Consider the following 57,671-nt stretch of genomic DNA (forward strand, 5'->3'; position numbering starts at 1 on the left):
GGTTCGGCTGGGTGGGCCACTGACCGCACGCTCGGCGACCACCCGTTCCCGGTCCTGCGAGGCAGCCACGGCGGGCGGCCCGACATCCAGTGGAACAGCCCCATCGCGACGCTGGTCGCCAGGTTGAAGCTGGACACCCCCGGCTGCATCGGCACCGCGACCAGCCGGTCGGCGCGCGCCTTCAGCTCCGCCGAGACGCCGTGCCGCTCGGTGCCGAAGGCCAGCAGCGCGTCGTCCGGGAACGGCAGCGTGCGGATGTCCGCGCCCTCCGGGTCCAGCACGTACAGCGGCCCGGCGGGCAGCTCAGGCAGGGCGAGCCGCTCGACCGCCGTGGCGAAGTGCAGGCCCGCGCTGCCCCGGACCACGGTCGGGTGCCAGGGGTCCAGGTCCCCGGTGGTGACCACCCCGGTGGCCCCGAACCCGGCCGCCAGCCGGATCACCGCCCCGACGTTGCCCAGGTTTCGCGGGTTCTCCAGCAGCACCACCGGCGCCCGGCGCGACGGCTCGGCCAGCACCGCCCGGTTGGCCGCGGCGGACGGCCGTACGGCCAGCGCGATCACCCCGGTCGGGTGCAGCCGGGGCGCCAGCGTCCGCAGCGCCGCCTCCGGCAGCTCCTCCGCGAGCCGCTCCAGCGCGGGGGCGACGTCCTCGGCCAGCTCCCCCGCGAGCGCCAGCAAGGCCCCCCGGTCGGCCGTCAGCACCCGCCGGACGTCCCCGCCGAAGCGCAGCGCGTGCTTCAACGCGTGGAACCCGTCCAGCAGCACCGTCCCCGGCTCCCGCTCCACCGCCCGCCAGCCCCGCACCACCTCGTCGTCCATCCCCCCACTCTCCCACCCGGCCCACGGCTACCGTGCCCTGCCCTCCGGCACCCCCTGGACGTCCTCCCGTCCCCGCAGCGCCCGCTCCAGGTCCCTCAGCGCCTGCCCCAGCAGCCGGGTGCCCGCCCGCACGACGTCCCGCTGCACCCCCGCCGGCGCCGCCGCCAGCCGTTCCTCCAGCCGCGCCTGCGCCTCCCGCACCTCGGCGAACTCCACCGGCCGCCCGGTCAGCAGCGCCGCCCCGGCGAGCGCCGTGGCCAGCCGGAGCTCCTCCGCGAACTCCGCCGTCCCCGGCACCGGATCGGCGTCGGCGGCCGGCAGGTGGGCCTCCAGCAGCACCGCGACCCGCCCGAGGTGTCCGACCGCCGCCCGGGCCCGGTCGATCTGGCGCCGGTTCACCCCGGGCAGCCCGGTCTCGTGCCGGCCGGGCTCGGCGTCGGCCCGCTGGATCGCCTGGAGCAGTTCGGAGCGCGCCTCCCGGGAGTCCAGCAGCGCCGAGCGCACGGTCCGGCCGCGCGGCGCGGCCGGGTTCTCGTAGCAGGCGATGACGGCCGCCGCGTACCGCCCGGCGGCGGCCAGCCATTCGGCGAGCCGTTCGCCGAGCCGCGCGGTCTGCCAGGTGGGGAAGAGCGCGTAGGCGAGCAGCGCGACGGATCCGCCGAGCAGCGTGAGCCCGACCCGTTCGACGGCGGTGGCCAGCGGGTCCCCGGCCTGGAGCCCGAGCAGGAAGACCACGTAGGACGAGATCCCGACCGTCATCAGCGCGTACCCGGTCCGCAGCGTCAGGTACGCCCCGCCGATGCAGAGCACGGCGAGCGCGGCCAGCACCCACTCGCCCGGGTGGGCGAGCTGCACCACCAGCGTGGAGACGCCCACGCCGACGACGGTGCCGGCCAGCCGGGCGACCCCGCGGCTGTAGGTCTGCGCGAAGTCCGGCCGCATCACCATGGCGGCGGTCATCGGCGCCCAGTACCCGTGGTGGAACCCGGCCAGCCGCGCCAGCAGGTAGGCGAGGACGACCACCCCGGTGAGCCGGACGGCGTGCTGGAACACCGCCGAACGCGGCCGGGCCTGACGCCGCACCGCCCGCAGCGCGACCGGCAGCATGCGGAACAGCGGCGGCTTGTGGAGGGCGCCACCGGCTCCGACCACGGGGGTGCTGATGGTGTCCTCGTCGCCGCGGTCGAGGGCGTCGGCGGCCTTGCGCAGCAGCCCGCCGAGCCGCCGGGCGGAGCGCCGGGCGGCCCCCCGCAGCTTCGGCGCGTCGTCCGGGGCGGCCAGCGTGAGCGCGTCCGCCGAGCGGGGCAGCCGGACGGGGTCGCCGGTGCGGATGGCCCGGGCGAGGGCGTCCATGGCCTCGGCGGCGGCGGCCAGCACCTCCCGGGCGCGGTCGCGTTCGGGTCCTTCCGCCGGGGCACCGACCTTGGGGTCGGCCAGTGCGGCCAGGGTGGGCCTGATGCGTTCGGCGATACCGCGCAGCCCGCGCAGTTCGGGCGGCCGGTGGCGGTCCTGCCAGGGGGTGAGGGCAGCGGCGTGCCGGGCGGTCATGAACGGCGCCGGGTCGACGTGCGCGGTCGGGTCCTGGCGCAAGCGGCGCGCGTAGTCGGCGAGTTCGGCGTAGGCGTCGGCGAGGGCGTCCCGCTGGGCGGTCCAACTGCCGATCGGCCGGAGGGTGATGACGGCGGCCTGGACGACGCCGCCGAGCGCGCAGATCAGTCCGTGGCCGAGCGCGGCGAGGGCGCTGACCGGCAGTTGGACGACGATCAGCATCACCGAGACGGTGTTGGCGGCGACCACCCCGGCGGTGGGGCCGATCGCCCAGGCGAGTCCGGCGGCGAAGGCCCAGACGGCGAGCAGCACCGGGAAGAGGCCGGCCACCCCGGCGGCGAGGTAGCCGAGGAAGGTGCTGGTGCCGAGCCCGAGGCCGGCCGCGACGGCGAGGCTGGCCCGGGGGCGGAAGCTGCGCTGGAAGGTGGCCGTTCCGGCGATGAAGGCGCCCATCGCGGCCGAGGTGGCGAGCGAGGGCCCGCCGAGGGCGAGGACCGGGAGCAGCACCAGGCCAACGGCCACCGCCCCGCGGGCGGCCCGCTTGGGGTCGGTCAGCGCCCGGTCGAGGGTGAGTCCGGTTCGCGCGGTGTCACGAAGAGCGGCGAACCAGGACATACCGAACACCCTAGGGCACGGCCCGCCCTAGCCGGCCGGCGACCTCCGCCACCGGATCCGCCCCACCCGCGCCCCCAGCCACAGCAGCGCGCCGGTCGGCAGGAACACCGCGTCCGCCGCGATCATCGCGAGCGAGAACACCGGCAGCCCGAGCAGCACCGCGATCCCCACGTGCTCGGCCATCATCACCGCCAGCAGCACGTTCTTGACCCGCCGGTTGAGCAGCGTGAACGGGAAGGCCACCTGCACGATCACGGTGCCGTACGAGATCAGGAAGACCGGCAGCAGCGCCGAACCGACCAGCGCGGAGAGCCCCGGCCAGGGCGCGAAGTAGTCCAGGTGCAGCGGGTAGTAGAGCGCGGTGCCGTCCTGCCAACGCGAGCCCTGCACCTTGTACCAGCCGGCCGTGGCGTAGATCAGCACCACCTCGGCGGCGATCACCAGCATCGCGCAGTTGTGCACCATGGTCGCGAGCGCGTCCAGCACCGCCCGCGGCTCGCCGTCCGGCCGCAGCCGGCCGATCAGCCACCAGAGCCCGGCCACCGCCCAGAGCCCCCAGAACAGCGGCGCCCAGCCGACGTACGGGAAGGTCCGGGAGGTCCAGCTGAGGCTGCCGCCGGAGAAGTCGCCCAGCTGGCAGACCGTCAAGGCGGCGCCGAGCAGCACCCAGAGCACCACCCCGCCGGGCCCTGCGCCGGGCCCGCGCGCGGCCCGTCGAGCATCCAGCGACCAGACCTCGGCGCAGCGGGTGAAGACCAGGTAGACCGCCATCAGGTGGACGACGTTGTCGCCGCCGTCGCCGAGGAAGACGTTCCGGTTCTGCAGCGACAGCACGGTGACCAGGAACAGCACGGTGCCGGCCCTGGTGCGCCAGCCGAGCACCACCGCGACGGCGGCCAGGATCCCCAGGTGGTAGACCAGTTCGAACCAGGGCCGCCCGTCGAACCAGGGCAGCACGGTGAACGCCCCGTTGTCGGCCAGCAGCCGTTCGGCGAGCTCCGGCGACCAGGGCGAGCGGTCGCCGTACAGCACCCGCCGGTTGGGCCACTCGCGCAGCAGGTAGGCGAGCCAGACCAGCCCGAAGCCGATCCGCACCACGGCGGCCTGGTACCGCCCGAGCGGGCGCCCGGTGAACACCGCCATCGCCCGGCCGGCCGCCTCCGCCAGGACCGACCCCAGGCGGACCGGCGCACGCCCGGGTGCCGGCGGCCGGCCGCCCTGGCGCGGGATGCCGTCCAGCAGCCCGGCCTCCGGCACCGACTCCACCGACTCCACCGACTCCGACGGCTGCACCGACACCGGCTCGGCCGCCACCGAATCCACCGTCACCGGATCCACCGCCACCGGCGGCGACACCTCGGTCACGAGAGCCCCCGGTAGTCCTCGTCGCCCACCGGCCACCAGGGCAGCTCCCGCACCTTGGGCGCGGGCGGCACGGCCTCGCCGCTCCAGGTCGGCGGCGGGACGGTGGCCGTGGTCACCCGGAACTCGATCTCCAGGATCCGCTCGCCGTCCACCTCCCGGCCGATCCGCTGCAACGCGATCCGCTTGAGGTACTGCTCGGCGAGCTTGCCCCGGGTGTTGGTCAGCGTCTCGTCCTGCGGGTTGTGCGAGCCGTCGTAGAAGTCCCAGGCCCGCCGCAGCAGGTTCTGGTCGACGTGGCTGGGCGCCGGGTTGCCCCGTATCGCCGCGAGGTCCTGCGCGGTGAGCCCGGTCCAATCGTGGGTGCGGGTGGCCCCGCCGTCGGCGACGGTGCGCACCCGGGCGTCCAGGCCGACGTTCTGCTGGAGCGGGTTGGGCGCGAACAGCTTCCAGTTCTGCTCGAACTCCGGGTACACCACGCCGTCGATCTCGGCCCGGTACTGCCGGGACACCGAGTTGGCGGGCGCGACGTGCAGAAACACCGCGCCGAGGAAGAGCCCGGTGCCGGCCAGCAGCAGCGCCGCGGCCAGGCCGAGCACGAGCTGGGCGGGCGCCGACCAGGCCCGGCCGTCGGCCGGACGGTCCGGTTCCTCCGTCATGCGCGCTCTCCCCCCTCACCGCTGGGCGCCGCCGGTCCCGTACCGGCTCGGTCGCGCGCCCATCCTGCCCTACCGGGCCGGGGGTGCCACAGGCCCGGACGGGCCCGGAGAGGCCTGGAGAGGGCCTAGAGGACGTAGGCGTCCTGGCCGGTGCTGCTCACCATCGGACGGCCGGCGCCCTCCCAGGCGTACATCCCGCCGTCCACGTTGACCGCGTCCCGGCCCTGCTGCACCAGGTACTGGACGACCTGCGCGGAGCGGCCGCCGACCCGGCAGAGCACGTACAGCTTCTCGTCCGGGAGGTCGCCGATCCGGGCGATCACCTCGCCGATCGGGATGTGCAGCGCGCCGTCCACGTGACCGGCGTCCCACTCGTCCTGCTCCCGCACGTCCAGCAGGGCGGCGTCGGCGGGCACGGCGGCGGCGGTGACGGAGGGGATCTGCGCGAACATCGTCTGGTTCTCCTGGGGGTGCGTGGGATCCATGCCATTGTCGCCCAACAGACGCTCCAGTTCGGCCTGCTGGGCGGCGGCCTTGGCGAGCAGTTCCTCGGCGAGCTGCTCCAGCAGCCCGTCCGGGTCCTGCGGGGCGAGCGCGAGCAGCTGGCCCATCGGGGTCCGTTCCAGCCGGACCTGCTCGGTGGCGGTCTCGGCGATCTTGCCGGTCAGCCACTCCAGCCGGCGGCGCAGCCACTCCAGCCTGTCGGGGGAGTCCACCGCGGGGGCCGCCTCGGGTGCGGTGGACCACTCGGCGGCCAGGCCCTCCAGCGCGGCGGCGTCGCCGAGTCCGTAGGCCTCGTTGACCCGGGCCAGGAAGGCCTCGCGGCGCCGCTGCTCGTCCGGGTCGGTGGTGAGGTCCGGGTGGGCGCGGCGGACCAGCTCGCGGTAGATCCGCTGGGCCTCCCGCCCGGGGCGCACCCGGGCCGGCGCGGCGGGCGGCGGGGCGGGCGCCTGCGCGTCCTCCCCGGACCGCTCCCGGACGGAGTCGAACAGCGCGTCCAGGTCCGGGAGCTCCTCGACCTGCCGACGGGCCTCGGCGGCCCGCCGGACGTCCTCGGGCCGCCCGGTCCGGACCGCGACCGCCTCGGCGACCAGCGCCTCCAGCTCGTCCAGCCGGGCGTAGAGCGGGCCGAGCAGCTGGTGGTGGATCAGCGCGAAGTTGTCGATCTCGACCCGCAGGGTCTGCACGTCGACGTCCATGCTGAGCCAGGCGAGTTCGGCGGCGGCGACCTGCTCCTCCAGCTGCTGCTGCTCCGGGTCCGTCCAGCGGACGGGGCTCTGCGCGGTCACTTCTCGCCTCTGTCTCGTCCGGCCGTCTGCGTTCGTACGAACCGCGCCGTGGGGCGGCCCGGCCTGCCACCCTACCCCCGCGCGTCCAGGGCCCGAGCGGGTGAACGAGGAGTGCGGACCGGCGCTCGGCGGGCGACACGCAACCGATCCTGACGAATCTCCCCGTTTCGGTATCGAGCCCGGCCCGGTCCGTGCTTCGCTGGTATCCGCACAGCGTGCCTTCCTCCGGAGAGACGGCCGCCTCCAGGCGTGGCGGCCAGGCGGGAGCAGACCGAATCCATGGTGGCCGAGTCCAACTCCACACCGCGTCCGGCGGGCGCCGGGGCCGTACCGGGTGACCACCCGGCGGGCGTGGCCGCCCTGGTCCGGCTCGCCCTCGTCCTGGTCGACCGGGGCGGGCGGATCGCGCAGTGGAGCAGGGCCGCCGAGGAACTGTTCGGACACCGCGCCGAGGTCGCGAACGACCGCCCGGCCAGCGGCCTGCTGCCCGCCGTCGAACCGCTCGGCGCCCCCGGGCACACCGCCGCGGTCCGCCGCCGCTGCGACGCGCTGGACACCCTGGCCGCGCTGACCGCCGACGGCCACCCGTGGGCCGGCCAGATGCCCGTCACCGACCGCGAGGACCACCTGCGCGACGTGCTCTGGTGGGCCTACCCGCTGCCCGGCCCGGCCGGCGGTCTGCTCGCCCTCGCCGCCGACGCCCGGCCGCTGCGCACCGCCGGCCCCCGGCTGGCGCTCGGCGAGCGGCAGCTGCCGTTCGCCGCCACCCCGCCCGCCCGGGGCGGCTTCCACCGGCTGGCCGCGGCCCTCACCCCGCCCGGCCGGCCCGTCCCCGAGCAGCTGGTCCGGCTGCTGCCGGGCGGCTCGGCCGACCGCCGGGCGCAGCTGCTGGACGTCCTGGACCAGGCCGGACTGCCCGCCCTGCGGCTGGACCCGGCCACCGTGCTGCCGGTGCTGCCCGCCGACCCGCAGGCGGGCGCCGCGCACGCGGCCGCCGGGATCGGCCGCCGCTACCCGACCGCCCAGCAGCGCGCCGCCCGGCTCGGCCCGCCGCAGCCCGAGCAGTCCCCGGCGGGGCGCCGCCCGGTCGGCCCGCTGCCGGCCCAGCGCGAGGCCGCCGAGCGGCCCGCCAGTCAGCCCGCGGGCGCCGTCGGCGGCGCCCCGGCGGGCACCCCGTCCGTCCCGTCCCCCGTCGGAGGAGGAGCCGCCATCGAGCAGGCCGCCGTCGAGCCGTCCACGGTCGAGCCGTCCGCCAACGGGCGCCCGGCCCCCCGCGCCGACCAGACCCCGAGCACCACCGTCCCCGCCCCCGCGAGCGCCGAGGGCCCGCCCCCGGCCGGGCGGCTCGGCCCGTTCCTCACCAACGGGCAGGCCGGCGAGCAGCTGGCACTGCTGAACGAGGTCGGCGGCAAGGTCGGCACCACCCTGGACCTCGGCTTCACCGCGCACGAGCTCTGCCAGGTCCTGGTCCCCCGGGTCGCCGACTTCGCCTGCGTCGACCTGGTGGACGGCCTGATCTCCGACTCGGAGCTGCCCGTCGCCCGCCCGGACGACGACACCATGCTGCGCCGGGTCGCCCTGGTCCACAACGAGTCCGGCGACGCCTGGGACCACGTGCTCGCCGAGGGCTCGCTGGTCAGCATGCCCCGCCGCACCCCGCCCGGGATGGCCCTCCAGCTGAACCAGCCGGTCCTGGTGCCGGTGGTCAGCGAGGACGTCGCGGTCGACTACGCGATCGCGCTCGGCGGCGCCCGGCTGGCCCCGGTGGTCTCCGGCCGCTCGATGCTGGTCGTGCCGCTGTCCGCCCGGGGCACCGTGCTGGGCATCCTCAAGCTGCTCCGGCTGCCGGACCGCGCCCCCTTCGACGAGAGCGACGCCGCCACCCTCAAGGAGCTGGCCGTCCGCGCCGCGCTCTCGTTGGACAACGCCCGGCTGCACCGCGCCGAGTCCAGGGTGGCCACCACCCTGCAACGCTCGATGATCCCGACCCGCCCACCGCAGATCCCCGGCGTGCAGATCGCCCACCGCTACCTGCCCGGCGACCCGAAGGCCGAGGTCGGCGGCGACTGGTTCGACGCGATCCAGCTGCCCGGCAGCCGGGTGGCCCTGGTGGTCGGCGACGTGATGGGCCACGGGCTGCACTCGGCCGCCGCGATGGGCCGCTTCCGGACGGCCATGCAGACCCTCGCCGCGCTCGACCTGCCGCCCGGCCAGCTGCTGCGCCACCTGGACAACCTGGCCCACAAACTCGGCGACGACCACCTCGCGACCTGCCTGTACGCGGTCTACGACCCGATCAACCGGACCTGCGAGCTGGCCAGCGCCGGCCACGTGCCCCCGGTGCTGGTCCACCCGGACGGCACCGGCGAGCTGCTGGAGATCCCGGCCGGCGCACCGATCGGCGTCGGCGGCGTGCCCTTCGTCGCGAAGACCATCGACGTCTCGGACGGCTCGATGCTGGTGCTCTGCACCGACGGCCTGGTCGAGGTCCGGGGCGGTGACATAGGAGCCGGCCTGGCCGCGCTCTGCGGCAACCTGATCGACCCGCAGCAGAGCCCCGAGCAGGCCTGCGACGTGGTCCTGGAACGGCTGCACTCGGACGACCGCAAGGACGACGTCGCCCTGCTGGTGGCCCGCTTCGACGGGGTCGCCCCGTCCGAGGTGGCCACCTGGGACCTCACCGTGGACCACCGCGAGGTCCGCCGGGCCCGTTCGCTGGTCCGCGAGCAGCTGGCCGGCTGGCACCTGGAGGGGCTCAGCGACACCACCGAACTGCTGGTGAGCGAGCTGGTCACGAACGCCGTCCGGGTGGCCCGGGACCGGGTCCGGCTCCAGCTGATCCGGGTGGACAAGCTGCTGGTCGAGGTCAGCGACGACAACCACAACCTGCCCTCGCTGGAGCCGGCCGAGCAGCTCGGCGAGACCGGCCGCGGCCTGACCCTGGTCACCAAGCTCGCCGAACGCTGGGGCACCGCCCGCAAGGCGGTGGGCAAGGTCGTCTGGTTCGAGCTCCCGCTGCCGCCGGCCTGACGCCCGGGTACGGACGCGGCCCGCCGCCCGGGTACGGGCAGGAGGACCGGCCCGCACCCGGCCGGCAGGCCTGGTGGAGACTCGCTCAGGGGATGACGGCGCCCGCCGGCTGGCGGCGCCGGGCCTCGACCGCGACCTCCCGGGAGGCGGCCGTGGCCACCGAGGTGGCGGCACCGACCCCGGCCAGCACCCGCGGCCAGAAGTCCCCGAAGACCTCGACCGAGACGGCGATCAGCAGCGCGGTGACCACCGCGACGACGTGCTCCAGACCGGCCAGGTTCGGCAGCACGACCGCCTCGCCGACCATCAGCGCCACCACCAGGGAGGCGGTGAACCAGGCCCGGCAGCGGAAGGCGATGCAGATCGCCAGCGCCACCACCGCGGCCGACGGCCCGGTGTCCCGCACGTAGGCGACCCACTTCGGGAAGCCGAACAGGTGGTCCGGCCCGATCGCCACGCCGACCCGGGCGAACAGCGTGCCCGCCAGGGTGCAGCTGTAGGCGACCACCAGGGTCATCCGCCGGCCGAGCACGATCTCGGCGATGCCGAAGACCACGAACACCTGGGCCAGCGCGCCCCAGACCGGCAGGTCCAGGGCCGGTACGTAGAGGGACAGCGGGGTCCGCAGCAGCGAGACCTCCAGCGGCAGGGCCGCCTTCACCACCCCGATGTGATTGACGAAACGCTCTCCGCCCGGCAGGTGCTGGACGATGCTGAACAGCAGGATCAGAGACGTCGCCGCGGTGGCCAGCGGAACGGCGGCGAACTTCTTGCGCACCACCGCGTTCCGGACCGTTCCGAACAACGTTCCCCACTCGGCGACAGCGGCCGTTCTGGCAGTCGCCAGCGGCCCCTTTCGCACGCCCCCCGCGTGGGTCCTTTGAATCACAACCGTTTCTCCCGAATCCCCGAACTTCTCAGCTACTCCAACATTAGAAGCCGCTTAACAAATCCACATCGGCATGGATGGGGATCGGGGTCATCCTCTGGGGGGAGAAGTCGGCCCCCCGCCCACCCCCATCCGGCCGTCCGACGTCTCGTCGTCCGGTCGTCATCCGGCCCCCTCCGCCCCCCGGCGGAGGGCTACCCCTTCCCGTCCCGCGCCGCCACCGGCACCCGGGGCGCCACCACGGCGGCCCCGGCGTGCCGGCGCCGGAACAGGGCGGGCAGGCTCGGCGCCACGATGAAGCCCTCGGCCCGCGCGTTCGCGATGCCGATCCGCGGCAGCTCGCTGCTCTTCTCGAAGAGCAGGTAGCGGGGCATCCAGATCGGCCGGTACTTGGCGTTCGCGCGGTACAGCGACTCGATCTGCCACCAGCGCGAGAAGAAGCCCAGGACGGAGCGCCACAGCCGCAGCACCGGGCCGGCGCCGAGCCGCGAACCCCGCTCGAAGACCGACCGGAACATCGCGAAGTTCAGCGACACCCGCTTCAGCCCGACCTCCTCGGCCCGCTGGAGCAGCTCGATCACCATGAACTCCATCAGGCCGTTCTCGGTGTCCCGGGCCCGGCGCATCAGGTCCAGCGAGAGCCCGTCCGGGCCCCACGGGACGAAGCTCAGCAGCGCCTTGAGCTCGCCCTCGCCGTCGTGGCACTCCAGCATCACGCAGCGGCCGTCGCCCGGGTCGCCGAGCCGGCCGAGCGCCATCGAGAAGCCACGCTCGGTCGCCCCGTCGCGCCACTGGTCGGCCTTGGCCACCAGCTCGGCCATCTCGCCCTCGGGGATGGACTCGTGCCGGCGGATCCGCACCGTGTAACCGGCCCGCTTGACCCGGTTGTAGGCCTGCCGGACCACCCGCATCGCGCGGCCGTCCAGCGAGAACTCGTCCAGCTCGACGATCGCCTCGTCGCCCAGCTCCAGCGCGTCCAGCCCGTGCCGGGCGTAGATCACCCCGGCCTCCTCGGAGGCGCCGGACACGGCCGGCGCCCAGGCGTGCTCGCGGGCCTCGGCCAGCCAGGCGTCGATCGCACCGGGCCAGGCCTCCGGGTCGCCGATCGGGTCGCCCGAGGCGAGCGAGACGCCGCCGATCACCCGGTAGGTGACCGCGGCCTTGCCGCTGGGGGAGAAGATCACCGCCTTGTCCCGGCGCAGCGCGAAGTAGCCGAGCGAGTCCCGGTCGCCCTGCTTGTCCAGCAGCTCGCGCAGCCGCGCCTCGTCCTCGGCGGTCAGCAGCTCCTTGCCCCGGGGGCTGCGGAAGGCCACGTAGAGCACGAGCAGGAACAGCACCGCGCCCATCGCGTTGATCACCGCGTTCACCCAGGTCGGCGCGGCGATCACCGACCGCAGGTGCTCGGACGGGGTGATGGTGATCATCCGGCCGACCGAGTACCGGTACAGGTCCCAGAAGTCCGCCCCGCTCAGCTCGTTGGTCGCCCAGACCAGCAGCGCGCCGAGGCCACCGCCGAAGATCAGCCCGCCGACGAAGGTGGCGGCCGCGGTCTTCGGGTTGGAGCTGTCGCCCTTGGAGGTGAACTCCTTCCGCCCGACCAGCAGCGCCAGCACGAACAGGCAGGTCAGCACGGTGGAGAAGTAGTTGAGCGGGTGACGGTTGAACCGCTCGTCGGGCAGTGCCATGGCCAGCAGGTACAGCACCGCGAAGAGGCCGGCCAACGCCATGTTGAAGATCCAGGCGGCCCGCTTGCGCCGCCGCATCGCGACGGCCAGGAAGACCGACAGCACCGCGCTGGCCAGGCCGGAGGTCATCAGGTACGGGGTGAAGTACTCACCCTCGTTGTGCTCGGTGACCTGGTCCCGGAAGGGCACCAGCAACACCGTCGCGACGTTCAGCAGCGCCAACAGCCGGAGGTACCAGACGCACGCCGAGGCGGCCCTCGGCCGCCAGCGGTCGAGCACGCCGACGCGCCGGGGCCCGGTGGACGTGGCGGACGGCTCCGACTTCACAGTGGACGACACAGCTCAATTCCAAACGATCAGATGGTGGGGCGCATCCGCAAACGGCCCGGCGCCGGGCGCCCGCACGGGCCCGACGGACTGACCGGCGGCCCTCGTCGCGGCCGCCCGCCGTGAGGAGGAGCAGGTCGACGAAAGGGCAGCCAACTCCATGGTTCCCCACCCGTCATGAGAATTGCGTGAACCGGGTAGCGGATTCCCACCCCCGCCGAACGGCGGGGGTCCTCACCCCCCGAGCGTTCGGCACCCCGCCCCGGCTACCCCTACCCTCGAATCGACCCACGCGGACCGCCCGAAACCCGGCCGCCAGAACCGAGGAGGCACCATCACCACCACCCGCGTGCTGATCGTGGACGACGAGATCCTGGTCCGCTCCGGCCTCGGCCTCATCGTCGGCTCCGCCCCCGACCTGGAGGTGGTCGGCGACTGCTCCGGCGGACAGGCCGAGGAGCACGTCCAGCGGCTGCACCCGCACGTGGTGCTGCTCGACATCCGGATGCCGGACCTCGACGGCATCTCCGTGCTGCGGCGGCTGCGCGCACTGCCGGACCCGCCCGCCGTGGCGATGCTCACCACCTTCGACAGCGACGAGTACATCGGCACCGCGCTGCGGGCCGGCGCCGCCGGCTTCCTGCTCAAGGACACTGCCCCCGAGCAGCTGGTGCACGCCGTCCGGGTGCTCGCGGCCGGCGGCAACATCCTCTCCCCGACCGTCACCCGCACCGTGATCGGCGGCTATGTGGACGGCGGCGGCCCGGACGCCGACGCCAGCGCGCTCGCCCGCACCCTCACCGGCCGGGAGCTCGACGTCCTGGCCCTGCTCGGCGAGGGCCTGTCCAACGCCGAGATCGCCGACCGGCTGTTCCTCGGCACCGGCACCGTCAAGGACCACATCAGCGCGATCCTCGGCAAGCTCGGCGCCGCCAACCGGGTCCAGGCGGCCGTGCTCGCCCACCGGGCCGGGCTGGTCCGGCCGAAGCCCGGCGACGGGGCATGACGGCCGCCGACCAGCTGCCGTCCAGACGGCTCCCGGCCTGGTGCACCGCGCCGTGGCTGATGCTGCTGCTGCCCGCGCTGTACTCGCTGCTGGACGCCGCCCTGGTGGCCCGGGACGCCGCCTGGTGGCAAGTGGCGCTCTCCACGCTGGCCGCCGTCGCGCTGCTCTGGCGCCGGCGCTTCCCGGTCACGGTGCTGCTGCTCACCATGCCCGGCAGCTACGTGAACGACATCTGGCTCGCCCCGATGACCGCCGTCTACACGGTGGCGTCGGAGCGCCCGAACCCCCGGGTCCTGGTGCCCTGCGCGACCCTGTTCACCCTGGTCGAGTTCTTCCACTGGCCGCTGCCCGACCAGATCTTCGAGCTGACCCGCGGCACCGCCCTCGACGCCATCCAGGCGATCATGCTGGCCGCCGGCCCGGCCGCCACCGGGCTGCTCGCCCGCACCCGGCGGGAGCTCGCGGCGCGCCTGGACGAGCTGACCCGCGGCCAGGAGCGGGAGAGCCGGCTGCTCGCCGAGCGGGTGCTGATCAGCGAGCGCGGCCGGCTGGCCCGGGAGATGCACGACGTGGTCTCGCACCAGGTCAGCCTGATCAGCATCCAGGCCGGCGCGCTCCAGGTCAGCACCGGCGACCCGGCCGCCGCGCACACCGCCCGCACCATCCGCGAGCTGTCCGTCCGCACCCTGGACGAACTGCGGCAGATGGTCGGGGTGCTGCGCAGCACCGGGGGCCCCCGCCCGGACGCCCCGCTCGCCCCGCAGCCCCGGCTGGCCGACCTGCCCCGGCTGATCGAGGAGAGCGGTCTGACCGCCGAGTCCGAGCTGAACCCCGGCGACCGCCCGTGGCCGGAGGCGGTCGAGCGGGCCGCCTACCGCACCGTCCAGGAGGCCCTGACCAACATCACCAAGTACGCCCCGGAGGCGGCCGTGCACGTGAAGGTCCGGGCCAAGGGGCGTCGGCTGCGGGTCGAGGTCCGCAACGACGCGCCGCCGGGGCGGCCGGCCGAGATCCTGCCCGGCGGCGGCCACGGCCTGGTCGGCCTGCGCGAGCGCGCCCAGCTCCTGGGCGGCAGCCTCATCGCCGGCCCGACCCAGGACGGCGGCTTCGAGGTCCGCGCCGAACTCCCCGCCACCCGGTCCTGACCGACCGCGTCCCGCCGGGGGCCGGCACCGGCGGGACCGGGAGGGGCCCGGGGGAGAACGAGAAAGCCCCGCAGATCTTTCGATCTGCGGGGCTTCGCTGTGCGCGAGGGGGGAGTTGAACCCCCACGCCCTTTCGGGCACTGGAACCTGAATCCAGCGCGTCTGCCTATTCCGCCACCCGCGCATGGGTGTTGTCCTCATTGCCGACCGATCATCCGAACCGCTCGATACCATGTGGTCTTCGCGCTTCTTCGACCGGCTTCCCTTTCGGGCGGCCCTTCCGACGTGGAAAACAGTAGCACGACCTGGGCGGTGGCTCCGAATCCCTTTCCCGTGGACACCGAACGCATCCGAACGGCTGGGCGACGAACAGGCGAGCGGGCCGGCGGAGGCCGCCGGGGCGGGCACACCTGGCGTGCCGTACCCGACATGCGTCACCCTGTGTGTCCGAGCCCACCCCCGGGCACGACGCGGTCCGGGAACCGTACGGAAGAGCCCGGCGTGGATACGATCAGTACGGAAGTACCGCAAGTAGGCGTGGCCGGTTCCCCCGGGGGAACCGGTCGGCAGGCAGGCGAACGAACCCTGGAAGGGGGTGCCCCATGGGAGTGCTGAAGAAGTTCGAGCAGCGACTTGAGGGTCTCGTCAACGGCACCTTCGCCAAGGTGTTCAAGTCCGAGGTCCAGCCCGTGGAGATCGCCGGAGCGCTGCAGCGCGAGTGCGACAACAACGCGAGCATCTGGAACCGCGACCGCACCGTCGTGCCGAACGACTTCATCGTCGAGCTGAGCCCGCACGACCACGAGCGGCTGAGCCCCTACTCCGGCCAGCTGGGCACCGAACTGGCCGGCATGGTCCGCGAGTACGCGGAGGCCCAGCGGTACACCTTCATGGGCCCGCTCCAGGTGAACCTGGAGAAGGCGGACGACCTGGACACCGGCCTGTACCGGGTGCGCAGCCGCACCCTGGCCGCCGAGGAGCCGCAGCAGGCCCAGCCGGGCTACGCCCAGCCGCAGCCCGGCTACGACCGCCAGCCGGCCGCCCCCGCCCCCGGCGCACCGTGGCAGCAGCCGGGCGGCGGCCAGTTCAGCGCGCCCCCGCCGCCGGCCGCGCCCCCGGCGATGCCCGCCGGTCCGCCCTCGCCCGCCGGCGGCAACGTCCGGGCCTTCCCCGGCGCCGGGCACGGCACCTCGGTCCGCCGCTGGATCGAGGTGAACGGCGCCCGCCACCAGATCTCCGGCGCGGCCTGCGTCCTCGGCCGCTCGACCGAGGCGGACGTGCGGATCGACGACCCGGGGGTGTCCCGCAAGCACGCCGAGATCCGCCCCGGCACCCCTTCGATGGTCCTCGACCTGGGGTCCACGAACGGCATCGTGGTGGACGGACAGCACACCCAGCGCGCTACGCTCCGCGACGGCTCCCGCATCGTCGTGGGCTCCACCACCATCGTCTACCGACAGGTCGAAGGGTAGTGTCCGAGTTGTTCGCGCGCCTCACTCACCGACGGGCGGGCCGGCCGTGTCAGAACTGACCCTCACGGTCATGCGGCTGGGCTTCCTGGCCGTGCTGTGGCTGTTCGTCATCGTCGCGATCCAGGTGATCCGCAGCGACCTGTTCGGCACCAAGGTGAACCCGCGCCCGTCCCGCCGCGGCGCGAACGCCGCCGCCGCGAGCAGCGCCGCCACCACCGTGGCCACCGGCCGCCCCGCGCAGGCCGCCCCGGCCCCCGCCGCGGCGGGCCAGACCCAGGGCGGCGGCCGCCGTCGCGGCGCCCCGACCCAGCTCGTCGTGGTGCAGGGCTCGCTGGCCGGCACGACCGTCGCGTTGCAGGGCCAGACCATCACGCTCGGCCGCGCGCACGACTCGACCATCGTGCTGGACGACGACTACGCGTCGTCCCGGCATGCCAGGATCTATCCGGATCAGACTGGGCAGTGGACGGTCGAGGATCTAGGCTCCACCAACGGCACCTATCTGGACCGGCAGCGCCTGACCGCGCCCACCCCGCTCCAGCCGGGCATGCCGATCCGTATCGGCAGGACCGTCATCGAACTGCGGAAGTAGTCAGCGCATGAGGGACAGCATCCCGTCCATGACCCAGAGGGGGGCACAGGTCGCATGACCCTGGTGCTGCGCTTCGCCGCCGGCTCCCACAAGGGACTGATCCGGGAGGGGAACGAGGACTCCGGCTACGCCGGGCCGCGGCTGCTGGCCGTGGCCGACGGCATGGGCGGCGCCGCGGCCGGCGAGGTCGCGTCCTCCGAGGTGCTCGGCTCGATCGTCCGCCTGGACGAGGACGTGCCGGGCGCCGACCTGCTGACCCTGCTGGGCGACGCCGTCCAGGGCGCCAACGACCGGCTCCGGCAGATGGTCGAGGAGGACCCGCAGCTGGAGGGCATGGGCTGCACGCTCACCGCCATGCTCTGGACCGGCCAGCGGATGGGCCTGGTGCACGTCGGCGACTCCCGCGCCTACCTGCTGCGCGACGGTGCCCTGGTGCAGATCACCCAGGACCACACCTGGGTGCAGCGCCTGGTCGACGAGGGCCGGATCACCCCGGAGGAGGCCGAGACCCACCCGCAGCGCTCGCTGCTGATGCGGGCGCTCGACGGCCGCGGCCAGGTCGAGCCCGACCTGTCGATCCGCGAGGTCCGGGCCGGTGACCGCTACCTGATCTGCTCCGACGGCCTCTCCGGCCCGGTGAGCCACCAGACCCTGCAGAACACCCTCGGCAGCTTCTACGCGCCCGAGCAGACCGTGCAGGAGCTCATCGAGCTCGCGCTGCGCGGCGGCGGTCCGGACAACATCACCTGCATCGTGGCGGACGTCATCGACGTCGGCGCCACGGACACCATGAGCAGCCAGTTCAACGACGTCCCGGTGGTGGTCGGCGCGGTCGCCGACACCCCGCCGTCCTCGGCCGCCGCCGACCGTTCGATCGCCGACACCCCGGCCGGCCGCGCGGCCGGCCTCGGGCGCGCCCCGCAGGGCGCCTTCGGCCCCGCCGAGGGCTACCAGGAGGGCTACGGCGCCGCCCAGGGCGACTTCGGCCCGGCCGAGGGCTACACCGAGGGGTACGGCTACCCCGCGGCCGAGCCCTCGGTGTACGGCACCGAGGAGTTCGACGAGGAGGAGGGCGGCAGCGGCGGACGGCCGCGCCGGCGCAAGCGCCGGGGCCTGACCGTCTCGATCGCCGTCCTGGTCACCCTCGGCCTGCTCGGCGGCGCCGGGTTCTTCGGCTACCAGTGGACCCAGGACCAGTACTACGTCGGCGAGGACGGCGACCACGTCGCGGTCTACCAGGGCCTCAACCAGAGCCTGGCCGGCCTGAGCCTGTCCTCGGTGCACACCACGTACAAGGACGTCGAGCTCAAGTACCTGCCGCAGGACCAGCGCGGCCACGTCAACAAGACGATCTCGGTCGGCAGCCTGAACGACGCCAACACGACCGTCCAGGAGCTGGACGGCTGGGTCAAGCTGTGCCGCAAGGTCGCCGACGCACGGGCCACCCAGGCGAACCCGACCGCGGCCGGCGCCGCGGCCGCTGCCCCGACCACCGCGCCCACCCAGGCCACCCACGCCGCGTTCACGGTGACCTCGCCCACCCCGGGCGAGAAGACCCGCGGCCCGGCGGCCGGGGCACCCGCCCCGACCACCACGCCCACGCCCTCGGCCACCCCGGCCCCGACGGCGCCGGGCACCACCGCGCCCACGCCGAACGCGACCACCCCGGCCGCGAGCACCCCCGGCGACCTGCCCGGTCTGACCGAGGAGGAGCGCAGCAAGGCCGACTCCTGCCCGAAGCAGTGACGTCCGTGATCCGACATAGGCCCGCCCGGCGCGGGCTTGCCGGCCGTCAGGGAGCGGTCACCACGTGAGCACCTACGACCTGAGCGGCTCCACCGGGCGGTCCGGCGAGCGCCGGACCGGGGCCGACCGCCCCGGCCCCCGGCGCCGGGGCAACACCACCATCTCGCCGCAGGGGGCGCCGAACCGGCGCAACACCGAGCTGGCGCTGCTGGCCTTCGCCGTCCTGCTGCCGGTCCTGGCGTACGCCAACGTGGGCCTCGCGATGGACGCGGCACTGCCCGGCGGGATGCTCGGCTACGGGCTCGGCATGGGCTCGCTGGCGCTGGTCGCGCACCTGCTGGTGCGCCGCTTCGCGCCGTACGCGGACCCGCTGATGCTGCCGATCGCCGCCCTGCTCAACGGGCTCGGCGTGGTGATGATCTGGCGGCTGGACAAGGCCGGGAAGCTGCTGCACAACAACTACCCCGCCGCGGCCAACCAGCTGATGTGGTCGGCCCTCGGGGTCGCCCTGTTCATCGCCGTGATGGTCTTCCTGAAGGACCACCGGGTCCTCCAGCGGTACACCTACATCTCGATGGTGGTGGCGCTGGTCCTGCTCGCCGCGCCGGCCTTCTTCCCGGCCCGGGCGGAGGACTTCGGCGCGAAGATCTGGATCCGGATGGGCAGCTTCTCCATCCAGCCCGGCGAGTTCGCCAAGATCATCCTGACCGTGTTCTTCGCCGGCTACCTGATGGTCAAGCGGGACGCCCTGGCCCTGGCCAGCCGCCGCTTCATGGGCCTCTACCTGCCGCGCGGCCGCGACCTCGGCCCGATCATCGTGATCTGGCTGCTCAGCCTGCTGATCCTGATCTTCGAGAACGACCTCGGCACGTCCTTCCTGTTCTTCGGCCTGTTCGTGGTGATGCTCTACGTCGCCACCGAACGGACCAGCTGGATCCTGTTCGGCCTGCTGATGTCGGTCGGCGGCGCGGTCGCGGTCGCGTCCACCGCCAGCCACGTCAAGGTCCGCATCGACGCCTGGCTCGACCCGATGGCCGCCTTCGGCCCGAACCCGCCGAAGGGTGCCACCGAGCAGATCGGCCAGTCGCTGATGGCACTCGGCTCCGGCGGGGTGACCGGCTCCGGCCTCGGCCAGGGCCGCTCCTGGCTGATCGACTTCGCCGCCAAGAGCGACTTCATCCTGGGCTCGTTCGGCGAGGAGCTCGGGCTGACCGGCCTGATGGCGATCTTCCTGCTGTACGGCCTGCTGGTCCAGCGCGGCCTGCGCACCGCCGTCGCCGCCCGCGACCCGTTCGGCAAGCTGTTCGCCGTCGGCCTGTCGTCGGCGATGGCGCTCCAGGTCTTCGTCGTCGCCGGCGGGGTCACCGGACTGATCCCGCTGACCGGTATGACCATGCCGTTCCTCGCCCAGGGCGGTTCGTCCGTGGTCGCCAACTGGGCACTGGTCGCGATCCTGCTGAAGATCAGCGACAGCGCCCGCCGACCCGGGGCCGAACCGGCCCCCACCACCGAGGGCCAGGGAGGACCCGCCCGATGAACAAGCCGATCCGCCGGGTCTCGATCTTCTGCCTCGTGCTGATCCTGGCCCTGATGGTGCGCACCAACTGGGTACAGGGCGTCCAGGCCGACTCCTGGGCCTCCAACAAGAACAACAAGCGCGCGCTCTACGACCGCTACGCCCACCCGCGCGGCAACATCATCGCCAGCGGCCAGCCGGTGACGAAGTCGGACTTCGTCGACGGCCTGCGCTTCAAGTACAAGCGCTCCTGGGTCGACGGCCCGATGTGGGCCCCGGTCACCGGGTACAACTCGTCCTTCCGGGCCGTCGGTCTGGAGGCGGTGGAGAACGACTTCCTCGCCGGCACCGACGACCGGCTGTTCTTCCGCAACACCCTGGACATGCTGACCGGCGAGCCGAAGAAGGGCGGCGACGTCGTCACAACGGTCAACGCCGCCGTCCAGAAGGCCGCCTACGACGCCATGGGGAACAAGAAGGGCGCCGTCGTCGCACTGGACCCGAAGACCGGCGCGATCCTCGCCCTGGTCTCCACGCCGTCCTTCGACCCGGGCACCATCACCGGCTTCGACGACTCCGCGACCAAGGCCTGGAACGACCTCAACGCCGATCCCAACCAGCCGCTGACCAACCGGGCGCTCAAGGGGACGTACCCGCCCGGCTCGACGTTCAAGCTGGTCACCGCGACCGCCGCGCTCGAGAACGGCCTGTACCAGAACATCGACGACGCGACCCAGACCCCGGACCCGTACATCCTGCCGGGCACCAAGACCGAGCTGAAGAACGAGAGCCCGAACGAGCGCTGCGAGAACGCCACGCTCAAGTCCGCGATGGACCAGTCCTGCAACACCGTCTACGCCAAGATCGGCGCGGACCTCGGCAAGGACAAGATGCGGGCGCAGGCCGAGAAGTTCGGCTTCAACAGCACCGTGGACGTCCCGGTCCGCTCCGAGAAGAGCATCTTCCCCGACAGCGCCAGCCTGGACGGCACCGCCCAGGACTCGATCGGCCAGCACGACACCAAGGCCACCCCGCTGCAGATGGCCATGGTCTCCGCCGCGATCGCCAACAACGGCAGCCTGATGCAGCCGTACCTGGTCGACCAGGAGCGCTCGGCCTCGCTGACCACCATCACCAAGCACACCGAGAAGCAGTACTCCCAGGCGATGAGCCCGGCCACCGCGCAGAAGATGCAGGACATGATGGTCTCGGTGGTCGAGAACGGCACCGGCAAGAACGCCCGGATCCCCGGCCTCCAGGTCGGCGGCAAGACCGGCACCGCACAGCACGGCGAGGACAACGCCGGTCTGCCGTTCGCCTGGTTCACCTCCTGGGCGAAGAACTCCGACGGCCAGTCGGTCGCGGTGGCCGTGGTCGTCGAGGACGGCTCCAACAACCGTGACGGCATCAGCGGCGGCCGGCTCGCAGCACCGATCGCCAAGGCGGTGATGCAGGCCGCGCTCGGCAAGTAGCGGACGAACGGCCGCGACCCGGGGCCGGGGTGAGTGGAATGTCACGATCGGCACCCCCGTCCGGATACCGGTCTGATATCGGCCGACGGCTGACTCCGGTCCGGCGTGGTACGACCGGTAGCGTATCCGCCAGCAGCGGGTGTGCCCGTTGCCGCCCGCGGGGCGACGTACGGTCCGGCCGGAGAACCGGTCGCGGCCCGCGCGTCGTCACTCAGAGCGTGCGGGGACACCTACGTCACAACCTCACCGGCGGGTGAGGGAGAGGGTCGGAACTATGGAAGAGCCTCGTCGCCTCGGCGGCAGGTACGAGCTCGGCGGCGTCCTCGGGCGCGGCGGCATGGCCGAGGTGTACCTCGGCCATGACACCCGGCTCGGCCGTTCCGTCGCAGTGAAGACGCTCCGCGCCGACATGGCCCGGGATCCGTCGTTCCAGGCCCGCTTCCGCCGCGAGGCACAGTCGGCGGCGTCCCTGAACCACCCCGCGATCGTCGCCGTGTACGACACCGGCGAGGACTACATCGACGGCATCTCCATCCCGTACATCGTGATGGAGTACGTCGAGGGGTCGACCCTGCGCGAGCTGCTGCACTCCGGCCGCCGGCTGCTGCCGGAGCGCGCGCTGGAGATGACCATCGGCATCCTCCAGGCGCTGGAGTACTCGCACCGGGCCGGCATCGTCCACCGCGACATCAAGCCGGCCAACGTGATGCTGACCCGGCAGGGCAACGTCAAGGTGATGGACTTCGGCATCGCCCGCGCCATGGGCGACGCCGGGATGACCATGACCCAGACCTCCGCCGTCATCGGCACCGCCCAGTACCTCTCCCCCGAGCAGGCCAAGGGCGAGCAGGTCGACGCCCGCTCCGACCTCTACTCCACCGGCTGCCTGCTCTACGAGCTGCTGACCGTCCGCCCGCCGTTCGTCGGCGACTCGCCGGTCGCGGTGGCCTACCAGCACGTCCGGGAGGAGGCGCAGCCGCCGTCCGTCTTCGACCCCGAGGTGCGCCCAGAGGTCGACGCGATCGTGCTGAAGGCGCTCGCCAAGGAGCGGGACTACCGCTACCAGAGCGCCGACGAGATGCGCGACGACATCGAGCGCTTCCTCGACGGCCTGCCGGTGGCCGCCGCCCAGCAGGCCGCCTACGGCATGGGCGCGGCCGGCTACGGCTACGACCAGAACGGCTACCCGCAGCAGCACGACCCGTACGGCCAGACCAACGTGCTGCCGCAGCAGCCCGGCGGCGGCCCGACCACCCTGCTGCCGCAGGCCGCCCAGCAGCCCGGCTACCCGGGCCAGGGCGGCTACCAGGACGACGGCTACGGCCAGACCTACGCCGGCGCCCCGGGCGGCGGCGGCCACGACGGCTACGACGACGGCTACGGCCAGGGCGGCCGCCGCCGCGAGGAGGAGCCGCCGAAGAAGAGCAACACCTCCTGGATCGTGCTGGCGGTGGCCGCCGTGCTGGTCCTGGTGGGCACCTTCTTCGTGGCCCAGGCGATGTTCAGCGGGGGCGGCGAGAAGGACAAGAAGGAGACCGCGAAGGTCGCCGCGCCGAACCTGGTGGGCAAGAGCCTGGCCGACGCCAAGACGGCCGCCGCGGCCGGCGGCGCCAAGTTCACGGTGACCGAGGGCGACAAGATCGCCTGCCCGGACAGCAACGTGAAGAAGGACCAGGTCTGCACCCAGAACCCGCAGGCCGGCAGCCAGGTCGCGGAGAACGCCGCGATCACGGTGCAGCTGTCCTCCGGTCCGGCCAAGGCGAACGTGCCCCCGGTGACCGGCAAGACCAAGGACCAGGCGACGCAGGCGCTGACCGCCGCCGGCTTCACCAACGTCACCACCGAGTACAAGGACGACGACTCCGCTCCGCAGGAGACGGTCATCGCCCAGGACCCGGCGGCCGGCGCACCCGGCGACCCGAGCGCCCCGGTCAAGCTGACCGTCTCTCAGGGCAAGGCCAAGCAGACCGTCCCGCCGGTGGTCGGCCAGCAGAAGGAGGCCGCGCAGTCCCAGCTGGAGACGGCCGGCTTCCAGGTCGACGCGTCGAAGAGCACGACGACCAACGACCCGACCAAGGTCAACACCGTCGCCTCGCAGACGCCCTCGGCCAACAGCAAGGCCCCGGCCAACTCGAAGGTCGTCCTGACCATCTACAAGGCGCCGGAGAAGGCCACCGTCCCGCCGCTGCAGAACCAGAAGCTGTCGGAGGCCACCGCGGCCCTGACCAAGGCCGGTCTGGGCTACACCGTGCTCGGCCCCCAGGACCCGAACGCGACGGTCCAGATGACCAACCCGCCGGCCGGCACCCAGCTGGACCCGAACACCCAGGTGCAGCTGTTCACCAAGGCGGCCGAGCCGACCAAAGGGGGCGACCCCTTCCCCCCCACACCCTCCGGCACCAACACCAAAGGGGGGAACGTCCCCTAAGCCCCTCTTCCCCTGGTTCTGAGGGCCGGGGCGTCCCGGAGCGAGACCGAGGGCCCGTCGCAGCGGCTGCGACGGGCCCTCGGGCGCTCTGCAAGCTTCCCGGGGTCTCAGGGGTGCCGCAGCTCCGGCGGCGGCGTCCGCTTGGCGTCCACGGCGTCCACCCGCACCAGGCTGCCCCAGACCGCCATCCGGTAGCGCGAGGTCAGCACCGGCGTGCAGGTGGTCAGCGTGATGTACCGGCCGGGGCCGCCGTAGCCGGAGCGCGCCGGCACCGGCGCGACGATGCCGGTGTCGTACTTGGACGTCTCCGGCAGGGTGTTGTCGACCTTGTAGACGTACCACTTGTCCCTGGTCTCGACGACGACCGCGTCGCCCTTGTGCACGGCGTCCAGGTCGTGGAACTTGGCGCCGTGGCCGTCCCGGTGGGCGGCCAGGGCGAAGTTGCCGGCCTCGTCCCAGGGCATCGCGGCGCGGTACGGCTGCTCGTACACCCCGGCCACGCCGTCGTCCAGCACGTCGGCGCCGGTGCCCATCCGGATCAGCACCTGGTAGTCCCGGCCCATCGCCGGGACGTGCAGGAAGCCCACCGCGTCCCCGGCGTTGTACGAGGCCGTGGGCGGGGCGCCGGGCGCGGGCGTCGCGCCGGGGGCCGCCGTCGAGGGGGCTGCGGTCGGGCCGGCCGCCCAGGAGTCGCGCAGCTGGTCGGAGGCCGCGGCCGCCGAACGGTCCGCCTGCACGTTGGTCCACCACAGCGAGTAGGCCACGAACAGGGCCAGCACCAGCCCCAGGGTGATCAGGACCTCGCCGAGGACGCCGAGGGCGGCCAGCGCCCGGCCCCGCCCGCGCCGGGCGGGCGGCGGACCGGGGGCGGGCTCCGGCTCGGGCCGCGGGAGGGCCTCCCCGGCCGGATCCGCCGACTGCGCCCTCTGCTCCGTCATCTCCGGTGCTCCCCCTCCGTGCCGGGCCTCCGGGCGGCTACCCGCCCGTGATCGCGGCCGGCTTGCCTTGGCTGCGCGGCCGTTCGTCGATCATCTTGCCAAAGACGATGAGACGGAACTTGGAGGTGAACTCCGGGGTGCAGGTGGTCAGCGTGATGTACCGTCCGGCGCCGCCGTACCCGGCGCCGTTGGGCACCGGCTTGATCACGCTCACGTTGTTGGGGGAGGTCTCCGGGATCCCGCCGGTGATCTCGTAGGTGTAGTAGGCGGTGGCCGTCTCCACCACGACCTTGTCGCCCTTGCCGAGCTCGTTGATGTACCGGAACGGCTCGCCGTGGGTGTTGCGGTGCGCGGCCAGCGCGAAGTTGCCCGCCTTGTCGGCCGGCATCCCGGTGCCGGTGTAGTGGCCGACCAGGCCCTTGTCGAGCACCGCCGACTTGGAGGTGCCCTCGGCGATCGGGAACTTCAGCCCCAGCTTGGGCAGGTAGATGATGGCGAAGCCCTTGCCCGGCGCGAACGCCTCCGGCTTGGCCGGGTCCGGGGCCGGCTGCCCGGGGGCGGCGGGCGGCGCCTGGGCCGCGGCGTCGAACTGCTGCTCCAGCTGGTTGCGGGCGCCGTCGGCGGCCGCGTCGGCCTGCACGTTGGTCCACCAGAGCTGGTACGAGACGAAGAGCAGCATCACCACGCCGAGCGTGATGCACAGCTCGCCGACGAACCGCGCGGCCACCACGGCCTTGGACTCCTTGGGCCGCACCCGCCCGGCGCCGGCCCGGCCGCTCGCCCGGCGCCGGCCGCCGCCGGAGCGGACCGAGGTCCGGCCCCGGGCGGCCCGTCGGCGCTCGGCGCGGCCGCCGGTGGGCGGGGCCGGTTCGGCGGCCGCTGCGCCGCCGACGGTGGGCAGCCGCAGCTGGAGGGTCTGGTCGGGCAGCCACGGGTACTCGGGCCCGGCCTCCGCGGGCTGCTCGGCCTGCTCGTACACCCCCCAGGCGTCCTCGGCCGCGCCCTGACCGGGCTGGCCGGGCTGGCCGGGCTGGCCGGGGTACGGCGGCTGGAGCTGTCCCGGGTCGATCCGCTGGGTCGGGTACTCGGCCGGGTACGTTCCATCGCCGTACTGCGCGCCGCCGTACTGCTGCCCGTCCCCGTACGGGCCCGCCTCCGGCTGGTAACGCCCCTCCGGACGCAGCGCGGTCACGCCGCTCAGCCCCGGCCGATCACCGGGGCGAGCCCGGCCGAACGGTCCACGGCCTGCGGATCGCCGCACTCCGCCAGCCAGTTCGCGAGCATCCGGTGACCGCCCTCGGTGAGCACCGACTCGGGGTGGAACTGCACGCCCTCGACCGGCAGCTCGCGGTGCCGCAGCCCCATGATCACGCCGCTCTCCGTCCGGGCGGTGACCGCCAGCTCGGCCGGCACGGTGGCCGGGTGGACGGCCAGCGAGTGGTAGCGGGTCGCGGTCAGCGGCGAGGGCAGGCCCGCGAACACTCCGCCGTCCTCGTGCTCGACCAGCGAGGTCTTGCCGTGCAGCAGCTCCGGCGCCCGGTCGACCACCGCGCCGTACGCGACCGCGATGGACTGCAGGCCCAGGCAGACGCCGAACACCGGCAGCCCGATCCGCGCGCAGTGGTGCACCATCTCGATGCAGACCCCGGCCTCCTCCGGCGCACCGGGACCGGGGGACAGCAGCACCCCGTCGAAGCCCTCGTCGCCCGCGCGGCGGACGGCGTGCTCGACCGTCACCTCGTCGTTGCGCACCACCTCGCAGGTGGCGCCGAGCTGGTACAGGTACTGGACCAGGTTGAAGACGAAGCTGTCGTAGTTGTCGACGACCAGGATGCGGGGCTGGGTGGTCATGCGCGTGCGGTCTCCGTGGGATACGCGGGCTGGGGGACTGGCGTGGTCCGGCGGGTCAGCCGGCCGCGGCTCCGTCGCCGCCGTCCACTGTGACGTCACCGAAGGGGAGCAACGGTTCCGCCCACGGGAAGACGTACGTGAACAGGAGGTAGACCACCCCCAGGACGAGGAGCAGCGAAATGACGGCCCGGACCAGGGTGTTCCCCGGAAGGTGACGCCAGATCCAGGCGTACATGGTGCTCCCTCGACGTAGCGGACTGGGGTCAAGAGTAGACCCGGGATCAACAGCCGGAAGGCCGCTCCGTTACGGCTGTCCACCCGCCGAGCGCAGGTCGGTGGTACCGGAGTAGCCCGGAAGGGTCAGTTCGCCGCTCTCCTGGAGCTTCCAGCCGAGGCCGTACGCCTGGACGTACTTCAGGTAGGTGTGGATCGTCGGGTCGTCCAGCACCGCCGCCTTCAGGGAGTCCGTGCGGCCCACCGCCCTGACCACGTACGGCGGGGAGTAGACCCGGCCCTGGAGCAGCAGGGTGTTGCCGACGCAGCGGACGGCGCTGGTGGAGATCAGCCGCTGGTCCATCACCTGGACGCCCTCGGCGCCGCCCCGCCACAGCGCGTTGACCACGGCCTGGATGTCCTGCTGGTGGATGACCAGGTCGTTGACGCCGGGCTCGGGGACGTTGGGGATGCGCGCGGTGGCGTTCGGCGGGGCGTCGTTGAGGGTGACGGTCACGCCGCCGCCCTGGAGGGGCTCCAGGGCGGTGCCCAGCCGCAGGCCGTCCAGTCGGGCGGTGTCGGCGGGGTCGCGGCTCTGCTGCTGGGTGAGTTCCTGGGCCCGGTCCTGGAGGTCGGCCAGCTGGGACTGCGCCTGCTGGTTCTGCGAACTGCGCTGGCGTATCACGTCGCTCAGGCTCAGCAGCGAGTTGTCGGTCCGCAGGTCGGTGCCGCGGGCGGTCTGTGCGCTGATGTAGAAGAGCAGACCGGCCAGGGCGAAAACCGCGCAGGTCAGGGCACGCCCGACAATTCGGATGCCGGAGCGGCGGGTAGCGGTCGGCCGAGGGGGAATCGACAAATTAGGCACCGTACCCTTATCTCCTTAAGACCCGCCGAGCCACTACGCTAACGGACGCCGGTGGCACGTGCGGGCGAGGTCCCCATAGCGTTCCGCACAGCCCACCACCGGCCCGACCCACCCCCGCTGCACCCCTGCGCGGTCTCACAGCGCATCGACAGGAGAGCTCCTCGTGCCGAAGTCTCGACTCCGCAAGAAGTCCGACTACACCCCGCCGACCACGGCCGCGGTGAAGATCAGTTCGGGCCGCGGGTGGGTCGCCCCGCTGATGCTGGCGCTGTTCCTGATCGGCCTGGTGTGGATCGTCACCTACTACGTGACCAGCGGCAGCTACCCGGTCGAGAGCTGGCGGAACTGGAACATCCTGGTCGGCTTCGGCTTCATCGCCGCCGGCTTCGGCGTCTCCACCCAGTGGAAGTGACGGGCCGCTCCTCCTGAGCCGCCGACACCGCCGTCCCGGAGCTTCCGACCCGGGGCGGCGCTCTCGCGTGCCCGGAAACGGACGGAAAACCGTCCGGCCGTCCACACCATCAGACAGTCATGCTTATCCACATGGTTATCCACACTGGGGAAAAGTCCCCACAGCCTGTGGATAACTTTCCCGGCGCGGACTTTCCACAGCTGTGCACAATGCTCCGGAAACGACCGACCCGTACAGCAGGACGCGCGTAGAACAGTCGTCCGCACCCGGGCCGTCGCACAGCCTGTGCACAACCCCGCACCCGTTGTGGACAACCCTGCGGAGCGTCACGCGCCGTAGCGGGCCATCCCGATCAGCACCATCCCCAGCACCACCAGCGCCGCGCCCGCCACCGCCAGCACCTGGACGAGGCCCCGGCGCTCCCGCGGGGCGTACATCAGACCGACCGCGACCAGAGCGCCGACCACCAGGCCGCCCAGGTGCGCCCGCCAGTCGATGTGCAGGCCGCTCCTCGTCTGCGAGAAGGTGACGATCAGGTTGAAGATCAGCACCGCCAGCACCGGGCCGAGCGGGCCCTTGTCCCGGACCTGCATCACCACCGTGGCGCCGATCAGGCCGAAGATCGCACCGGAGGCCCCGACCGAGATGAGCTTGTCGCCCGCCACCAGGAAGGCGAAGGCGCTGCCGGCCAGACCGGAGAGCAGGTAGAGCGCGAGGTAGCGCAGCCGGCCGAGGGCCGCCTCCAGCCCGGGGCCGAACCAGGCCAGGGCCAGCATGTTCATCCCGATGTGCCACCACTGGAGGTGCAGGAACGTGCCGGTCAGCAGCCGGTACCACTGGTCCGCGCCGTCCGCGACGCCGTCCGGGCCGCCGACGACCGACCGCCCGACGCTGTACAGCGCCCAGACCTGGCCGAGCCGCGGCGCGAGCACGTAGGCGGCCAGCACGAAGACCAGCACGTTGATCCCGATCAGGATCTTGGTGACCAGCGCGTCGTCCGAGACCGGTGCCCCGCCGTACCGGGTGGTGGCCCGCCGCGCCCGGGCGTTCCCGCCGCTGACGCACTCGGGGCACTGGAAGCCCACCGAGGCGGCGACCATGCACCGCGGACAGATCGGCCGCTCGCAGCGGGTGCAGGAGACACCGGTGGCCGTCTCCGGGTGCCGGTAGCACCCGGGCAGTCCGTCGCCGGGCCCGGACCCCCGGGCCCCGTCGGTCGGCGTCCTCGGCTCGTCGGGGACCATCAGCGGCTTCCCTTCCCATGCGCGCCCACCGGAGCCGCCAGCCTACTGCGGCCCGCCCCGCGCGTACGGCCCACTCCGGAATGCCATCGGACAAATCAGGATGCATGATCAGCATTCAGGTGGATATGTGCATATAGGACGCCACCCAGGAGGAGAGACCCGTGACCCGTTTGGACTCAGCTCGTGAGACGGCCAGCAAGACCCGGGACACCGCCGCGCACCTCGCCGACGGTGCCAAGGCGCGTCTGGGCCCCGCCCTGGACGCCCTCGGGCCGAAGGCCGCTCAGGCCGCCCAGGGCCTCCGGGTCCAGTACGAGAGGCATGTCGCCCCGCAGTTCGGTCACGCCTTCGCCAGCCTGCCGCCCGAGGCCCAGCAGAACGTCCTGAAGGCCTTCCACCGGGCCCAGGAGGCCGCCCTGGCGGCCCGCCTGTCCGCCGCCCGCGCCGCCGGCCAGGCCCGCACCACGGTCGGCCCCAGGGTCGTCCAGGTCGTCGAGGAGACCCGGGCCGTCGTGGTCCCGGTCGCCCAGGAGGCCCAGACCCGGGGCGCCGCCGCGCTGACCGCCCTCCAGGGGCACGTCACCTCCGCCGAGATCAGCGAGCTCGCCGCCCGGAACGTCCGCAAGGAACAGCACAACGGCTGGGCCACCGGCCTCGCCGTGGCCGGCGCGGTGGCGATCGGCAGCGGCGTCCTGGCCTGGCAGTGGTGGCGCCGACACAGCAACCCGGAGTGGCTGGTCGAACCCCCGTCCGACCGGGCCCAGCCCCCCGGTGCCCACGCCGCCGGCTCCGCGGCCCCGGTCAACGGCTCCGCCCCCACGGGCACTCCCACGAACAACCCCGAGGACAACCCGCCGGACCCCTCGGCCGACCCCTCGGCGAACCCCACGAGCGGCTCGGGCGACTCCCCGTCCGGATCCGCCGGGCCCGGCGCCGGGACGGCCACCCCCAAGCCCGGTCCCCCGCCCGGCAAGCCCGCCGAGGACGACCGCCCCAAGCCGCACGACCCGCGCAAGCCGCACTGACCCGGCTCCGGCGCCCCGCGCCGGGCCCCGGAAACGACGATCGGCCGCTGACCCGGATTCAGGTCAGCGGCCGATCGGCTGCCAAAAGCTGTGGAGCATAGGAGACTCGAACTCCTGACATCTGCCTTGCAAAGGCAGCGCTCTACCAACTGAGCTAATGCCCCTCGACGGCACCGCGGGTGCCGACGGGCACTAGCGTACCGGGTTCCGGCGCGTTTCCCAGCGCCTCCCCCGGGCCGACCGAACCCGCCGAGGCGGGACCGGGCGGTGCCTGGGCCCGGCCGGCCCGGTCTGGTGACCGGCCCGGCGGACCCGGGAGGCGCGGTCAGCGCCTCCGAAGATCGTCGATCGTCAGATCGCCCGGAGCTCAGCGACCGGCCGGGACCGGGTCGGTGGCCTCGGTCCACAGGTCCTGCTCGGCGCGGTCCGCCTGGACCTGACGGTAGACAAAGAAGCCGCCGAGGGCGACCAGGGCGACCAGGAGAAGCTTCTTCACCGCGGGACCTCGTCCTTCTTGCGTTGGTGGACTCAAGAGCCGGTGCTCCGGCCGGACTGACCGGGCCGACGAGTCCAGATTGTTTCGATCACGCATGGGCGGCCGGGTGCCAGACTGCCCACGCGGCCGATGATACACACCGGTGTCCCAATCGTGACCAGCCACCGCTGCCGCCAACCCGGCGGTCGGACCGGAGGATTGACGCCGTACCTCCTGTCGTACGGTCGGCCCGCGCGGCCCGCCCGCGAAAACGTCGAAGGGCCCGGAGTGGATCACTCCGGGCCCTTCGGGGAGGTGGGCCTAACAGGACTTGAACCTGTGGCCTCTTCCTTATCAGGGAAGCGCTCTAACCGTCTGAGCTATAGGCCCTCTCTGGACAGAGAGCGTACCGGAAGCCGGCCGATCCGCGAAAACGTCGAAGGGCCCGGAGTGGATCACTCCGGGCCCTTCGCGGTGGTGGGCCTAACAGGACTTGAACCTGTGGCCTCTTCCTTATCAGGGAAGCGCTCTAACCGTCTGAGCTATAGGCCCTTGCCGCACTGAAAGATTAGCGGACCGGCGGCCGATCTCCCAAATCCGTATCGGCGCGGCTCGCGGCCGGCACCCCCGCGACCTGCTTCGGCGCCCGCGCGGCCGGGCGCAGCAGCCACTCCTCGCGGGTGGCCGGCAGGCCCGAGGAGCCCTCCGCGGTGCCGCGGACGGCGAGGACCTGGTTGACCCCGATCCGGTTCTGCTCGAAGGCGAGCGCGCTGGCGGCCATGTACAGCCGCCAGACCCTGGCCCGGCCCCGGCCGACCAGCCCGACCGCCTCGGACCAGTGCGCCTCCAGGTTGGCCACCCACTCGCGCAGGGTCAGGCCGTAGTGCTCGCGCAGCGCCTCGACGTCCCGGACCTCGAAGCCGGCCTCCTCCAGCCGGGCCACGGTGGAACCGACCGGGGAGAGCTCGCCGTCCGGGAACACGTAGCGGTCGATGAAGGGGCTGGTGCGGTGCGGTTCACCCGGGTGGTCGGGGCGGCGGGCGATCTGGTGGTTGAGCAGCCGGCCGCCGGGCACCAGCAGCCGGTACAGCCCCTCGGCGTAGACCCGGTACTGCTCGGAGCCGACGTGCTCGGCCATCCCGATGCTGGAGATCGCGTCGAACGGGCCGTCGTCGATCTCCCGGTAGTCCTGGAGCCGGATCTCCACCCGGTCGGCCAGACCGGCCTCCTCCACCCGCCGGCGGGCCAGCGCGACCTGCTCCCGCGAGATGGAGACGCCGACCGCCGTGACGCCGTAGTGCCGGGCCGCGTGCAGCAGCAGCGAGCCCCAGCCGCAGCCGACGTCCAGCAGGCGCAGGCCGGGCCGCAGGCCGAGCTTGCGGCAGATCAGGTCGAGCTTGGCCTCCTGGGCCGCCTCCAGGCTCTTCGACTCGGGCGTCCAGTAGGCGCACGAGTAGACCATGGACGGGCCCAGCACGAGCCCGTAGAAGTCGTTCCCGACGTCGTAGTGGTGGCTGATGGCCGCGCGGTCCCGGTTGCGGCTGTGCAGCCGCCCCTGGGCCCTCCTGACCTCCTCCGGGGGCGGCGTGGGCTCGGGGCCCAGCGCCCCGGCCCGCAGCAGCGCCGCGAGGGCCCGGCGGCCCCCGGCCCCGAGCGCCTCGCGCGGGCCCAGCCGTAGCCGGCGGACCTCCGGCAGCTCGGCGAACCGGCCGACCGCCGACAGCACCTCGTACAGGTCGGAGTCGTGGGCGATGTCCAGGTCACCGGAGACGTAGGCCCGGGCCAGGCCCAGCTCGCCCGGCTGCCAGAGCAGCCGGCGCAGCGCCCGGCGGTTGCGCAGCACGACGGCGGGCGCCCCGGGCGGCCCGGCGACGCTGCCGTCCCAGGCCTGCACCCGCAGCGGTGCCGGGAGCCCCAACAGCTCTTCCAGGGCCTCGACCAGTTGACCTGCGAGCTTCGCCACCGCGCGCCTCCGTCCAGCCGTCCTGCGGAACCTCACCTCACCCGGCCGGGCCGCTGCCAGGCGGCACGCCGCGGGGGGAGCCGGCTGTCACCCGAATGCCGACGGGCCCCGCAGGCTGGAACAGCCTGCGGGGCCCGTGCATTCCGCCTGGCGACGGAAGGGTGACCGAGGGTCAGGATCCGGCCGGGATCAGTCCTCTTCGGCCAGGGTCAGCTCGACGCCGCCGGTGAAGCCGGCCGCGGCGTTGTAGATGAACGCGGAGAGCGTGGACAGCGCGGTCAGCAGGACCACGTCGACCACGGCGATCAGCGCGGTGAAGGTCATCACCTTGCCGAAGCCCACGTAGTCCATGAGGTTGATGCCACCGTTGCTGTCCGAGCCGGTGACGTCCTTGAGGGTCTTGGTCAGCGAGTCGAAGACGCCGAGCGAGTCCAGCGTCATCCACAGCACCGCCGCGGCCACGATGATGATGATCCCGACCGCCAGCGACAGCAGGAAGCTGACCTTCATCACGGACCACGGGTCGACCTTGGTCACCCGCAGCCGGGCCTTGCGGGTCCGGCCGAGACCCGGGCCGGCGGCCGCGGGCGCGGCGGCCGGGCGGCGCGCCGCCCCGGGGACGGGCGTGCCGCCGGGCGGGGTGGCGCCCCCGGTCCGGGTGCCCCGGGCCGGGGTCGGCTGCCCCTTGGCGTACGTGGTCGGCTGCGAGAAGCCGCCCGCGCCCGGCGCCGGGGTGCCCGGCGGCGGGGGCGTGGCCTGGCCGCCGTACGTCCCGCCGCTCTGGCCCGCCGCGCCGACCGGTGGCATCAGCGAGGTGGACGCGGCCGAGTGCTCGGCCGGCGGCTGCGGCACGCCGTACGCACCCCCGCCCTGCGCGCCCGGACGGCCGCCGGAGGGTCCTCCCGCAGCACCCGTGGCTCCACTCACCTGGTCCTCCCGCACTTCCCACCAGGGCGGCGGCACCGCCCTGCTTCGTCACTCGTCATCCAGCGCCCGGCGGGATTGCCCGGAACTGGTCGGCGGCCGGTGCCGTCGCGTCCTCTCTCTGGACGCCACGGCACCGGCCCGGGGTTCGGTTCAGGCCTCGGCGTCGTCGCCGACCGCCGGCCCCGTCCCCTCGGCCGTCTCGGTGGACGCGGTGTCCGTGACCTCGTCCTCCGCCGTCTCCTCGTCCTCGGCCTCCGCGTTGCGGGCCATGCCCACGACCGCATCGCGCTTTCCGAGGTTGATCAGTTGGACGCCCATGGTGTCACGTCCGGTTTCACGAACCTCGGAAACCCTCGTACGGATCACCCCGCCCGACAGGGTGATCGCCATGATCTCGTCGGTGTCGTCGACCACCAGCGCACCGACCAGCGAGCCCCGGCCCTCGACGATCTTCGCCGCCTTGGTGCCGTAGCCGCCGCGTCCCTGGACACGGTACTCGTCCACCGCGGTGCGCTTGGCGTACCCGCCGTCGGTCGCGGTGAAGACGTACGTCCCGGGCCGGACGACGTTCATCGACAGCAGCTCGTCGTCCTCGCGGAAGGCCATGCCCTTGACGCCGGAGGTGGCGCGGCCGGTGGACCGGAGGGCGTCGTCGGTCGCGGTGAAGCGGATCGACTGGGCCTTCCTGGAGACCAGCAGCAGGTCGTCCTCGGGGGAGACCAGCTCGGCGCCGATCAGCTCGTCGTCCCGGCCCTCCTCGTCCTGGCGCAGGTTGATCGCGATCAGGCCGCCGGAGCGCGGGGAGTCGTAGTCCTTCAGCGGGGACTTCTTCACCAGGCCGGCCCGGGTGGCGAGGACCAGGTACGGCTTGTCCTCGTAGGTGCGGACGGCCATCACCTGGGCGATGTGCTCCTCCGGCTGGAAGGCCAGCAGGTTGGCCACGTGCTGGCCGCGGGCGTCGCGCCCGGCGTCCGGCAGCTCGTAGCCCTTGGCGCGGTAGACCCGGCCCTTGTTGGTGAAGAACAGGATCCAGTTGTGGGTCGTCGTCACGAAGAAGTGGTCGACGATGTCGTCCTGCTTCAGCTGGGCGCCGCGCACGCCCTTGCCGCCGCGCTTCTGCGAGCGGTAGAGGTCGGAGCGGGTCCGCTTGACGTAGCCGCCACGGGTGATGGTGACGACGATGTCCTCCTCGGCGATGAGGTCCTCGATGGAGAGGTCGCCGTCGGAGGGGATGAGGGTGGAGCGCCGCTCGTCGCCGTACTTCTCGACGATCGCGGTGAGCTCCTCGGAGATGATCTCCCGCTGGCGGGTCGGCGAGGCCAGGATCGCGTTGTACTCGTCGATCCGGCGCTGAAGCTCGTCGTGCTCGTCCGTGATCCGCTGGCGCTCCAGGGCGGCCAGGCGGCGCAGCTGCATCTCCAGGATGGCGTTGGCCTGGAGCTCGTCGATCTCCAGCAGGGCCATCAGGCCGCTGCGGGCGGCGTCGGCGCTCGCCGAGGCCCGGATCAGTGCGATGACCTCGTCGATCACGTCCAGGGCCTTGAGCAGCGCGCGCAGGATGTGGGCGCGCTCCTCGGCCTTGCGCAGCCGGAAGGTGGTGCGCCGGACGATGACCTCGACCTGGTGGTTCACCCAGTGCCGGATGAAGGCGTCCAGCGACAGGGTGCGCGGCACGCCGTCGACCAGGGCCAGCATGTTGGCGCCGAAGTTGGTCTGCAGCTCGGTGTGCTTGTACAGGTTGTTGAGCACGACCTTGGCGACCGCGTCGCGCTTGAGCACGACCACCAGGCGGGTGCCGGTGCGGGACGAGGACTCGTCGCGGACGTCCGCGATGCCGGCGATCTTGCCGTCCTTGACCAGGTCGGCGATCTTCAGCGCGAGGTTGTCCGGGTTGACCTGGTACGGCAGCTCGGTGATCACCAGGCACTGGCGGCCCTGGATCTCCTCGACCTCGACCACGGCGCGCATGGTGACCGAGCCGCGGCCGGTGCGGTAGTAGTCGTCGATCCCGCGGCGGCCGACGATCAGCGCGCCGGTGGGGAAGTCGGGGCCCTTGATCCGCTCGATCAGAGCCTCCAGCAGCTCCTCGTTGGAGGCCTCCGGGTGCTCCAGCGCCCAGAGCGCGCCGGAAGCGACCTCGCGCAGGTTGTGCGGCGGGATGTTGGTGGCCATGCCGACCGCGATGCCGGTGGCACCGTTGACCAGCAGGTTGGGGATGCGCGCGGGCAGGACGGTCGGCTCCTGCGAGCGGCCGTCGTAGTTGGGCGCGAAGTCGACGGTCTCCTCGTCGATGTCGCGCATCATCTCCATGGCCAGCGGCATCATCTTGCACTCGGTGTAGCGCATGGCCGCCGCCGGGTCGTTGCCCGGGGAGCCGAAGTTGCCGTTGCCGTCCACCAGCGGCATCCGCAGCGACCACGGCTGGGCCAGGCGGACCACGGTGTCGTAGATCGAGGTGTCACCGTGCGGGTGGTAGTTGCCCATCACGTCGCCGACGACGCGGGCGCACTTGTAGTAGCCCTTCTCGGGGCGGTACCCGCCGTCGTACATCGCGTAGAGCACGCGGCGGTGCACCGGCTTGAGGCCGTCGCGGACCTCGGGCAGCGCACGGCTGACGATCACGCTCATCGCGTAGTCGAGGTACGAGCGCTGCATCTCGGTCTCGAGCTCGACCGGCTCGATGCGCATGGTCGCCTGGGCGGTGGCCTCGGCGGCCTCGGGGGTCTCGGGCTGTTCGCCGTCGGGACGGTTGTCGTCGACCACTGGTGGTCAGTTTCCTTTCACGCGGACTGGTACGTGCTTCGCTGCCGGTCGGGCGGCGTCACACGTCCAGGAAGCGGACGTCCTTGGCGTTGCGCTGGATGAAGGAGCGACGGGCCTCGACGTCCTCGCCCATCAGCACGGAGAACAGCTCGTCGGCGCGGGCGGCGTCCTCCAGGGTGACCTGGAGCAGCAGCCGGTGCTCGGCGTCCATGGTGGTGACCCGGAGCTCCTCGGCGTTCATCTCGCCGAGACCCTTGAAGCGCTGGATCGCGTCGTCCTTGGGGAGTCGGCGCCCGGCCTCGACCCCGGCGGCGATCAGCGCGTCGCGCTCGCGGTCGGAGTAGGCGTACTCGAAGTCGTCCTTGCCCCACTTGATCTTGTACAGCGGCGGCATGGCCAGGTAGACGTACCCGGCCTCGACCAGCGGCCGCATGAAGCGGAACAGCAGGGTCAGCAGCAGGGTGCGGATGTGCTGACCGTCGACGTCGGCGTCGGCCATCAGGACGATCTTGTGGTACCGGAGCTTGGCCTCGTCGTAGTCCTCCTGGATGCCGCAGCCGAAGGCCGAGATCAGCGCCTGGACCTCGGTGTTCTGCAGCACCTTGTCGATCCGGGCCTTCTCGACGTTCAGGATCTTGCCGCGGATCGGGAGGATCGCCTGGGTGCGCGGGTCACGGCCCTGCTTGGCCGAGCCGCCGGCGGAGTCACCCTCGACGATGAAGATCTCGCACTCGGACGGGTCCTTGGACTGGCAGTCCGAGAGCTTGCCCGGCAGCGAGGCGGACTCCAGCAGGCCCTTGCGACGGGTCAGGTCGCGGGCCTTGCGGGCGGCGACGCGCGCGGTGGCGGCCTGGATGGACTTGCGGATGATGTCCGCGGCCTCGTTGGGGTTGCGGTCCAGCCAGTCGTTCAGGTGCTCGTGGACGACCTTCTGGACGAAGGTCTTCGCCTCGGTGTTGCCGAGCTTGTCCTTGGTCTGGCCCTCGAACTGCGGCTCGCCGAGCTTGACCGAGATGATCGCGGTCAGACCCTCGCGGATGTCCTCGCCGGAGAGGTTGTCGTCCTTCTCGCGGAGCAGCTTCTTGTCCCGCGCGTAACGGTTGACCAGGCCGGTCAGCGCGGCGCGGAAGCCCTCCTCGTGGGTACCGCCGCCGTGCGTGTGGATGGTGTTCGCGAAGCTGTACACGCCCTCGGTGTACGAGGAGTTCCACTGCATCGCGATCTCCACCGAGATCGCCTTGTCCTTGTCCTCCGCCTCGAAGTCGATCACCGAGGGGTGGACCGGCTCGCCCTTGCGGGAGTTGAGGTGCGCGACGAAGTCGGCGATGCCGCCGTCGTACTTGTACGTGACGGTGAGCGGCTGGCCGTTCTCGTCGACGTGCTCGGGGCGCTCGTCGGTCAGCGAGATCGACAGGCCCTTGTTGAGGAAGGCCATCTCCTGGAAGCGCCGGGAGAGCGTCTCGAACGAGTAGACCGTGGTCTCGAAGATGTCCGGGTCGGCCCAGAAGGTGACGGTGGTGCCGGTCCGGTCGGTGGCCTCGCCCTTGTGCAGGGGACCGGTCGGGGCGCCCATCTTGTAGTCCTGGAACCAGCGGTGGCCGTCCTTGTCGATCTCCACGGAGAGCCGGGTGGACAGCGCGTTCACCACGGAGACGCCGACGCCGTGCAGACCGCCGGAGACGGCGTAGCCGCCGCCGCCGAACTTGCCGCCCGCGTGCAGGACGGTGAGCACGACCTCGACGGCGGGCTTGTCCTGGCCGGGGACGATGTCCACCGGGATGCCGCGGCCGTTGTCGACGCAGCGGATCGCGCCGTCGGCCAGGATCGTGACGTCGATGGTGTCGGCGTACCCGGCCATCGCCTCGTCGACGGAGTTGTCCACCACCTCCTGCACCAGGTGGTGCAGGCCGCGCTCGCCCGTCGAGCCGATGTACATGCCGGGGCGCTTGCGGACGGCGTCGAGGCCTTCCAGCACCTGGATGTTGCTCCCGGTGTAGGAAGCCTGGTCGGTCTGGTCTGGGGTCTGGCTGGGGTTGCCGGAATCGGCCACGAAGCGCCCTCTCTGGCACAGCACGGGCCGCATCCCCACCCCGTATGGGCGGGCGTGCGACCACGGCGTTTCGACTCGGTTGCCACTAGCAACAGTGTTTGGCTCTCAGTCTACCGGTACGACTGACAGAGATGGGCGTTTGGCAGCCCTTGAAGGCAGATATGCCGCCCTGAATCCCCTCTGCACATGTCCCGATACTCGACCCGGGGGCCCAGAGCGCCTGGAAGGGCTGTCAGGGGTTCCGGAAGATCGTGGTCCGCACAGCGCTCCCGACGGCGCACCCCCGGCACGGTCAGCCCCAGGTGTCGCCGGGGCCCTTGCTCCCCGGCGCGCGCAGCCGGCCGTAGCCGCGGGCGGGCGCGGCCGGGCCCAGCACCTTGATCACCCGAACCGTGCCGTGGCCCAGCTCGTGGTTCAGGCGGGCCACCAACTGCCGTGCCAACCAGCGAAGTTGGGTGGCCCACGCGGTGGAGTCGCACTGCACGGTGAGCACCGCTTCGGCGTCGTCGTAGGAGGAGGGGTGGCAGTGCGCGGCGATGTCCGGGCCGACGATCTGCGGCCAACGGCCCATCACCCCGCCGACCGCGGCCGAGGACTCCCAGCCCCGCTCGGTCAGCAGCCGGTTCAGCGCGGCGCCCAGCGGGACCGGGTCGCGGCCGTCCGAGCGGGCGCCGCTGCGCAGGCCGTGCCGCTTCGCCTCGCGCTTCTGCTGCACCTGCTCGCCGCGCTGCTTCGCCTGGGCGCGGGCCGCCCGCAGCGCCGAGCGCGCCAGGTCGGCCCCGGTCGGCTGGGCACCCGTCGGTTCGGTACCGCCCGGTCGGGGGGAGGGCTCCGCCGGCTCGCTCACGGCGATCTCCTTTCCCCAGCCTGTGGACAACGCTGAACGATCCAGCGTACGGGAGGGCCCGGACAGTGCCGTGCGGCGAGGTGGCGGTCGGCCGCCGTCAGCCGGTGACCTTGTGCACCTCGCCGTCGGCGACCGAGAACCGGGCACCGGCCAGCGCCTTCGGCACGTCCTCGGCGACCGCCGCGGTGACCAGCACCTGTTCGCCGTCGGCCACCAGCTCGGCCAGCCGGTCCCGGCGGGCCGCGTCCAGCTCGGCGAACACGTCGTCCAGGATCAGCACCGGCTCGCCGCCGTCGGAGCGCAGCAGCTCGTACGAGGCCAGCCGCAGCGCGAGTGCGTACGACCAGGACTCGCCGTGGCTGGCGTAGCCCTTGGCGGGCAGCGGGCCGAGCCTGAGCCCCAGCTCGTCGCGGTGCGGGCCGACCAGGGTGAGCCCGCGCTCGACCTCCTGCTTGCGGACCGCCTGCAACGCCTGGAGCAGCTGTTCCTCGGCCTGCTCCCGGCTGGTCGGCAGCTCGCCCTCGAAGGAGCTGCGGTACTCCAGGGCGGTCTCCGCGCCGCCGGGCGCCAGTCGCCCGTACGCGGCCGCCACCAGCGGTTGCAGGGCGGTGACCAGCTGGATCCGGAAGGCCGTCAACTCGGCGCCGGCGCGGGCCAGGTGGCCGTCCCAGACCTCCAGGGTGGACAGGTCGGCGCCCTTGCCGCCGCCGGCCCTGCGGGCCATCGCGGCGGTCTTCAGCAGGGCGTTGCGCTGCTTGAGCACCCGCTCGTAGTCCTGCCGGACCCCGGCCAGCCGGGGGGCCCGGGCGGTCAGCAGCTCGTCCAGGAAGCGGCGGCGCTCCCCCGGGTCGCCCTTGACCAGGCTGAGGTCCTCGGGGGCGAACAGCACCGTCCGCAGCAGGCCCAGCACGTCGCGCGGGCGGACGTTGTCGGAGCGGTTGATCCGGGCCCGGTTGGCCTTGCCCGGGGTCAGCTCCAGCTCGATCAGGGTGGAGCGGCCGCGGTCCACCACCGAGGTGCGGATCACCGCCCGCTCGGCGCCCAGCCGGATCAGCGGGGCGTCGGTGGCCACCCGGTGGCTGCCCAGGGTGGCGACGTAGCCGATCGCCTCGACCAGATTGGTCTTGCCCTGGCCGTTGGGCCCGACGAAGGCCGTCACGCCCGGGTCGAGGGGAACCTCGGCCCGGGCGTACGACCGGAAGTCGGCGAGCGACAGGTGCGCGACGTGCATGGCTGTGGACTGCGCTCGCCTTCTGTGGACAGACTCTCGAGTTACTTGGACTCGACCGCGTGGCCGCCGAACTGGTTGCGCAGCGCGGCGATCATCTTCATCTGCGGCGAGTCCTCCTGGCGGGAGGCGAAGCGGGCGAACAGCGAGGCGGTGATCGCCGGCAGCGGCACCGCGTGGTCGATCGCGGCCTCGACGGTCCAGCGGCCCTCACCGGAGTCGGCGGCCCAGCCGCGCAGCTTGGCCAGGTGCTCGTCCTCGTCCAGGGCGCGGACGGCCAGGTCCAGCAGCCAGGAGCGGATCACGGTGCCCTCCTGCCAGCTGCGGAAGACCTCGCGCACGTCGGTGACCTCGGGGGCGGCCTCCAGCAGCTCCCAGCCCTCGGCGAAGGCCTGCATCATCGCGTACTCGATGCCGTTGTGGACCATCTTGGCGAAGTGGCCGGCGCCCACCGCACCCGCGTGCACCGAGCCGAAGTCGCCCTCGGGCTTGAGCGCGTCGAAGACCGGCTGGACCTTCGCGACGTGCTCGGCGTCGCCGCCGTACATCAGGGCGTAGCCGTTCTCCAGGCCCCAGACGCCGCCGGAGACGCCGCAGTCGACGAAGCCGATGCCCTTGGCGGCCAGCGCCTCGGCGTGCTTGACGTCGTCGGTCCAGCGGGAGTTGCCGCCGTCGACCACCACGTCGCCGGGGGAGAGCAGCTCGGCGAGCTCGTCCACGGTCGCCTGGGTGGCGGCGCCGGCCGGGACCATCACCCAGACCACGCGCGGGCCCTGGAGCTTGGTGACGAGCTCCTGGAGGCTCTCGACGTCGGAGATGTCCGGGTTGCGGTCGTAGCCGATGACGGTGTGGCCGGCGCGGCGGATCCGCTCGCGCATGTTGCCGCCCATCTTGCCGAGACCGATGAGGCCGAGCTCCATGACCAAGTCCTTACCTGTGGTGACGTGCCTGCCGGCGGCGCCGTTGCCGCACAGGCCTGAGCCTACGCGCTGAACGGCGACGGCCTCCCCGTGGTCGGGCCGACCGGGGGAGGCCGTCCACAGGCTGTGTCCACAGCCTGTGGGTGGTCGCGGGACCGTCAGCCGGAGAGGCGGACCGGCATGATCAGGTACTGGTACGCCTTGTCCTCCTCGGCGTCCACCGCGGCCTTGCCGCTGAGCAGGGCCGGCTTGGTCGGGGTGGTGAAGCTCAGCTGGGCGTAGGCGGAGTCGATGGCCTTGAGGCCCTCCTCCAGGTAGCCCGGGTTGAAGGCGATCGAGATGTCGTCGCCCTCCAGGTCGGCGTCGACCCGCTCGGTGGCCTGGGCGTCGTCGCCCGAGCCGGCCTCCAGGGTCAGCACGCCCTGCTCGAAGCTCAGCCGGACCGGGGTGTTCCGCTCGGCGACCAGCGAGACGCGCTTGAGCGCCTCCAGGAAGGGCTGGGTCTGGATCGCGGCGACCGCGCTGAACTCGGTCGGGAAGAGGCTGCGGAACTTGGGGAACTCGCCCTCCAGCAGCCGGGTGGTGGTGCGGCGGCCGGCGCCCTCGAAGCCGATCAGGCCCTCGCCGGCACCGCCCGAGGAGAGCGCGATCGAGACGTTGTCGCCGCTGCCCAGGGACTTGGCGATGTCCTGGAGGGTCTTGGCGGGGACCAGGGCGACGGCGGAGATGTCCGACTGCTCGGGCTTCCACAGCAGCTCGCGGACGGCGAAGCGGTAGCGGTCGGTGGCGGCCAGGGTGATCCGGTCGCCCTCGATCTCGACCCGGACACCGGTGAGCACCGGGAGGGTGTCGTCGCGGCCGGCGGCCACGGCGGCCTGGCTGACGGCGGAGGCGAAGACGTCACCGGAGACGGTGCCGGTGGCGGTCGGCATCTGGGGCAGCGCGGGGTACTCGTCCACCGGGAGGGTGGGGAGGGTGAACCGGGAGCTGCCGCAGACCACGCTGACCCGCTGGCCGTCGGTGGAGATCTCCACAGGCCTGTTGGGGAGGTTGCGCGAGATGTCGTTCAGCAGCCGGCCGGAGACCAGGACGGTGCCGGCCTCCTCGATGTCGGCCTCCAGCTCGACCCGGGCCGAGACCTCGTAGTCGAAGCCGGACAGCGCCAGGCTGCCGTCCTGCGCCGTCAGCAGCAGGCCGGCCAGCACCGGCACCGGCGGCCGTGCCGGGAGGCTGCGGGCAGCCCAGGCCACCGCCTCCGCGAGGACGTCACGCTCCACCCGGAACTTCACCGGTAACCGCCTCCTGGATCGAGCGCTCCCGCTCGCACTCTGGTTCGTCTGATCTTGATCGTCGGTCGGCTGTCCGCCGAGCTCTGCCACTCCGCTTCCAGTCGCCGAGGACAGTCTGACGTACTCCGCCGACAGACGGGGCAGACGGGCGGAAGCAAGCCCGAACAGATGTCGGGGAGCGGTTGTCCACAGATTTCGGGCCCACCCACTTGGAAAGCAAGTCCGAGGTCTAAATGTGTAGTGGTAGTAGTAGGGCCTGTGGAAACCGTGGATAACCCCGTTTCCGCAGGTCAGGGCCCGATTTTTGTCCACAGTGGGTGTGGACGGCGGCTGTGGACGGGCAGGCCGCGCTGTGGACGGCGGAGCGTTACCCACAGGCCACGCTCGGTATCCACAGGTTATCCCCAGGACTGTCCCCAGATCCGGGCCCGGTTATCCACGGGCGCCGGTCAACTTTACGTGACGCCTTTCACACCAGGGTATGAACGGGGCCCCAAGGTTGTCGAACTGTGGACCCCGCTGTGGACAACCTGGGGATAACCGGCCTCGCCCTGGGGACAAGCGGTGGATAACCCGGACGGCCCACTGGCGGCCCGTCAATTGTCCACACCCTGTGGATAACCGTTGTGCACAAGTCCACAGGCACCTGACCTGCGCGGAAGAGCGTAGCGGCGAGGAGCCTGTGGACGAATTCTGGATAACTCCGGACTCCCCGGCCTGTGGACTGTGGGGAAGGCGCCCGCCCTGTGGACAAAGGCCCTGCGCGGCCCCGGTTTTCGAATCACCGGTCAGATGTTCGGCGCGGGCTGTGGACTGGCGAAGCGTCCGTCGAACGCATACCTGCCCCGCCGGCGTGCGACGCACACCTGTGGATATGGCAAAAGGGCGCCAGGATCGCTCCTGACGCCCTCCGAACCCGCTGCCGGGGACTAGCTCTTGATGCGGTTGGTGAGCTCGGTGACCTGGTTGTAGATCGACCGCCGCTCGGCCATCAGCGAGCGGATCTTGCGGTCCGCGTGCATCACCGTGGTGTGGTCGCGGCCGCCGAACTGGGCGCCGATCTTGGGCAGCGAGAGGTCGGTCAGCTCCCGACAGAGGTACATGGCGATCTGGCGGGCCGTCACCAGCACCCGGCTGCGGGAGGATCCGCAGAGGTCGTCCACGCCCAGCCCGAAGTAGGCCGCGGTCTGCTGCATGATGACCTGCGCGGTGATCTCCGGCCCGGCGTCCTCGTCCCCGCCCGGGATCAGGTCCTTGAGGACGATCCCGGCCAGCTCCAGGTCCACCGGCGCCCGGTTGAGGTTGGCGAAGGCGGTGACCCGGATCAGGGCGCCCTCCAGCTCCCGGATGTTGCGGGTGATCCGGGACGCGATGAACTCCAACACGTCGGCCGGGGCGTTCAGTTGCTCCTGGATCGCCTTCTTGCGGAGGATCGCGATCCGGGTCTCCAGCTCCGGCGGGGTGACGTCGGTGATCAGGCCCCACTCGAAGCGGTTGCGCAGCCGGTCCTCCAGCGTGGTCAGCAGCTTGGGCGGCCGGTCCGACGAGAGGACGATCTGCTTGTTCGCGTTGTGCAGGGTGTTGAAGGTGTGGAAGAACTCCTCCTGCGTGGACTCCTTGCTCGCGAGGAACTGGATGTCGTCCACGAGCAGGATGTCCATGTCCCGGTAGCGGCGGCGGAAGGTGTCCGCCTTGCCGTCCCGGATCGAGTTGATGAACTCGTTGGTGAACTCCTCCGAGGACACGTAGCGCACCCGGGTGCCCGGGAAGAGGCTGCGCGAGTAGTGCCCGATGGCGTGCAGCAGGTGGGTCTTGCCCAGCCCGGACTCGCCGTAGATGAAGAGCGGGTTGTACGCCTTGGCCGGGGCCTCGGCGACCGCCACCGCCGCCGCGTGCGCGAAGCGGTTGCTCGCGCCGATGACGAAGGTGTCGAAGAGGTACTTGGGGTTCAGCCGGGCGGCCGGCTCGTCCTTGCGCGCGCCGCCGGCCGGGGGAGCGCCGGGCGGGGCGGGCACTCCGGGGACGGCGGGGCGGTCGGTGGCGCGCTCCGGCACGGCCTTCTCCGCCGGACGGCCGCCGGTCGGGCGGGAGCCGGTGGAGCGGCGGCCGGCGCCGGTGCGGGGCTGCTCGTTCGGGCCGGGGCCGTAGGCGCCGCCGAACAGGTCGCCCTGGGTGGTCGCGGGCGGGCCGCCGGGCAGCTGGCGCGGCGCCGGGCGCGGCGCGGGCTCCTCGGCGTCGCGGTAGGCGGGCGGCTGCTCCTGGTAGCCGGCGCCGTGGTCCTGGTAGCCGTCGCCCTGCGCGGGGTAGCCACCTCCCTGCTCGCCGTAGCCCTGGTCGCCGTAGCCGGGCCAGGCCGGAGCGCCCGCCGGGCCGCCGTACGGCGCGGGGCGCTGCTCGTAGCCGCCGGTGTCGTAGCGGGGCCGCTCGTAGTCCGGTTCGTACGGCTGCGGGTAGCCCTGGCCGCCGTAGTCGCCGCTGTCCTCCTCGGCCGGGCCGGGGTAGGGCTCGGCCGGGGGCTGCGGGGCGGGCGCGGGGGTGGTCGGCACGGCGTTGGCGTCGACCATCACGGCGATCCGCACCGGGCGGTTGAGCTCGCGGCTGAGGGCCTCGGTGAGCTGCGGCAGCAGCCGGCCCTCCAGCACCTGCTTGGCGCGCTCGTTGGGGGTGGCCAGCAGCGCGGTGTCGTGCATCATCCACATCGGCTGGGTGCGCTGCACCCACTGCTTGTCCATCTCGCCGACGTCCGGGTCGCTGACCAGCCGCTCGACGACCCTTGCCCAGACCGGGACAAGGTCGCTGTTGACATCAGCCACTGGTGCACGCTTTCCAAGAACAAACCAGACAAGTTCTGCAACGGTAGTCAGCGAACAGAGCCGGATCAAGTCGTTGTCCACAGGCTGTGGGAAACCGGGGGTCGGAGCGGCTGGTTTGACCCTCGCGCCCCGTCCCGCGTACCGTAACCAGGTCGAGTTGTCGATGGCCGCTGCCGCATGTCCGCGGGTCCACCCGCTCCATAAGGCGCGCAGCACGGGCGCCGTGGATTGCCTCAAACCCCAGCCGAACTGGGGGGACGGGCCGGATTTCCGAATCAGGGGAGATCACGCGGACGCACGGTGACGGCCAAGCGATTCCCCGTCATCCTACGATTCACCTCAGGAGCCCCCGAGTGAGCAAGCGCACCTTCCAGCCGAACAACCGTCGTCGCGCGAAGACCCACGGCTTCCGGCTGCGTATGCGTACCCGCGCCGGCCGCGCCATCCTGGCCGCCCGCCGTGGCAAGGGCCGCGCCAGCCTGTCCGCCTGATCCACGACAGAGTCTGTTGTGCTGCCCTCCGAGAATCGGCTGCGGCGGCGCCAGGACTTCGCGACCGCGGTGAAACGCGGTCGCCGGGCCGGCCGGCCCCTGTTGGTCGTCCATCTCGCCAGAGAGGACGACCCCAAGGGGCAGGCCGACCGGACCAGCGACTCCCGCCCGCACGTCGCCGAGGGGACTCCTTCGGCGCGTGCGGGTTTCGTCGTGAGCAAGGCCGTCGGCCCGGCGGTCGTTCGCAACCTGGTCAAGCGCCGGTTGCGGCACCTCGTTCGTGATCGTCTGTCCAGGCTGCCCGCCGGTAGCCTGATAGTGGTGCGTGCGCTGCCCCAGGCCGCCACCGCCCCGTACCAGGATCTCGAACGCGATCTGGACGCGGCGCTGAAGCGGTTGCTGCGGGTGGAGCCCGCCGCCACGGCGCCGACGGGAGCAGGGCGATGAAGTACCTGCTGATGGGTCTGATCAGGGTCTACCAGTGGACCATCAGCCCACTGCTCGGTCCGGTCTGCCGTTACTACCCTTCCTGCTCGCACTACGGCTTCGAGGCCGTCAAGGTGCACGGGGCGGTGAAGGGCGGTGGGCTGACCGCCTGGCGCATCCTGCGCTGCAATCCGTGGACGCCCGGCGGGGTCGATCACGTCCCGCCGCGTAAGCATCCGGTGTGGCACCGGCGGTTGCGAGACTGGCTGAGCAGCCGGTCCGCCCCCGGACAGCCGGTGACCACGACCCCCGCCGGTCCGGACCCAGAGGGCCCGGCGACCATTGGCCCCACGGGGCCAATCCACATGTCCAAGGAGCCCGACCGGTGACCTTCTCCTTCCTCAACCCCCTGTACACAGCGGTGTCCTGGATCATCGTCCAGTTCCACTCGCTGTACAGCAACATCTTCGACCCGGACGGTGGCTGGGCCTGGGGTCTGGCCATCGCCTCCATGGTGGTCGTCATCCGGATCTGCCTGATCCCGCTCTTCGTGAAGCAGATCAAGGCGACCCGGGCCATGCAGGCGATCCAGCCGAAGATGAAGGCCATCCAGGAGCGCTACAAGAACGACCGGCAGCGCCAGTCCGAAGAGATGATGAAGCTGTACAAGGAGGCGGGTACCAACCCGTTCTCCAGCTGCCTTCCCATCCTCGTGCAGGCGCCGTTCTTCACCGCCCTGTACGGCGTGCTGGCCAAGGTCGCCAAGGGCCAGGACATCGGTGTCATCCACGGTGACCTGCTGGTGAGCGCCGGCAAGGCGCACATCTTCGGTGCCCCGCTCTCGGCGACCTTCCTGGGCAGCGACGAGCTCAACGTCAAGATCGTCACTGCCGTGATGATCATCCTGATGTCGCTGTCGCAGTTCATCACCCAGCGCCAGCTGATGACCAAGAACGTCGACCTCACGGTGAAGACGCCGTTCATGCAGCAGCAGAAGATGCTGATGTACGTCTTCCCGATCATGTTCGCCGTCATGGGCATCAACTTCCCCGTCGGTGTCCTGGTCTACTGGCTGACCACCAACGTCTGGTCGATGGGCCAGCAGCTGATCGTCATCCACAACAACCCGACCCCGGGCAGCAAGGCCTTCCAGGAGCGCCAGGCGCGGCTGAAGAAGGCCGGCCGGCTGAACCCGGACGGCTCGGAGATCAAGGGCGCGCTCTGGGGCCTGCTGCCCCCGTCCAAGGCGGCCATCAGCGCCGCTGCCGCCACCTCGGCCTCGGCCGTGGTCGAGGAGTCGGTGCAGGCACGGCGCCAGCAGCCCCGCAAGCAGACCAAGGCCCAGCGCCAGCACGGCGGCCAGCCGGCCGCCGGCCTGACCAAGGAGGCCCAGGCGGAGCCCGAGGACGCCGTCCCGGCCGAGACCGGCGGTGCCAAGCCGGCCGCGGCCCAGGAAGGCACCGCCAAGCCCGGCGCGAAGCCCGGTGCGGTCCGGCAGCAGGGCACCCGGCAGCAGCCGAAGCGCGGCGGCGGCCAGCGGCCGAAGAAGAAGTCCTGACGGAGCTTCGTCCAGAGCTTCGTTCCCGGCCCACCAACCTGGGCCTCATCTCCGAAGGAGTCCATCAGTGACGGAAGGCACCACCTCCGCCGTCGAGGCCGAGGCCGCCGCCAGCGCCGACGAGAGCCTCGTCGCCCGCCTGGAGCAGGAGGGCGACATCGCGGCGGACTACCTGGAGGGTCTGCTCGACATCGCCGACCTCGACGGTGACATCGACATGGACGTCGAGGGCGACCGGGCCCTGGTCTCCATCGTCAGCGACGGCAACGACCGCGCGCTGCAGCGCCTGGTCGGCCAGGACGGCGAGGTGCTGGAGGCGCTGCAGGAGCTGACCCGGTTGGCTGTCCACCGGGAGACCGGCGAGCGCAGCCGCCTCATGCTGGACATTGCCGGCTTCCGGGCCCGCAAGCGCACCGAGCTGGCGACGCTCGGTGCCCAGGCCGCGGAGCAGGCGAAGTCCTCCGGCGAGCAGGTCAAGCTGCGGCCGATGACGCCCTTCGAGCGCAAGGTCGTCCACGACGCGGTGGCCGCGGCCGGGCTGCGCAGCGAGTCCGAGGGCGAAGAGCCCCAGCGGTGCGTGGTCGTGCTGCCGGCCTGAGGCCGACGGCACGATCGGACCGGCCGCCACGGCGGCCGGGGAGCTTCACCGGACGCGACCCCGTCCGCCTCGTGCGGGCGGGGTCGTCGTCCCTTCGCGGGGCGTGCGCCCGGCGGAAGATGTTTCACGTGAAACGGTGCGGAGAGCGGGTCGGTGGATCCGGGGATCGGAGAGGTCGAGATGGACACGGAGAACGCGGCTGGCGGTCAGCCGGGGGCGGCTGACGTCGATCCGGCCGCCGAGGGGCAGGCCGCCGAGACGCCCGAGACCCACGAGCTGCCCGAGCCGCCGGCCGTCGCCCGGGAGGTCTTCGGCGATCGCTTCGACGCCGCGGTCCGCTACACCGAGCTGCTGGCCACTGCAGGGGTCCAGCGCGGGCTGATCGGGCCGCGCGAGGTGCCCCGGCTCTGGGACCGCCACGTCCTCAACTGCGCGGTGCTCGCCGAGCTGCTGCCGCCCGGCTCCACCCTGTGCGACGTCGGCTCCGGGGCCGGTCTGCCCGGCATCCCGGTGGCGCTGGCCCGCCCGGACGTCTCGGTCACGCTGCTGGAGCCGCTGCTGCGCCGGACCACCTTCCTGGAGGAGGTCGTCCGGGAGCTGGGGCTGGAGAACGTCACGGTGCTGCGCGGCCGCGCCGAGGAGATGGTCGGCAAGCTCGCGGTGGACGTGGTGACCGCCCGGGCGGTGGCGCCGCTGGACCGGCTGGCCGGCTGGGGGCTGCCGCTGCTCCGCCCGCACGGCCAGATGCTGGCGCTCAAGGGCGACAGCGCCGAGCAGGAGCTGGCGGACTCGCGGGCCGGGCTGACCAAGCTGGGCGCGGTCGAGTGGAGCGTCATCTCGGTCGGCGAGGGCACCCTGGAGACCTCGACCCGCGTGGTCCAGGTCAAGGCGGGGGAGAGCCCGGGCGGCGTGAAGGCCGCCACCCGGCGGGCCAAGGCGGCCCGGGCCGGGCGCACCGCGAGCGCCCGCACCACCGGCGAGCGCGCCCGCGGCGGACGGCGCCGCGGCCGCTGAGGCGGGTGACGCTCGACACGCTCGACCCACGGGCGGGTGGCTTCCTGGAGAGGGAGCCGCCCGCCCGTCGGCTTTCCGGTGACGGGCGGGCGACCGGCGGGCCGACAGGGGGACACCGGAGTGTCGCACCATCAGATTTCCGACAAAGCGGGCATGGTGTTTCACGTGAAACGTCGCTCCTTGCTCTCCGGAATCCTTGGCCGCAGCCGGGCTGTGACTGTTGCCGCTCCGGTTTCACGTGAAACACTGACCCCCATGCAGGACTCGGAGACCGTCGACCAGATCGATGACACGCCCATCGCGAGGGCTGCCCAGGCTGCGGTCCAGGCGATCGGCCGGGCGGGTGAGGGCCTGCCCCGCCCCGCCGCGACCCGGGTGATCGTGGTCGCCAACCAGAAGGGCGGGGTGGGCAAGACCACCACCACCGTCAACATGGCCGCCTCGCTCGCCATGCACGGACTGCGCGTCCTGGTCGTCGACCTCGACCCGCAGGGGAACGCCTCCACCGCCCTCGGCATCGACCACCACGCCGAGGTGCCGTCCATCTACGACGTCCTGGTCGAGGGCAAGCCGCTCGCCGACGTGGTGCAGCCGGTGGTGGACGTCGAGGGGCTGTTCTGCGTCCCCGCCACCATCGACCTGGCCGGCGCCGAGATCGAGCTGGTCTCGCTGGTCGCCCGGGAGAGCCGGCTCCAGCGCGCGATCGCCGCCTACGAGCAGCCGCTGGACTACATCCTGATCGACTGTCCGCCCTCGCTGGGCCTGCTGACGGTCAACGCCCTGGTGGCCGGCCAGGAGGTGCTGATCCCGATCCAGTGCGAGTACTACGCACTGGAGGGCCTCGGCCAGCTGCTGCGCAACGTCGAGCTGGTGCGCGCCCACCTCAACCCGGCGCTGCACGTCTCGACCATCCTGCTCACCATGTACGACGCCCGGACCAGGCTGGCCGCCCAGGTCGCCGAGGAGGTCCGGACCCACTTCCAGCAGGAGGTGCTGAGCACGGCGATCCCGCGCTCGGTGCGCATCTCCGAGGCGCCCAGCTACGGTCAGACGGTGCTCACCTACGACCCGGGCTCGACCGGGGCGCTCTCCTACCTGGAGGCCGCCCGCGAGCTCGCACTGCGCGCGGTGGGCGCGGGCGGCACCACGGTGGTGGGGCAGCAGCGGGACGGCAGCGGTACGGGGCAGCAGGCCCCGATGGCACAGCACGGTACGACGGAGGGCAATCGGTGAGTGGTCGCAGGGGTCTGGGACGAGGGCTTGAGGCGCTGATCCGCCCCGCCGCGCCGGCGGAGGACGGGGCGGCGCAGCCCGCAGCGGCCACGCCTGCGCCGGCCTCGGTGTCGGTGCTCCCGAACGGCCGCGGCACGGTGGCGGCCAAGGTGGCTGCGGAGAGCCTGCGGGAGCAGCCCGCGCTGGTCGCCGGGGCGTACTTCGCCGAGCTGCCGCTGGACACGATCACCCCCAACCCGCGCCAGCCGCGGGAGGTCTTCGACGAGGACAAGCTGGCCGAGCTGGTCGCCTCCATCAAGGAGGTCGGTCTGCTCCAGCCGGTCGTGGTCCGCCAGGTCGGGGCCGAGCGCTTCGAGCTGATCATGGGTGAGCGCCGCTGGCGGGCCTCCCGGGAGGCCGGGCTGACGGAGATCCCGGCGATCGTCCGGGCCACCGAGGACGACAAGCTGCTGCTGGACGCCCTGCTGGAGAACCTGCACCGGGCGGAGCTGAACCCGCTGGAGGAGGCCGCCGCCTACGACCAGCTGCTGCGCGACTTCTCCTGCACGCACGACGAGCTGGCCGACCGGATCGGCCGCTCGCGCTCGCACGTCTCCAACACGCTGCGGCTGCTGAAGCTCTCGCCGGCCGTGCAGAGCCGGGTCGCCGCCGGGGTGCTGACGGCCGGGCACGCCCGCGCCCTGCTGGGCGCGCCGGACGCCGAGCGGCAGGAGCAGCTGGCCAAGCGGATCGTCGCGGAGGGCCTCTCGGTGCGGACCACCGAGGAGATCGTCACGCTGATGGGCCACGAGGAGAAGCCGAAGCGCCAGGCGCCGAAGGCGGGCAAGCTGCTCTCCCCGGCGTTCAACGATCTGGCGAGCCGGCTGTCGGACCGCTTCGACACCCGGGTGAAGGTCGAGGTGTCGCAGCGCGGCGGCAAGCTGGGCAAGGGCAAGGTGGTGCTGGAGTTCGGCTCGGTGGAGGACCTGAACCGGATCCTGGACAGTCTGGCCCCGGGCGAGGACGGTCTGCGGCTGTCGCAGGGCTGAGCCGGACCGAGGTCGATACCCGATGGGTGCATGCTTCACGTGAGCGCTGTTTCACGTGAAACATGCACCCATCGGCGTTCGTGGGGGAATGCTCGACCGTGAAGTGGAGGAGGAGGTGCGGGGGATGGGACGCCGGATCGCTCCGCTGACGCTGGACAACCTGGCGGACCTGCCGACGACCTGCCGCTCCTGCGTGTTCTGGGAGCTGGACCCGGTCAGCGGGAAAGCAGCGGTGGAGTCCGGGAAGCCCGAGCTGGCGAAGGAGGGGTGGATCTCCGCGGTGCTGCTGGAGTGGGGGTCCTGCGGCCGGATCGTCTACGTGGACGACCAGCCGGCCGGCTTCGTGCTCTACGCGCCGCCCGCCTACGTGCCGCGCTCGCAGTCCTTCCCGACCAGCCCGGTCTCACCGGACGCCGTTCAGCTGATGGTCAGCCGGGTGCTGCCGGGCTACCAGCGGCAGGGGCTCGGCCGGGTGCTGGTGCAGACCGTCGCCAAGGACCTGATGGGGCGCGGGGTGCGGGCGATCGAGGCCTTCGGCTCGGCGGGGCGGACCCCGACGAGCTGCGTGCTGCCGGCCGACCACCTGCTGGCGGTCGGCTTCAAGACCGTCCGGCCGCACCACCGCTACCCGCGGCTGCGGCTGGAGGCGCGCACCACGCTCTCCTGGCGGGGGGACGTGGAGGTGGCGCTGGAGCGGCTGCTCGGCGGGGCGCGCAAGGAGCCGGCGCTGCGGCCGTTCTGAGACGGGCGTTCCGAACCCGTCCTGTGAACGACGGCGGCGGGCCCCCACCCGGGGAGCCCGCCGCCGTCGATTCGACCGCTCGGAGGAGCTAGATCAGGCCGTCCAGCTCGCGCAGCAGCGCGGCCTTCGGACGGGCACCGGTGATGGACTTCACCGGCTCGCCGTTCTTGTAGAGGATCAGGGTCGGGATCGAGATGACGTTGTACTGGGCCGCGGTGACCTGGTTCGCGTCCACGTCGAGCTTGGCGATGGTCAGCTTGTCGCCGTTCTCGGCCGCGATCTCCTCCAGGATCGGGGCGACCTGGCGGCACGGGCCGCACCAGGTGGCCCAGAAGTCGACCAGGACGGGCTTGTCGCTCTCCAGGACATCGGCCTTGAACGTCGCGTCGGTGACGGTGGTGGTGGCGCCGGCCACGGGAACTCCTCGGGTTCGGACGGTGAGGGCTGCTGCCAGGTGAACAACGGGCGGGCCCGTTCTGTTTCTGCCTGGCCGGAGCGGGGGTGTTCCACGGGGAACACGGGGCACACCCCCGCGGGGGGATCAGTCGGTGGCGTGCGGGTCAGACCGCCACGGCGGCGGCCTGGGTCTCCAGGTCGTCCAGCGCGGCGAGGTAGCGCTCGGCGTCCAGCGCGGCGGAGCAACCGGTGCCGGAGGCGGTGATGGCCTGGCGGTAGGTGTGGTCCACGACGTCACCGGCGCCGAAGACGCCCGGGATGTTGGTCCGGGTGGAGGGGGCCTCGACCTTGAGGTAGCCCTCGGCGTCGAGCTCCAGCTGGCCCTTGAACAGCTCGGTGCGCGGGTCGTGGCCGATCGCGATGAACAGGCCGGTGACGGCCAGCTCGCGGGTCTCGCCGGTGGTGGTGTCGCGCAGGGTGACGCCGGTCAGCTTCGGGTCGCCGTGGATGGCCTCGACCGCGCTGTCCCACTCGAAGCGGATCTTCTCGTCGGCGAAGGCGCGCTCCTGCATCGCCTTGGAGGCGCGCAGGGTGTCCCGGCGGTGGATGATCGTGACGCTGCGGGCGAAGCGGGAGAGGAAGGTCGCCTCCTCCAGGGCGGTGTCGCCGCCGCCGACCACCGCGATGTCCTGGTCGCGGAAGAAGAAGCCGTCGCAGGTCGCGCACCAGGAGACGCCGCGGCCGGAGAGCTTGTCCTCGTTCGGCAGGTCCAGCTTGCGGTGCTGGGAGCCGGTGGTGACGATCACGGCGCGGGCCTTGTGCACGTTGCCCTCGGAGTCGGTGACGGTCTTGACGTCACCGGTGAGGTCGACCGCGACGATGTCGTCGGGGACCAGCTCGGCGCCGAAGCGCTCGGCCTGCGCCCGCATGTTGTCCATCAGCTCGGGGCCCATGATGCCGTCCCGGAAGCCCGGGAAGTTCTCGACCTCGGTGGTGTTCATCAGCGCGCCACCGGCGGTGACGGCCCCCTCGAAGACCAGCGGCTTGAGGGAGGCACGGGCCGTGTAGAGCGCGGCCGTGTACCCGGCCGGGCCGGAACCGATGATGATCACGTTACGGACGTCGCTCACTGCATCTCCTGGTTCGCATCGCGACCCGCGTTAGCTGCGGGGAGGGCGGTCCTGCTCCGCCGCCCGGGACAACGACTGACCAGTGTCTCGCATTCCCAGGCGGATCAGTACCAGGTGCCCGCAGTGTGGGAGCGTCGTGCCGGGTTGGGCGTCGATCGCATGGGAACGGTCGGACCGCCCGGACGGCTCAGCGGAACGGCACCGTGCTCAGTGGGCGGGCACCGTGCGCTCCAGGACCTGGCCGCAGTCGGGGGAGCGCAGGTAGACGTCCACGAAGCCCGGCCGACCGGGTGTCGGGTAGACCAGGACCTCGACCGGGGAACCGGCGTAGCTGCCGTGGTCGACGGCCAGCGGGGTGCCCGCGGCCGGGGCGGGGCAGCCGGTCGGCGAGGCCAGGGTCGGCAGCTCCGAGCGGCCGTCGTCGGGCGCGGCGCCGGAGGGCTTGACCGGTCCGGTCGGGAGCAGCCCCGGGGCGGTGGCGGTGGCGCGGGCCAGCAGCTGCTGGACCTGGGCGGCGAGCTGGTCGTCGCGGTAGACGGTGCCGGCGCCCGTGGCGTGCTCGGTCCGGGCGGTCTTGGGGGAGCCGGCGACCGGGGCGCCCGCCGAGACGGCCGTCGTGCCGGATGTGGACGGACCGGTGTCGCGCAGCACCAGGGAGCCGCCCAGGGCGATCGCGGCCAGCGCGGTGGCCGCGCCGAGCAGCAGGGCGAGGCGGCGGCGCCGGGGGCGGGACCGGCCGGGGCCGGTGGCGCCGGCGGGCCGGGCGGGCGGCGCGGCGGGGGCCGTGGCGGCCCGCGGGGGCGCGGTCGGCCCGGAGGTCCGGCGAGCCGGGGCGGGGGCCTCCTGGGGCCGCTCGGGGGCCTCGACGTGGTCGGTCTCGGCGTGGTCCGCCTCGGTGGAGGCGGCGGCCGCGGCCAGGGCGGCGTCCAGTCGGGCGGCGACGTCGGCCGGCATCGGCGGGGTCTCGACGGCGCCGAGCAGCGCCCGGACCTCGCCGAGCGCGTCGACGGTCGCGCGGCACTCGGCGCAGCCGTCCAGGTGGCGGTGGAGCGCCGCGGCGGCGTCGGCGGACTCGACCAGGCCCTCGGCGAGGTCGGCGAGCTCGTCCACCGAGGGGTGCCCGGTGCCGTCCCCGGAGGCGCCGGCGGTCCCGGGCGTGCCGGTGGGCTCGGGGGTCTCCGGGGTGTCGGGGGTCTCAGGGGTCCCGGGGGAGGAGAAGGGTGCCGTCATCGGGTGCTCGCATCTCCTTCCAGAACCGTCCGGGTGGTGTCCGGGCCTGTCCCTGTGACGGTACGGGCGTCCGTCGGGTTCCCGGGGGCGCTCCGCCGTGGTGGCGCGGCTCCCGGGGCGGCCGCTGTTTCACGTGAAACATCCGCCCCGCCGACGCCCTCGCGCAGGTGGCGGACGAGCGGCAGCAGCCGGGCCCGGCCACGGGCGCAGCGGCTCTTCACCGTGCCCACCGGGACGCCCAGCAGCTCGGCCGCCTCGGCGACCGGGTAGCCCTGCATGTCGACCAGGACCAGGGCGGCCCGCTGGTCGGCGGGCAGTTCGGCGAGCGCCGCGGTGACCTCGCGGTGCAGTTCGGCCCGGACCACCGGGGAGTCGGCCGGCTCGGCCGCGCCGACCAGGGTGTCCAGGCGCTGCGGGTCCTCGTCGAGCGGGGTGGTGCGTCGGGTGGCGCTGCGCCGGGCGCGGTCCAGACAGGCGTTGACCACGATCCGGTGCAGCCAGGTGGTGACCGCCGAGCGGCCCTGGAAGCCGGGGGCGGCGCGGAAGGCGGAGACCAGGGCGTCCTGGAGCGCGTCGGCGGCTTCCTCGCGGTCGCCGAGGGTGCGCAGCGCGACCGCCCAGAGCCGGTCGCGGTGGCGGTTCACCAGCAGGCCGAACGCGTCCGGGTCGCCGGCGACGTGCCGGGCGAGCAGCGTCGCGTCGTCGTCCGTCATCGTCACCCCTCGACCCCTCACCGTCGTCGCCCGGAACCCGCGGGCGGCCGGGTCAGCCGAAGACCTTGACCTCGGCGACCTGCCCGCGCCACTTGCCTTCCGTATCCTTCGGCAGGCTGGTCAGCCAGATCAAGAGATAACGCGTGTTCGTCGGACTGCTGAGGGTGAAGTCGGCCGTGGTGGTGCCGGACTTCTTGTCGAGCACGGTGAAGGCATCGGGCTGGGCCCCGGTCGGGTTGGCGGCCGCCTTGGCGGTGGGTACCCGCAGCTCGGCGGTGGTGGTCCCGATGAACTGGACGTTCACCGAGCTGACCGACTGCACCGAGCCCAGGTCGATGAGCAGGCCGGTGCCGTCCTTGGGCAGCGGCTTGGGACCGAAGGGGTCCCAGTACCCCTTGGTCGACCAGGCCGTGTTCGGGTCCCCGTCGAAGGCCTTCGGCAGCAGGTAGACGGACTCCGGGGAGTCGCCCTGCGGGTTGTACGAGATGGCTTCCCTGATCGGGACCGGCACCGGGGTGCGCACCGCGGCGTGGACGGTCGGGGTGGCGCTGCTGGCCGAGGGCTGCGGCGCCGCGACGCTCTGCCCGGGGTGGCGCAGGCTGTCCACCAGCTGCCAGGAGGCGACGCCGATCGCGCCCAGCGCGACCGTCCAGGCCGTCGCCTTGACCACCCGGCGCAGCCGCCGCCGGGTGCGCCGGACGGCGGTCGGGCGGGAGGAGGGCGGCAGCGGGGCGACGGTCGTCTCGGCCACCGTCCGGCTCGGGTTGGGCGCGGTGGGCAGGGCGTGGGTGTTGTGCCGGGGCGGGGCCGGGAAGGCGGGCAGCTCCGGCTCGGGCTGGCGGATCTTGGGCATCAGCGCGATCGCCCGGGCCAGCTCCTCCGGAGTGGTGATCGGCTCGGCGTGGTGCGGCGGGTGGTCGAACAGGGCCCGGGCGGCGAGCTCGGACAGGCCCTTGTGGACGCCCGCGCGGACCTGGTCCGGTGCGGCGTTCTGCAGGCCCTTCGGCAGGCCCTGGAGGTCGTAGCGGTCCTCCGGGTACGGCCAGCGGTGGGTGAGCGCGGCGAACAGCAGGGCGCCGATCGCGCGGGTGTCGGTGCGCCGGGCGTCCTCGGTGCTGTCCTCGTCGGGCAGCCCGCGCAGGGCGGCGTCCACGGCGATGCCGTTGATCCGGTACTGGCCGCTGTCGGTGCGCAGCACGCAGCGCGGGGTGAGCCGCAGGTGGGCCTGGCCGCGCCGGTGGGCGGCGGCGACGGCGTCGGTGACCTGGCGGACCATCTGGTACGCCTCGTGCGGCTCCATCGGGCCGTCGGCGAGCAGCTTGGCGAGGTCCGAGGCGTGCGGCAGCCACTCCCGCACGACGTAGACCAGCTCGCCCTCCTGGACGGCGTCCAGGACCTGGACGAAGCGCGGGTCGCCGAGCAGCGCGGCGGACTTGGCGGCGGCCAGCACCTTGCGGGCCCGCTGGTGGCCGGAGGCCATCAGGTGGACGCCGACGGCCCGGCGCAGCTTCTCGTCGACGGCCCGCCAGCTGCTGAAGGTCTCGGTCTGGGAGATGCACTCCTCCAGCCGGTACCGGTGGCCGATCTTGTCCCCGCTGTGCCGCAGCGGCGCGGGCAGGGTGCGCGGGAGCGTCCCGGTGTCGCGCGGGTCGACGGTGGGCTGCGGGTCGGTGGGGCGGCGCCGGGCGGC

48 protein-coding genes and 4 tRNA genes (1 of these 52 running past the window's edge) are annotated in these 57,671 nt (G+C 72.7%); 20 read left to right on the top strand and 32 right to left on the bottom strand.

Annotated features, from left to right (window positions below; genetic code table 11):
- The 5 genes from ABTY15_RS28480 to ABTY15_RS28500 form a co-directional block, all read right to left on the bottom strand.
- Positions 1–818: TrmH family RNA methyltransferase (locus tag ABTY15_RS28480; RefSeq protein ID WP_350601609.1), on the bottom strand; the 818-nt coding region annotated here is incomplete at its 3' end.
- A 27-nt stretch (positions 819–845) separates the two neighbouring features.
- On the bottom strand, positions 846–2,981 hold the full coding sequence (locus ABTY15_RS28485; RefSeq protein WP_350601612.1) for an FUSC family protein: 2,136 nt from the start codon (positions 2,979–2,981) through the stop codon (positions 846–848).
- A gap of 27 nt (positions 2,982–3,008) precedes the next feature.
- Positions 3,009–4,346 carry an HTTM domain-containing protein gene (locus ABTY15_RS28490; protein ID WP_502893611.1) on the bottom strand — a complete coding sequence of 446 codons (1,338 nt, stop codon included), beginning with the start codon at positions 4,344–4,346 and terminating at the stop codon, positions 3,009–3,011.
- Positions 4,343–5,002, bottom strand: a complete 660-nt coding sequence (locus ABTY15_RS28495; protein ID WP_350601615.1) for a DUF5819 family protein — start codon at positions 5,000–5,002, stop codon at positions 4,343–4,345. Before ABTY15_RS28495 ends, ABTY15_RS28490 begins: the two co-directional genes overlap by 4 nt.
- A 125-nt stretch (positions 5,003–5,127) precedes the next feature.
- Positions 5,128–6,291 (bottom strand): rhodanese-like domain-containing protein, encoded by a 1,164-nt coding sequence (locus tag ABTY15_RS28500; protein WP_350601620.1) that lies wholly within the window; start codon positions 6,289–6,291, stop codon positions 5,128–5,130.
- 249 nt (positions 6,292–6,540) lie between these two features.
- Here ABTY15_RS28500 and ABTY15_RS28505 point away from each other — a divergent pair, with 249 nt between their 5' ends.
- A complete protein-coding gene (locus tag ABTY15_RS28505) occupies positions 6,541–9,321 on the top strand; it encodes an ATP-binding SpoIIE family protein phosphatase (RefSeq protein ID WP_350601623.1) in 2,781 nt (926 codons plus the stop codon).
- Positions 9,322–9,406: 85 nt separating this feature from the next.
- Here ABTY15_RS28505 and ABTY15_RS28510 read toward each other — a convergent pair whose 3' ends face one another.
- Complete coding sequence (locus tag ABTY15_RS28510) at positions 9,407–10,099, bottom strand: hypothetical protein (protein WP_350601627.1); 693 nt, start codon at positions 10,097–10,099, stop codon at positions 9,407–9,409.
- 305 nt (positions 10,100–10,404) lie between these two features.
- Positions 10,405–12,234, bottom strand: coding sequence for a phosphatidylglycerol lysyltransferase domain-containing protein (locus ABTY15_RS28515; RefSeq protein ID WP_502893612.1), 1,830 nt, complete (start codon positions 12,232–12,234; stop codon positions 10,405–10,407).
- 340 nt (positions 12,235–12,574) lie between these two features.
- Between ABTY15_RS28515 and ABTY15_RS28520 the strand changes: the two genes are divergently transcribed.
- Positions 12,575–13,228 (top strand): response regulator, encoded by a 654-nt coding sequence (locus tag ABTY15_RS28520; protein WP_502893614.1) that lies wholly within the window; start codon positions 12,575–12,577, stop codon positions 13,226–13,228.
- Positions 13,225–14,373 (top strand): sensor histidine kinase, encoded by a 1,149-nt coding sequence (locus ABTY15_RS28525; RefSeq protein ID WP_350601630.1) that lies wholly within the window; start codon positions 13,225–13,227, stop codon positions 14,371–14,373. Before ABTY15_RS28520 ends, ABTY15_RS28525 begins: the two co-directional genes overlap by 4 nt.
- Before the next feature lie 100 nt (positions 14,374–14,473).
- Here ABTY15_RS28525 and ABTY15_RS28530 read toward each other — a convergent pair.
- Positions 14,474–14,557: transfer RNA gene (locus ABTY15_RS28530), tRNA-Leu, on the bottom strand.
- A 418-nt stretch (positions 14,558–14,975) separates the two neighbouring features.
- Between ABTY15_RS28530 and ABTY15_RS28535 the strand changes: the two genes are divergently transcribed.
- From ABTY15_RS28535 to pknB, 6 genes are all read left to right on the top strand, one after another.
- Entirely contained in the window at positions 14,976–15,845 is an 870-nt protein-coding gene (locus tag ABTY15_RS28535) for an FHA domain-containing protein (protein ID WP_350601634.1), read from the top strand.
- A gap of 46 nt (positions 15,846–15,891) precedes the next feature.
- Positions 15,892–16,437, top strand: a complete 546-nt coding sequence (locus ABTY15_RS28540) for an FHA domain-containing protein FhaB/FipA (RefSeq protein WP_350601639.1) — start codon at positions 15,892–15,894, stop codon at positions 16,435–16,437.
- Positions 16,438–16,491: 54 nt separating this feature from the next.
- Positions 16,492–18,183, top strand: a complete 1,692-nt coding sequence (locus tag ABTY15_RS28545; protein ID WP_350601642.1) for a PP2C family protein-serine/threonine phosphatase — start codon at positions 16,492–16,494, stop codon at positions 18,181–18,183.
- 160 nt (positions 18,184–18,343) lie between these two features.
- Positions 18,344–19,720, top strand: coding sequence for an FtsW/RodA/SpoVE family cell cycle protein (locus ABTY15_RS28550; RefSeq protein ID WP_350601775.1), 1,377 nt, complete (start codon positions 18,344–18,346; stop codon positions 19,718–19,720).
- Positions 19,717–21,171 (top strand): peptidoglycan D,D-transpeptidase FtsI family protein, encoded by a 1,455-nt coding sequence (locus tag ABTY15_RS28555; RefSeq protein ID WP_350601647.1) that lies wholly within the window; start codon positions 19,717–19,719, stop codon positions 21,169–21,171. Before ABTY15_RS28550 ends, ABTY15_RS28555 begins: the two co-directional genes overlap by 4 nt.
- Before the next feature lie 274 nt (positions 21,172–21,445).
- Positions 21,446–23,599 (top strand): Stk1 family PASTA domain-containing Ser/Thr kinase, encoded by a 2,154-nt coding sequence (gene pknB / locus ABTY15_RS28560; RefSeq protein WP_350601651.1) that lies wholly within the window; start codon positions 21,446–21,448, stop codon positions 23,597–23,599.
- Between the two features lie 107 nt (positions 23,600–23,706).
- On the opposite strand, the gene ABTY15_RS28565 is transcribed toward pknB, so the two are convergent.
- The 5 genes from ABTY15_RS28565 to ABTY15_RS28585 form a co-directional block, all read right to left on the bottom strand.
- A complete protein-coding gene (locus ABTY15_RS28565) occupies positions 23,707–24,537 on the bottom strand; it encodes a class E sortase (protein ID WP_350601653.1) in 831 nt (276 codons plus the stop codon).
- A 37-nt stretch (positions 24,538–24,574) separates the two neighbouring features.
- The gene (locus tag ABTY15_RS28570; RefSeq protein WP_350601656.1) at positions 24,575–25,729 is read right to left on the bottom strand and encodes a class E sortase; all 1,155 of its coding nucleotides are present in this window, start codon (positions 25,727–25,729) and stop codon (positions 24,575–24,577) included.
- Between the two features lie 5 nt (positions 25,730–25,734).
- Positions 25,735–26,388 carry an aminodeoxychorismate/anthranilate synthase component II gene (locus ABTY15_RS28575; protein WP_350601659.1) on the bottom strand — a complete coding sequence of 218 codons (654 nt, stop codon included), beginning with the start codon at positions 26,386–26,388 and terminating at the stop codon, positions 25,735–25,737.
- 55 nt (positions 26,389–26,443) lie between these two features.
- Complete coding sequence (locus tag ABTY15_RS28580) at positions 26,444–26,623, bottom strand: hypothetical protein (RefSeq protein ID WP_350601663.1); 180 nt, start codon at positions 26,621–26,623, stop codon at positions 26,444–26,446.
- A gap of 69 nt (positions 26,624–26,692) precedes the next feature.
- Positions 26,693–27,457, bottom strand: coding sequence for a DUF881 domain-containing protein (locus tag ABTY15_RS28585; protein ID WP_502893613.1), 765 nt, complete (start codon positions 27,455–27,457; stop codon positions 26,693–26,695).
- Positions 27,458–27,629: 172 nt separating this feature from the next.
- Between ABTY15_RS28585 and crgA the strand changes: the two genes are divergently transcribed.
- A complete protein-coding gene (gene crgA / locus ABTY15_RS28590; RefSeq protein ID WP_270145659.1) occupies positions 27,630–27,878 on the top strand; it encodes a cell division protein CrgA in 249 nt (82 codons plus the stop codon).
- A 326-nt stretch (positions 27,879–28,204) separates the two neighbouring features.
- Here crgA and ABTY15_RS28595 read toward each other — a convergent pair whose 3' ends face one another.
- On the bottom strand, positions 28,205–29,122 hold the full coding sequence (locus ABTY15_RS28595) for a rhomboid family intramembrane serine protease (RefSeq protein WP_350601669.1): 918 nt from the start codon (positions 29,120–29,122) through the stop codon (positions 28,205–28,207).
- A gap of 161 nt (positions 29,123–29,283) precedes the next feature.
- Here ABTY15_RS28595 and ABTY15_RS28600 point away from each other — a divergent pair, with 161 nt between their 5' ends.
- Positions 29,284–30,147, top strand: coding sequence for a DUF5324 family protein (locus ABTY15_RS28600; protein WP_350601672.1), 864 nt, complete (start codon positions 29,284–29,286; stop codon positions 30,145–30,147).
- 91 nt (positions 30,148–30,238) lie between these two features.
- Here ABTY15_RS28600 and ABTY15_RS28605 read toward each other — a convergent pair.
- The 13 genes from ABTY15_RS28605 to dnaA all read right to left on the bottom strand — a co-directional run bounded on the left by ABTY15_RS28605 (position 30,239) and on the right by dnaA (position 45,422).
- Positions 30,239–30,311, bottom strand: a tRNA-Ala gene (locus ABTY15_RS28605).
- Between the two features lie 203 nt (positions 30,312–30,514).
- Positions 30,515–30,643, bottom strand: a complete 129-nt coding sequence (locus ABTY15_RS28610) for a DLW-39 family protein (protein ID WP_014137031.1) — start codon at positions 30,641–30,643, stop codon at positions 30,515–30,517.
- 295 nt (positions 30,644–30,938) lie between these two features.
- Positions 30,939–31,012: transfer RNA gene (locus ABTY15_RS28615), tRNA-Ile, on the bottom strand.
- Positions 31,013–31,097: 85 nt separating this feature from the next.
- Positions 31,098–31,174 (bottom strand) — tRNA-Ile (locus tag ABTY15_RS28620).
- A 16-nt stretch (positions 31,175–31,190) separates the two neighbouring features.
- On the bottom strand, positions 31,191–32,585 hold the full coding sequence (locus ABTY15_RS28625; protein WP_350601676.1) for a class I SAM-dependent methyltransferase: 1,395 nt from the start codon (positions 32,583–32,585) through the stop codon (positions 31,191–31,193).
- A gap of 189 nt (positions 32,586–32,774) precedes the next feature.
- A complete protein-coding gene (locus tag ABTY15_RS28630) occupies positions 32,775–33,437 on the bottom strand; it encodes a DUF3566 domain-containing protein (protein ID WP_350601680.1) in 663 nt (220 codons plus the stop codon).
- Positions 33,438–33,662: 225 nt separating this feature from the next.
- The gene (gene gyrA, locus ABTY15_RS28635) at positions 33,663–36,200 is read right to left on the bottom strand and encodes a DNA gyrase subunit A (protein ID WP_502893615.1); all 2,538 of its coding nucleotides are present in this window, start codon (positions 36,198–36,200) and stop codon (positions 33,663–33,665) included.
- 133 nt (positions 36,201–36,333) lie between these two features.
- Positions 36,334–38,349, bottom strand: a complete 2,016-nt coding sequence (gyrB, locus tag ABTY15_RS28640; protein ID WP_350601688.1) for a DNA topoisomerase (ATP-hydrolyzing) subunit B — start codon at positions 38,347–38,349, stop codon at positions 36,334–36,336.
- A gap of 268 nt (positions 38,350–38,617) precedes the next feature.
- The gene (locus ABTY15_RS28645) at positions 38,618–39,172 is read right to left on the bottom strand and encodes a DciA family protein (RefSeq protein WP_350601697.1); all 555 of its coding nucleotides are present in this window, start codon (positions 39,170–39,172) and stop codon (positions 38,618–38,620) included.
- Between the two features lie 97 nt (positions 39,173–39,269).
- Entirely contained in the window at positions 39,270–40,403 is a 1,134-nt protein-coding gene (gene recF / locus ABTY15_RS28650) for a DNA replication/repair protein RecF (RefSeq protein ID WP_350601700.1), read from the bottom strand.
- Positions 40,404–40,444: 41 nt separating this feature from the next.
- A complete protein-coding gene (gene gnd, locus ABTY15_RS28655; RefSeq protein ID WP_350601704.1) occupies positions 40,445–41,320 on the bottom strand; it encodes a phosphogluconate dehydrogenase (NAD(+)-dependent, decarboxylating) in 876 nt (291 codons plus the stop codon).
- Positions 41,321–41,478: 158 nt separating this feature from the next.
- On the bottom strand, positions 41,479–42,609 hold the full coding sequence (dnaN, locus tag ABTY15_RS28660; RefSeq protein WP_350601708.1) for a DNA polymerase III subunit beta: 1,131 nt from the start codon (positions 42,607–42,609) through the stop codon (positions 41,479–41,481).
- Positions 42,610–43,538: 929 nt separating this feature from the next.
- Complete coding sequence (gene dnaA, locus ABTY15_RS28665; RefSeq protein ID WP_350601714.1) at positions 43,539–45,422, bottom strand: chromosomal replication initiator protein DnaA; 1,884 nt, start codon at positions 45,420–45,422, stop codon at positions 43,539–43,541.
- Positions 45,423–45,775: 353 nt separating this feature from the next.
- Between dnaA and rpmH the strand changes: the two genes are divergently transcribed.
- The 9 genes from rpmH (at position 45,776) to ABTY15_RS28710 (ending at position 52,512) form a co-directional block, all read left to right on the top strand.
- Positions 45,776–45,913, top strand: coding sequence for a 50S ribosomal protein L34 (gene rpmH, locus ABTY15_RS28670; protein WP_030059672.1), 138 nt, complete (start codon positions 45,776–45,778; stop codon positions 45,911–45,913).
- A gap of 18 nt (positions 45,914–45,931) precedes the next feature.
- Positions 45,932–46,360, top strand: a complete 429-nt coding sequence (gene rnpA / locus ABTY15_RS28675) for a ribonuclease P protein component (RefSeq protein WP_350601717.1) — start codon at positions 45,932–45,934, stop codon at positions 46,358–46,360.
- Positions 46,357–46,728, top strand: coding sequence for a membrane protein insertion efficiency factor YidD (yidD, locus tag ABTY15_RS28680; protein ID WP_350601719.1), 372 nt, complete (start codon positions 46,357–46,359; stop codon positions 46,726–46,728). Before rnpA ends, yidD begins: the two co-directional genes overlap by 4 nt.
- Positions 46,725–47,897, top strand: a complete 1,173-nt coding sequence (yidC, locus tag ABTY15_RS28685; protein ID WP_350601722.1) for a membrane protein insertase YidC — start codon at positions 46,725–46,727, stop codon at positions 47,895–47,897. The genes yidD and yidC overlap by 4 nt, the downstream gene beginning before the upstream one ends.
- A 67-nt stretch (positions 47,898–47,964) precedes the next feature.
- Entirely contained in the window at positions 47,965–48,495 is a 531-nt protein-coding gene (locus ABTY15_RS28690) for a Jag family protein (protein WP_350601726.1), read from the top strand.
- Between the two features lie 180 nt (positions 48,496–48,675).
- Positions 48,676–49,509: a 16S rRNA (guanine(527)-N(7))-methyltransferase RsmG gene (gene rsmG / locus ABTY15_RS28695; RefSeq protein WP_350601731.1), complete on the top strand. Its 834-nt coding sequence runs from the start codon at positions 48,676–48,678 to the stop codon at positions 49,507–49,509.
- 255 nt (positions 49,510–49,764) lie between these two features.
- Positions 49,765–50,742, top strand: coding sequence for a ParA family protein (locus ABTY15_RS28700; protein ID WP_350601734.1), 978 nt, complete (start codon positions 49,765–49,767; stop codon positions 50,740–50,742).
- Entirely contained in the window at positions 50,739–51,770 is a 1,032-nt protein-coding gene (locus ABTY15_RS28705; RefSeq protein ID WP_350601738.1) for a ParB/RepB/Spo0J family partition protein, read from the top strand. Before ABTY15_RS28700 ends, ABTY15_RS28705 begins: the two co-directional genes overlap by 4 nt.
- A gap of 124 nt (positions 51,771–51,894) precedes the next feature.
- Positions 51,895–52,512, top strand: coding sequence for a GNAT family N-acetyltransferase (locus ABTY15_RS28710; RefSeq protein ID WP_350601743.1), 618 nt, complete (start codon positions 51,895–51,897; stop codon positions 52,510–52,512).
- A gap of 88 nt (positions 52,513–52,600) precedes the next feature.
- Here ABTY15_RS28710 and trxA read toward each other — a convergent pair whose 3' ends face one another.
- The 5 genes from trxA to ABTY15_RS28735 form a co-directional block, all read right to left on the bottom strand.
- Positions 52,601–52,927: a thioredoxin gene (gene trxA / locus ABTY15_RS28715; RefSeq protein ID WP_350601745.1), complete on the bottom strand. Its 327-nt coding sequence runs from the start codon at positions 52,925–52,927 to the stop codon at positions 52,601–52,603.
- Between the two features lie 145 nt (positions 52,928–53,072).
- Positions 53,073–54,038, bottom strand: coding sequence for a thioredoxin-disulfide reductase (gene trxB, locus ABTY15_RS28720; protein WP_350601749.1), 966 nt, complete (start codon positions 54,036–54,038; stop codon positions 53,073–53,075).
- A 207-nt stretch (positions 54,039–54,245) separates the two neighbouring features.
- A complete protein-coding gene (locus tag ABTY15_RS28725; protein WP_350601752.1) occupies positions 54,246–55,268 on the bottom strand; it encodes an RsmA family anti-sigma factor in 1,023 nt (340 codons plus the stop codon).
- On the bottom strand, positions 55,265–55,981 hold the full coding sequence (gene sigM / locus ABTY15_RS28730; protein WP_350601755.1) for an RNA polymerase sigma factor SigM: 717 nt from the start codon (positions 55,979–55,981) through the stop codon (positions 55,265–55,267). The genes ABTY15_RS28725 and sigM overlap by 4 nt, the downstream gene beginning before the upstream one ends.
- A 52-nt stretch (positions 55,982–56,033) precedes the next feature.
- Positions 56,034–57,671: the 3' portion of a protein kinase family protein gene (locus tag ABTY15_RS28735; RefSeq protein ID WP_350601758.1), read on the bottom strand. The gene runs 309 nt beyond the window's last position; only the last 1,638 of its 1,947 coding nucleotides appear in the window; the start codon falls outside the window, past its right edge; the stop codon is at positions 56,034–56,036.

It is taken from the genome of Kitasatospora sp. NPDC097643 (genome assembly GCF_040302625.1).
Classification (GTDB): Bacteria; Actinomycetota; Actinomycetes; order Streptomycetales; family Streptomycetaceae; genus Kitasatospora.

What these genes read in the sequence shown, in the direction of transcription:
- ABTY15_RS28485 (WP_350601612.1), bottom strand. Translation starts at nt 2,981, where the DNA reads ATGTCCTGGTTCGCCGCTCTTCGTGACACCGCGCGAACCGGACTCACC.
- ABTY15_RS28495 (WP_350601615.1), bottom strand. Translation starts at nt 5,002, where the DNA reads ATGACGGAGGAACCGGACCGTCCGGCCGACGGCCGGGCCTGGTCGGCG.
- ABTY15_RS28525 (WP_350601630.1), top strand. Translation starts at nt 13,225, where the DNA reads ATGACGGCCGCCGACCAGCTGCCGTCCAGACGGCTCCCGGCCTGGTGC.
- ABTY15_RS28535 (WP_350601634.1), top strand. Translation starts at nt 14,976, where the DNA reads ATGGGAGTGCTGAAGAAGTTCGAGCAGCGACTTGAGGGTCTCGTCAAC.
- ABTY15_RS28545 (WP_350601642.1), top strand. Translation starts at nt 16,492, where the DNA reads ATGACCCTGGTGCTGCGCTTCGCCGCCGGCTCCCACAAGGGACTGATC.
- ABTY15_RS28555 (WP_350601647.1), top strand. Translation starts at nt 19,717, where the DNA reads ATGAACAAGCCGATCCGCCGGGTCTCGATCTTCTGCCTCGTGCTGATC.
- pknB (WP_350601651.1), top strand. Translation starts at nt 21,446, where the DNA reads ATGGAAGAGCCTCGTCGCCTCGGCGGCAGGTACGAGCTCGGCGGCGTC.
- ABTY15_RS28565 (WP_350601653.1), bottom strand. Translation starts at nt 24,537, where the DNA reads ATGACGGAGCAGAGGGCGCAGTCGGCGGATCCGGCCGGGGAGGCCCTC.
- ABTY15_RS28575 (WP_350601659.1), bottom strand. Translation starts at nt 26,388, where the DNA reads ATGACCACCCAGCCCCGCATCCTGGTCGTCGACAACTACGACAGCTTC.
- ABTY15_RS28580 (WP_350601663.1), bottom strand. Translation starts at nt 26,623, where the DNA reads ATGTACGCCTGGATCTGGCGTCACCTTCCGGGGAACACCCTGGTCCGG.
- ABTY15_RS28595 (WP_350601669.1), bottom strand. Translation starts at nt 29,122, where the DNA reads ATGGTCCCCGACGAGCCGAGGACGCCGACCGACGGGGCCCGGGGGTCC.
- gyrA (WP_502893615.1), bottom strand. Translation starts at nt 36,200, where the DNA reads ATGCGCATCGAGCCGGTCGAGCTCGAGACCGAGATGCAGCGCTCGTAC.
- recF (WP_350601700.1), bottom strand. Translation starts at nt 40,403, where the DNA reads ATGCACGTCGCGCACCTGTCGCTCGCCGACTTCCGGTCGTACGCCCGG.
- gnd (WP_350601704.1), bottom strand. Translation starts at nt 41,320, where the DNA reads ATGGAGCTCGGCCTCATCGGTCTCGGCAAGATGGGCGGCAACATGCGC.
- yidD (WP_350601719.1), top strand. Translation starts at nt 46,357, where the DNA reads ATGAAGTACCTGCTGATGGGTCTGATCAGGGTCTACCAGTGGACCATC.
- rsmG (WP_350601731.1), top strand. Translation starts at nt 48,676, where the DNA reads ATGGACACGGAGAACGCGGCTGGCGGTCAGCCGGGGGCGGCTGACGTC.
- ABTY15_RS28700 (WP_350601734.1), top strand. Translation starts at nt 49,765, where the DNA reads ATGCAGGACTCGGAGACCGTCGACCAGATCGATGACACGCCCATCGCG.
- ABTY15_RS28710 (WP_350601743.1), top strand. Translation starts at nt 51,895, where the DNA reads ATGGGACGCCGGATCGCTCCGCTGACGCTGGACAACCTGGCGGACCTG.
- ABTY15_RS28725 (WP_350601752.1), bottom strand. Translation starts at nt 55,268, where the DNA reads ATGACGGCACCCTTCTCCTCCCCCGGGACCCCTGAGACCCCCGACACC.
- sigM (WP_350601755.1), bottom strand. Translation starts at nt 55,981, where the DNA reads ATGACGGACGACGACGCGACGCTGCTCGCCCGGCACGTCGCCGGCGAC.